Raw genomic sequence first — 57,671 nt, forward strand, 5'->3', positions numbered from 1 at the left:
CGTCAGTATGTGTACTTGGGTTTGCCGCTGCAGCACTTAACTCACCGGATGCTGCAAAATAAACATAAGCAGCAGCCCAACCTGCAATGACGACATAGAAACTTAATACCAAGAAACCAGCAACAACGCCCATACTACCAATGATTGACCAATACGAAGACCTTTGTGATTCAATGGCACAATGCGCTGCGGCATTAGCAGGTGAAGAGCGACCACGTTTCCCGATCACCACTTCAGCCATCATCACAGGTATACCAATAAACAGAATACAAAGTAGATAAACCAGCACAAACGCACCACCACCGTTTTCTCCCATGATATATGGAAACTTCCAAATATTACCGAGTCCAACGGCTGCGCCTGTAGCGGCAAGAATATACGCGTATCGACTTGACCATCGATTAGATACATTTGAGTCAGTAGTCATCAAAAAACCATATGTAATTAAAAAGGTGGCCTTTATAGACATATCGAATAACAATTACAAGTAGAGTATGGATAACTAAAGGTAATAAAGCATAAAAATTCTGGCGTTAAAGTAAAAAAGTGGAGAAAGGAAGATATTTTCAACTTATTGAGCGAATAAAACGCAGAATGAGTAAGCCATCAGTTTGATTTTATAAAAAATAATTATAGTAACCAAAATAGGATATATCATCGCTGCATTTATTTCGTTGAGCAATAAGCTAACTATGTAGAAACATTACCCAGCGTTTTGAAACGATACCCACTCTTGAGGTTGAGAAGAAAGGCAAGGCGTTAACTTATCTACAGTGACCTTAATGATTTGAAATTGTTTGAACTCTTTACCATTAGAAAAGTGGTGGCATTGGTCAAATAACATGCATAAGCAGAAATTATCTTGTTGTTCTAATACCATATATTTTGCTGATTCCATTTCGCCTGTTGTGGTTAACATCGCCAACTCACCATTATTGTAATGGTTGATGGCCTGTTCAGATGTTTGAAACAACCAGCTTTTAGGCATAATAGGTTTGTGGAACACATCTATCGCAATTAAATGTAAGATAATTTTACAACGAAGTGATTCTTCAAAATGACTTAAAGAATCACTTTCAAATAACTCGATATAGCGCGTCACATCCTCAACCGTAAAAGAGATAACTTGGCTTTCTTGTAAACGCAGCATATTCGATTGATAAACAATTGGAAAAGTGCGGTCACGATCAACAACAGACAATTTACCCTGCTCTTGATCAAATACCCATTGCCACTCTGCCTTTGGAATAAAATCCATCTTGTTTACCTCTTTATGTTAACGTATTAAATATGATTAACGATATTTTTGATCAAGCCAGGACCTTGATAAATAAAACCAGAATAAACTTGTACTAAGCTTGCTCCAGCATTTATTTTTTCTTTTGCAGCCATTACGCTATCAATACCGCCTACACCAATAATTGGAATTTCACCTTTAAGGTGTGCAGCAAACTTGGCGATAACTTCAGTGCTTTTATGTTGTACTGGACGACCACTTAAGCCACCTGCTTCTGCTGCATGTGACATACCTTTAATCATCTCCCTATCAAGGGTTGTATTGGTTGCGATTAAACCATCAATTTTATATTTTAGTAAAGATTGTGCAATAGATTCAATCTCTTCATCATTTAGGTCAGGAGCAACTTTTAACGCGATAGGTACATATTTTTCGTGCTTCTTAGCTAGAGCTTGTTGGCGTTCTTTTAACGACATAAGCAGATCATCTAATGCTTCACCGTATTGTAAACTTCTTAATCCAGGCGTATTAGGCGAAGAAATATTTACAGCAATATAACCTGCATGTGGATAGACCTTTTCCATGCATATTAAATAATCTTCTTTACCTTGTTCAACAGGTGTATGGATATTTTTACCAATATTAATCCCAATAACACCTTTGAATTCGCTGTTTTTAACATTCTCGATTAAATTATCAACACCATCATTATTAAAGCCCATGCGGTTAATAATCCCTTCACCTTCTAATACTCGGAATAAACGCGGTGAAGGATTGCCTGGTTGACCAACGGGAGTCACTGTACCTACTTCAACATGACCAAACCCCATTGCACCGAAAGCATCGATACACTCTGCATTTTTATCTAAACCAGCCGCTAAGCCAACTGAGTTTGGAAAGGTAAGTCCCATTACTGTTACAGGTCGTTGTTGAACTCGTTGTCGGTAGAAAAGATCTAATACGGTACCGTGAGTTAATTTAAGCTGCTTGATTGAAAGATCGTGCGCCTTTTCTGGATTCATTTTGAATAAAAAACTGCGCATAATTCGATATAACATAGTAAGGCCTTATAAGTAGTAGGTAACTGATGATTAACACTTAACTCGTTGTCTAGTATAAACTAGCAAATTGTAGGGCCATAATAACAAATAGCCATGTGCTAAGCATACAACTTTGTGATATTCCTGCATTAATACCTGTCACAGTAATCCATAGTGCATATTGAAAACGATTAAATAAAGATAAGTTGAATGGTTTAAAAAAATCAAAAAAGCAAATAAACCTATTTAATAGGTTTATTGCTAAAAGAAGACGTTGTTAGAGGTTAATTAATGCTTAAAGCTGGATATTGGTAAATACGGGCGCGCCACCCTTTTAACCACGCACTTTCATCACGCGGTGCATTATCGACTCTTCTGGTGAGCATCTGATCTGCGGAGACGGCAAAGTTAAGAAGCAAATCTGAACGTTGGTCGGGCATGTTCAGTAAAACTTGTTTTAATCCCCAGCCTTCTCCTTGGTAACGTTCATCTTCAGCCACTCCTTCACCTTTGAAATTAATATAATCTAATAAAGCAAACGTACCTTCTGGTGTGGCACTAAGTTCATTTACTATTTGACTGATCTTTTGCTTTTCTGTGTCAGTGCTTGAATCTAAGATAACCGGAACGCCCCTTTCAAGACGTTTTATAATAAAGGTTGCTTGAAGGGATAGGGTCGATTCCATTAAGTCTCTTAATTCGGTTAATTGTTCATTATCAAATTTTTCATAAAAGTCAGCCCTATTTTTCCATGGCGCAGTTTTAGCTGTTAATAACCAATCAGGAACGGCAATATTATTATCAACTAAATAGTTTAATAAGGCTGGAAACTGCTCTACATAAGGCCCTTTTTCTTCACTTGGATACCAAATGAAATGACCTATTCCTAGAGAAGGAAAAGCTTCATTTCTATTCCATACGGTAAGGTACTCTTTTTTACCAGCACCTTCATTCTTCCAAATTAAGGTCGCTAACTTATCTATTTGCGATTTAGAAAGAGTAATTGAATATTGTTGCGCTAATAATTTCATTGGAACGAAAATAAAAAGTGGCGCCGTAAGGGACAAAATTAATAACAAAATACGCACGGATAAAAAGCCTGATTTAACTAATAAGTTGAAATTAGAGGCAGCTCTATCGAGAAAGTTCAATAAGTCTAAATATTTAATCATTTAGTTAATCAATTGGTTAATAAGGAGTAAGAAAGGAATTATCTAGACAACAAAATGAAAACTCATACTGTCAATGAGTCGCTCACGTTTTTCTTGTGTTGAAACCTGGCGGTAAGCATCAAGCGCATCACGCTCTTTCGCTGAAGGTTGGTCATAGCCGATAGTATCGTTAATTGATTGCTCTTGTTGTTCAGAAAGTGCTAAAGAAAATGAGGTATTTTCTTTAGCACTGACAGGTACAATGTCTTGTGAAGGTGATGGCTTATCACTTTTTTTTAATTGCGACACATTCCCCGTATTAGCAGGAATGTTATTAGTCGCAAGATTATTGTATATAGCCATCTATCACTCACATTAACAGTAAACTAAAATAAGAGTTTACATTATAGACAATTATTCTCTTCCTGGCAGCTTTTTCCACGTCACCGTGTCACGTAAATACACTGGCGTTGCCGATTCAGGTTCAACTGCTTGGTTATCATTAATCAATAATGTTGCAGCCTTAAGCATAAATTGTGCATCTGGATATAGTATTTCAGTTTGTTGGCATCCTTCAAAGAAAGTTAATAGCTCAGGATAAGCTACCCAGCCGGTACCCACTAAAGTACTAGCCTTTTGTACACTTAACCCTTGTGTTTGATACGTTTCTATTAAAGTCTCGGGCTTTATCACCACTTCTTTTTCTTGTAGTGTCATCACACCATCTTGCTTACAATATTGCGCAAAGTACACCTCACCCATGCGTGCATCTATCGCTGCATAAACGTTATTACAAGTTGGATCATTGACTAATGCTTGTTGAGCCATTGCTTGTAATGTAGAAACACCGACCATTTTTTTCTCTAGACCATAAGCTAGTCCTTGAGCAATACTGATACCAATTCTTACACCAGTAAAACTTCCAGGCCCTTGCCCATACGCAATCACATCAATATCGGCTAAAGTTAGATTCGCTTGTTTCACTACATCATTCACTGTTGGAAGTATTTTTTGGGTATGTTCTCTAGGCGCTAACATAAAGTGATGGGTTGTTGTATCACTTGTTGATAATGCAACAGAGCAAGCTTCTGTTGATGAGTCGATACACAGAATGTTTAATGAAGATGACATAAATCGCCTATTTTATAAATATGAAAATAATATTGTTACTCATAAGAAGTCATTGCATAGCAGAATTAAACATAAAATGACTTTGTGATTAATAACCAACTTTGAAATGGCTGGGTATATTATTCGATTAATCTTAGAAAATCGATCGCTTTATCAATATCTCTGGTACGCGGCATGCAAGGTAAACTATTAAGAAATAGATTGCCATATTTCCGGCTGACTAATCGTGTATCACAGACGATTAATACCCCTTTATCTTGCTCTGCACGAATCAAACGTCCAACACCTTGCTTTAAGGTAATTACAGCTTGTGGTAATTGTACGTCAAAGAATGGGGCTTTACCTCTTAACTCGGCATCTTCCATGCGCGCTTTTAGTAATGGTTCTTCTGGTGACGCAAAAGGAATTTTGTCGATAATCACACAGGACAAAGCTTGTCCTCTTACGTCAACACCTTCCCAAAAACTGCCCGTGGCCACTAACAACGCATTACCGTGACTGACAAACTCATCTAATAAAGCTTGTTTACTTTTCTCTCCTTGGAGTAGCACTGGCAAGGTTAAAGATTCCCTAAAAGCAGTTGCTAATTGATTCATCATAGAGTGACTAGTACACAGAAAAAAACATCGCCCTTTACTCGCCCTGATAACCGGAGATAAAGTTTCAGCTAACTTATTTGCTAAACCAGGAGTCCCTGGCTCGGGTAATAATCGAGGAACGACAAATAAGCTTTGCTGTTGATAGTTAAAAGGACTGCCTAATTGTAAACACTGTGCTCCGGTTAAACCGAGTAATTCTGTAAAATGCGAAAACTCCCCTTTTACCGATAAAGTCGCAGACGTAAAAATCCAACTGGCTTGTTTTTTCTGACATTCAGATTGAAAACGTTGTGCCACACTTAAAGGCGTAATGTTTAATGAAAAATGTTGTTTAGTGCATTCATACCAATAGCTGAATCCACTTTCATTGGTGCTGTTTAGTTTTTCAAAAAGCAAAATATATTGATTAATTTTTTCAAAGCAATGGTCTAATACTTCACTCTTACCCAAACGCTCAGTCACTACTTGCTTTAAAAACGTTAAAACTTGGCGTAACCGCGTTACATGCATTTGCATCGCGCGATCTTTACTTTTATCTCGCCAGCTTCCCGAACCTTTCTCCATGGCAAAGGCTAATCTGAAATCCAAAGATGCGGCTCTTAACTGTTCAGCAGCTTTAGCCATTTGTTTCGCTTCTTTTAATTCTGTGCGATAAACAAAATCAATCTCTTTAGCTAATTCGGTTAATTGCTTACTAGAAAGCATTTCGCCAAAATATTGACTCGCAATATCAGGTAACTGATGCGCTTCATCAAAAATGTAAGTATCTGCATCCGGAATTAACTTGCCGAACCCCGTTTCTTTAACGGCAAGATCAGCAAAAAACAGATGGTGATTGATAACGATTACATCGGCATCCATAGCCTTGGTCCTTGCTTTTACTACAAAACAGTCTTCAAAACTTGGACATTCACGCCCTAAACAGTTGTCATTACTACTAGTAATTGAAGGTATAATCATTGCATCTTCAGGTAAATTATTTACTTCAGCAATATCCCCTGTAACCGTGCTCACAGACCATTCTTTAATGGCGACTAATTCACTGTGAAGGTTCGGTTGTTTAAACCGTGTTTCAAGCATGTACCGATTTAAACGTTCAGTACATAAATAATTGCCACGACCTTTCAACAAAGTGCAATGACCAGTAAATTGAGTCGCTTTTAATAAAGTAGGCAGGTCTTTAAAATAGAGTTGCTCTTGTAATGCTTTGCTTCCAGTGGAAATGATTAACTTTTGTGACAGGCTTTTATCAAGATTTAATAAAGCCGGAGCTAAATAAGCAAAGGTTTTGCCTGTCCCCGTCTCAGCTTCAACTACCACTGATTGTTTTTGTTTAATCGCAGTATCAATGGATTCCGCCATTTTTACTTGTGCATCACGTCCTCGGAAATGTGGCAAGATAGCGGCAAGCGCGCCTGTAGGTGAAAAAAATGATGCAATCAAATCAATAAGCTCTTCAGTAATAGCGATTTAAAATGTTGATTATAATTTTCAACATAGATTAATAAACTTGATTCTACGTTATTTCATCCTCACTGAATATCTATTGCAACGTATTAACAAATAATTTACTTCAAAGTATTACTTTAATTTTAAACCGTATAATACGCAGTAAATAATTAGTTTTTAATACTTTATTGATGATGATTAACGCTTTTTATTTTTTCTCAGAGTCTTTACAATAGCCGTCATTGATAAGAGGAATCACAATGAACCGTAAAAAGAAGATAAATAGCATTTTAAAGAAACGTCTGAAGAAAATTAATGCTAAAAATGCACCTGCAAGCAAAGAGAAATATATCTCTAAAGCAGAGAGAGCTAAATTAGAAGCAGAAGAACAAACGACTACGGACATTGAAGCAACGGCTAATTAACATCAATAGTTGCCGCAGATATACCACCTAGATTTTGCTGGGGAGCTTTCATTGAATGATTAACTTTTTCAATCAAGGCCCTTCTAGATATTCCCCCCTGTTTGTTAATAAACCCATTTTTTCTTACATATAATGTTTAAGCTATTTTTTTAAATTGCTTAACACCAAATCGACACTTCTTATTTTACAAATAATCCACATTTTCAACTAAAAACCAATCAATTTTAATTTTTGGCTTGTTAATTGCTAGTATTTAGTTAGATATATAACGACAAATTTAAGTCACCCTATTTTAAAATAGTTTTTAAAGATGTCGCGAATTTAACGCATACATAGAGTGATAATGCTTGCATTATCCTTATCAATGCTAAACGCATGGATGATTAATGATGAAAAAAATCACAGCTTTATTATCTGTCGCCATCTTGTCTGGTTGTGCCAACTTTGGTCAACAAGAGGTGGTTGTAGATGAAAACTCAGAAACAACAGAGATAATTCCAGAAGAAACTGGCCGTCAAATAACACAAAGAGATAAAGACGAAACGCCAGTACCCGGTGACCCCTATTACTCTCCAGTGGAGCCTAGCAAAGCACCGATACCAGTACAAATTACAGGCTCTTTATTCAATGACAGTACTTCTACTGACTTGTATAGCTACTCACCAAAGTTTAACGTGGGTGACATCATCAATGTTGTATTAGAAGAGGAAACAGTTGCCACTAAATCGGCCAGCACTAACCTCTCTAATGATAATACTTACAACCTTGATCCGATTAAAATACCGGGTGGTAACCTCACGGTCAATGACAAAGAAGTGGAGTTAGGAGTTAGCCAAGACCAAAGCTTTGGTGGTGAATCGGGCAGCAGTCAAAGCCATAGTTTAAGTGCGCAAATAACGGTATCGGTAATTGAAGTATTAAATAACGGTAATTTATTAGTACGTGGTGAAAAATGGTTGTTAATCAATAACGGTAAAGAATATATCCGTCTTACAGGCATTATAAGACCAAGAGATGTAACGGAAGATAATTCCGTCGACTCTTATCAAGTGGCAGACAGTCGGATAGAGTTTAGTGCAACTGGGGAACATGCTGAAATGCAAACACGTGGTTGGTTATCATCTTTATTTAGCGGCAGTTTATGGCCAATCTAGAGGTAATTAAATGAAATTGACTAAAAAACTATTGCCGCTACTTATACTTAGCTCTTTTACTGCTAATGCACAATGGTATTCAAGTGAAGGTAGAGCAGTATTAAATGAACAAGATATAGACCAATCGCGTACCAATGCCATCTCTGATGCGATGGTGACGGTTTTGCGTTCGGCAGGCACCAGTGCAGAGAGTGTACAAGTAATACAAGAAGGTGTTTTAGAAGTTGATAAGCTAATGCTTAAGACCAATGGTGAAATCCACGATATGCGTATTGTTCACGAAGAGATCATTGGTGGTTATTATACGGTCGAAGTAGAAGCTGATATCTACCCTTTTTCGACTTGCCCGCAAGAGAAATATGCAAAAAGCATTTTTGTTGGCCCATTTAATTTAGAAGATCGCAAAGATGCTCAACTAGGTGCCATTTATAATAGTGATGAAGTCATTACAAAACGGCTATTTAAAGAGCTAAAAGGAGAATCAAATAAATTAGATCCTAGACATGTCATGACACAACAAATTGCCTTTACTAATAACAGTGAAGGTGATGTTGAATTACAAACATTAAAAGTAGCCAAAGATGTAGCCGCTAAATATGATGTTCAATATCTGGTCTTTGGTGTATTAAAAGATATGTCAGACTACTATGAAACAACGACTTACACATTCAGCGAAGAGACGGTACATAAACGTAACTTTAAAATGCAGGTCTATTTAGTTGATGCAATTAATCAGCTTACTCTATTCCAAAAAGAATATGCAGCGATTAGTCAATGGCCTTATGAATTAACACAACGTTTTGATCCTAACAGTTTATCTTTTTGGCAAACAGATTATGGGTATGCTATCGATCTTAAAATAAATGAAGCAGTAAGAGATGTGAGACAAGCACTTTATTGTCAGCCAACGATGGCGACAATTATCGCTAAATACAACGATCAACTAGTGATGAACCTAGGACATCGCAATGGTGTTAAAAAAGGAGATAAATTTCAGCTAATCCGTAGCCAATTTCTTTCTCATCAAACATCACAACTTCCAAACTCAATTTTTATGCCTGATGACATATTATTGTCTGTTGTATCAGTACAAGCAGATCGTGCCATATTAAAAACCAACGACCCTATTGATATGAGCAATATTCAAATAAGAGATATGTTAACCCCTGCAGATCAAATGACGCTGCAGCGCTTGCAACACAAAATTACGGCAAATAATCCTACCAACAGGAGTGTATACTAATGTCAACAATCACCAGTGCAGCAAGCAGCCTGCAAAGCTTATCCAGTAGTTTAGATTCAAAAGGTACTGCGACTGCTAGTCAGTTACTTGGAGAGAACTTTGAAAACATCTTGTCTTCGGAAATACAAGGTAAAGAATCACTATTAACAGCAAGTACAGGTAACATTAAAGACAGCCTTGAAGGTGTATTTAATGAACTAAAATTAGGTATTGCCACCTCTTTTGTTGCTGGACTTTCTGGTGATGATAGCGCGACATCAACCGGAGAAAGTACTGACACAGCAGAAACAGATAGTACGCTTGAACAAGCTACTAATACGGAAAGTTCTGAGGCACTAGCTTCTGATTCTGAACAAGATGAAACAACTGCTGAAGAATCAGAATTAAGTGCATTAGATATTCAACAAACAGCAGATGATGCTGTAGACACTTTACAATCAGCATCCCTTGATAGCATCTCAATTGAATCAGAGACTAAAAATGCCATTTCAATGTTGCAAGAAAAGCTGCGTGAAAGCATGGAAGGTAAATAGATGAGCATTCAATGAGTAGTGATTTAATTATAAACTGCTCTTTTATATTAAATATATCTTAGATATACACAAAAAACAGTTCACATTTAAAGTTTAGATTGGTACTCTAATCGCAATTAAATTTTAAAGAGTTTTAAATCACAATGAATAATGACATTCTGAAAGCACATCATCATCATATTACCTAATCTTTCAGGATTTTTTCTTGGAAGAGATGTTACGTGCTTCCAGTGGTTAACCAAATACAAACCCTCGGAAGTAAAATCCCGGGGGTTTTTTAGTTTTAAAAGGAAGGAAAAATAGTTATGCCAGAGCAACGTTTAAGAATTGCGATACAGAAGAAAGGCCGTTTAAGTGATGATACGGTTAAATTATTAAAAGCATGTGGAATCAAAGTTAATCTGAACACTCAACGTTTAATTGCACACAGTGAAAACATGCCAATTGATATTCTTCGTGTTCGTGATGACGATATTCCAGGTTTAGTGATGGATGGTGTCGTAGATTTAGGTTTTATTGGTCAAAATGTACTTGAAGAAGAAAGCATGATGCGCCAAGTAGCTAATGAACCAACTGCTCATAAAGTAGTGAAAGAACTAGCTTTTGGTGAATGTCGCTTCTCACTAGCTGTAGACAATGATTTTGATTACCAAGGTGTTCAATCATTAGCAAACATGCGTATTGCAACTACTTACGTTCACATCCTAAAACGTTTTATGGAAGAAGCTAACGTACCTTACACATCTTGTATGTTAACAGGTTCTGTAGAAGTTGCTCCGCGCGCTGGTTTAGCTGATGCGATTTGTGACCTTGTTTCTACAGGTGCAACGTTAGAAGCAAACGGTCTTAAAGAAGTAGAAGTGATCTATCGCTCTACCGCAGTATTAATGCAACGTGATGAAGCTCTGAGTGATGACAAGCAAGAACTAGTAAACCGAATTCTTACTCGTATTGACGGAGTACAAACAGCTAAAGAATCAAAATACATCATGCTTAATGCTCCAAAAGCGAATTTAACTGAGATTACTAACCTACTACCTGGTTCTGATTTACCAACGGTAATGGAATTAGCAGGTAGCACAGATCACGTAGCACTGCATGTAGTAAGTAAAGAAAACCTTTTCTGGGAAACAATGGAGCAATTGAAAGCACTAGGTGCAAGTTCAATTCTCGTATTACCTATTGAAAAAATGATGGAGTAGTCCAAACCATGGGAATGCAAACAGTCAACTGGGAACAATTAACATCTGATCAGCAAGCAGAATTGCTTGCTCGACCAGCAATGGCAGATTCATCAGGTTTAACGGGGACTGTTGCTGATATCATCGCTAATATTCGTCAACAAGGTGACCAAGCTTTATTGGAATACACTAAACGTTTTGACAAATTAGAGGGTGATAATATCACCCTGAACACGAGTGATATTGAAGCAGCAACCGCACGTTTAGATGATGATATTAAAGATGCAATTAAAGTAGCTTATCAACAAGTTGTTAAATTTCATCAGGCACAACAGCAGGATGTTATTCGTGTTGAAACCATGCCAGGCGTAGTATGTGAAATGCATACGCAAGCAATTGAATCAGTTGGCTTGTATATCCCTGGTGGAAGTGCCCCGCTACCTTCAACAGTAATTATGACCGGTGCACCAGCACAAATTGCAGGCTGCTCACGTTTAGTACTGTGTTCTCCACCGCCATTAGCTGATGAGATACTATATGCAGCGTCACTATGTGGTGTTACAGAAATCTACTCTGTAGGCGGTGCACAAGCTATTGCGGCATTAGCTTACGGAACAGAAACAATCAAAGCGGTTGATAAAATATTCGGTCCAGGTAACTCATTTGTTACCGAAGCAAAACGTCAAGTAAGTAATGATTTTGCTGGTGCAGCTATCGATATGCCTGCCGGGCCATCAGAAGTATTAGTTATTGCAGATGAAGATGCAGATCCTGCTTTCATTGCATCTGACTTGTTATCACAAGCAGAACATGGTCATGACTCACAAACTATTTTAGTCACACCAAGTGCATTTATTGCAGAGCAAACTGCGATTGAAATCGATAGTCAATTAGCGGTATTAGAGAGACGTGAGATCGCTGAAAAAGCCATTGCTAATAGTGTTAGTATTGTTTGCAAAGATATTCAGCAAGCGATTAAAATTTCAAATCGTTATGCACCTGAGCATTTGATCGTACAAACTGAAAATCCAAGAGAGATTCAACCGCAACTTAAAAATGCGGGTTCTATCTTCTTAGGCGCATGGACACCTGAATCAGTAGGTGATTATGCAAGCGGCACTAATCATGTATTGCCGACTTACGGTTACACTAAAACCTATTCAAGTTTAGGCTTAGCTGATTTTGTAAAACGTTACACAGTTCAAGAACTAACACAACAAGGTTTGCGTAATCTAGCGCCAGCAGTAACTCGCTTAGCAGCGGCTGAAGGATTAACTGCACACAAACGTGCAGTAACCATTCGCATGGAAAAATTAGATAAGTAATAGACTATCGCCTGAGTAGTTCGCTGCTCAGGCATTCGTTAGGGAAGAAGGATCACGATGAGTAATATAATAAAGCTTGCTAGAAAAACCGTACAAGCGTTAACCCCTTACCTTTCAGCCCGCCGTATTGGTGGCAAAGGAGATGTTTGGTTAAATGCGAATGAAGCTCCTGACTGCAGTGACTACCAACTAGATTCATCACACCTCAATCGTTACCCAGAATTTCAACCACCTCAAATCATTAATGCCTACGCAGCTTATTCCAAGCTTAATACAGACCAAATATTAACAACTCGCGGTGCCGATGAGAGTATCGAAGTGTTAATCAGAACATTTTGCGAAGCAGATCTAGATAGCATCTTAATTTGTCCTCCTACTTATGGAATGTATGCGATCAGCGCTGAAACATGTGGTGTAGGTGTTAAAGAAGTTGCACTACAAACTAATTATGATGTTGATTATGAAGCAGTTAAACAAGCGGTATTAGACTCTGAAGGACGCATTAAAATCGTTTTCCTTTGTGCACCGAATAATCCAACTGGTAATATGCTAGATCAACAGAAGTTAGCCGATCTATTAACTGCAACCGAAGGCAAAGCATTAATCGTTGCCGATGAAGCTTATATCGAATTCTGTCCTGAGTTTACCCAAACCAGCTTAATTACGAAACATGAAAACTTAGTTATTACACGTACCCTTTCTAAAGCATTTGCACTTGCATCAATTCGTTGTGGTTTTACCTTAGCGCAAGCAAGTGTAATCGAAATGATGGCTAAGGTTATTGCTCCTTATCCAGTACCTGGTCCCGTTGCACAGATTGCTGCACAAGCACTCTCTGCTCAGGGTTTAGAAGTGATGCGTGACAGAGTAGTCGTATTAAATAATAACCGACAAGTACTTGCTAATGCAGTCAATCAACTAGACTGCGTCACTGAAGTATTCCCTACTACAGGTAATTTTCTATTAGTACGTTTTAAAGATTCAGCTAAAGTGTTTAAGGCTTTTGCAGATGACGGTATTATTATGCGCGACTTTGCCAATAAACCACGTTTAGAAAATTGTATTCGCATTACTATCGGTACTAGCGAAGAAATGAACAAAACTTTAAATACATTAAGAGCACTGTAGGAACCCCATTATGAGTACACAAAAATTTCTATTCATCGACCGAGATGGGACATTAATTGATGAGCCTATCAGTGATAAACAAGTAGATAGCCTTGAAAAACTGGTTTTTGAACCTTTCGTGATTCCAAGTCTATTAGCATTACAAGATGCCGGTTTCATCTTGGTCATTGTATCTAACCAAGATGGTTTAGGAACAGACAGCTATCCACAAAGTGACTTCGATATTCCACAAAATAAAATGATGGATATTTTCGCTTCTCAAGGTGTTAAATTCGAATCTACTTTGTTATGTCCACACTTTCCTGAAGACAACTGTCATTGCCGTAAACCACACCTTGGTATGGTTAAAGAGTACTTACAGTCTGGCCGCATTGACCATAAAAACTCTTATGTAATCGGTGACCGTGAAACCGATATTGGTTTAGCTGAAAATATGGCGATTACTGGAATTCTTTATAATAAAGAAACTAATGGCTGGAAAGATATTGTTCATCAACTAACGTCACGTGGCCGCACTGCTTCGGTTACTCGTACCACAAAAGAGACTGATATCAACGTATTCGTTGATTTAGACAAAACGGGTGAAAATAAGATTGATACTGGTATGGGATTCTTTGACCATATGCTAGATCAAATTGCCACTCATGGTGGTTTCCAAATGAATGTCAGTGTTAAAGGCGATTTGCATATTGATGATCATCACAGTGTTGAAGACACAGCATTAGCACTAGGTGATGCGCTAGATAAGGCATTAGGTGATAAGCGTGGTATTGGCCGTTTTGGTTTCGTACTACCTATGGATGAAACAAAAGCCAGTTGTACTTTAGATTTATCTGGTCGTCCTTTCCTGAAGTTTAAAGCTGATTTTCCACGTGAGTTAGTGGGTACTATGTCAACTGAAATGGTTGAACATTTTTTCTACTCATTATCACAGGCAATGCGTGCAACTTTACACTTAGAAGTTGAAAATGGTAATGCACACCACATGGTTGAAGGATTATTCAAAACATTTGGTCGTACATTACGTCAAAGCATACAAATTATTGGAACAGATCTTCCTTCAAGTAAAGGTGTTTTATGATAGTTATCATTGATACAGGTTGCGCTAACTTATCTTCGGTATTATTTGCCATTGAACGTTTAGGTTACGAAGTAACCATCAGTAAAGATCCAGCGGTATTGCAACAAGCAGATAAGTTATTCTTACCTGGTGTAGGTACTGCTAAAGAAGCGATGAATAACTTAATTGAGCGTGATTTAGTAGAAGAAATCAAAAAGTTAACTCAACCTGTGTTAGGCATTTGTTTAGGTATGCAAATGTTAGCAGAAGGAAGCGAAGAAGGTTTTGCTGAAGAAACTGTGATCAACACTCTTGGTTTAGTGGACGGTTTTGTCGAAAAAATGGATGTTGCTCCATTACGTTCACCACATATGGGCTGGAATCAAATTACACCTAAGTTAGATGAACCTTTATTCAAAGATATTCCTGCCGGTAGTTATTTCTATTTTGTTCATAGTTATGCTTTACCTGTGAATGAAAATACTATTGCTAGCTGTGAGTACGGTACACCTTTCACTGCAGCAGTGAATAAAGATAACTTTTATGGTGTTCAATTCCATCCAGAGCGTTCAGGGAAAGCAGGCGCACAACTTATTAAAAACTTTTTGGAGCTTTAAACATGATAATTCCAGCACTCGACCTAATTGACGGTAAAGTCGTTCGTTTATACCAAGGCGATTACGATCAAAAAACCGTTTACAGCGATGACCCACAAAGCTTATACACCATTTATAACGAACAAGGTGCAAACTGGTTGCACCTTGTTGATTTAGATGGTGCTAAAGATATTACTAAGCGTCAACTATCTGTCATTGAAAGCTTAATCAAAAATACGCCTGCTAAAGTACAAGTAGGTGGAGGCGTGCGCACTGAAGAAGATGTTAAAGGTCTTTTAGATACAGGTGCTCACCGTGTGGTAATTGGTTCAACAGCTGTTAAAGAGCCTGAAATGGTTGCTGGATGGATGGAAAAATATGGACCAGAGCATATTGTACTAGCACTAGACATTAATATTGATCAACAGGGTAACAAAATTGTTGCTGTATCAGGTTGGCAAGAAGACAGTGGCCAAACGATTGAGTCGCTATTGGACATCTACCTTAAAGTTGGTTTAAAACACGTTCTCTGCACAGATATTTCTAAAGATGGAACATTAACAGGCTCTAATGTTGATTTGTATAAAGAGATGGCTGTCGCTTTTCCGAGTGTGTCTTGGCAAGCTTCTGGCGGTATCGGATCATTAGACGATATTGCTGATGTTGCCCGCTCAGGTGCTCAAGGAATGATTGTGGGACGCGCTTTATTAGAAGGCAAATTTACGGTAGAAGAAGCAATTAATTGCTGGCAGAACGCTTAAGTAGTTTTTGTTATATTCTTTCTGTTATATGAAAAGAAAAGCTAAAAAAAGGCGCTATTTTTAATAGCGCCTTTTTGTAAAAAACACAGTGTTTATTAACTACTTTCTTGCGACAAGGTGTACTGTGCTAATCGAACGTTCTAAGAATGCGCCTTCACAGTAAGAAAAGTAATATAACCATAAACGTTTAAACTCTTCATCATAACCATGCTGAGTTAATTCACTCCAAGATGCTAAGAAATTAGTACGCCAATCTGCTAGCGTTTTTGCGTAATCTAGACCTATATCATGCAAACCTTCAATCACCATCTCACTGCTTTTTGTTAGCTGTTGTGTAAGAATATTAATAGAAGGTAAAAAACCTCCAGGGAATATGTAACGCTGAATAAAATCTACATTACTCTTGTAGTGTTCAAAACGTTGATCCGCAATGGTAATAGACTGTATTAGTAATTTACCACCTGGTTTCAACCTTGCATTACACTGTTCAAAAAAGCTTGGTAAGAATTCATAACCTACCGCTTCGATCATCTCCACCGAAACCACTTTATCAAAGGTGCCAGTTAAATCGCGATAATCTTTTTTCAATAAAGTAATTTTATCTTCAAGCCCTAATGCTTTAACACGTGTTTCGGCATAAGCATATTGAGCATCTGAAATAGTTGTTGTGGTGACTTTACAACCAACATGTTGAGCTGCGTAAATAGCAAGTCCACCCCACCCAGTGCCAATCTCCAATAAATGCTCATCTTTTTTTAATGATAAACGTTCACAAATTGTTTTTAATTTGTAAAGTTGTGCATATTGTAACGTTGTTGTTTCAGATGGATAAATGGCAGATGAGTACATCATTTCTGGGTCTAAAAAACGCGTATAGAGCTCATTACCTAAATCGTAATGCGCAAGTATATTTCGCTTCGAACCAGACTGAGTGTTTCTATTTTGCCAATGTGAAAAACTATTTTTAATCTTATTGAATAAAGACTTGTTGGAATCTAATTGATCAGTTTGCTGCTGTGCCTTAGCAAAAATCCTAATAACATTAGTTAAGTTTGGACTGGTCCATTTTCCTGCAATAAACGCTTCAGAGACACCAATACTGCCTCCCTTAACAAATTGTTTATAAACAGCAATATCATGGATATGAATTTTCGCTTTGATTAAACTATCTTGATGTTCTGCTTCAATTACTTCAGGAAAAAAGTAATGTTGAGAACCTTCAACAACCTCTAATTGACCATAACTTAACTTTGAGAATACAGAATGAACAAGTTCTCGACAGCGTTTATCAAACCAACTATTTGTCTCTACAGCTACCACCTTTTGTACTTCTTCCATTAATGTCTCCTAAAATATAAAGCCTGTAATAGATACTAAGTGGCTTTTTGATAACCTACAAAAGGAATTCGTTTTACAAATAACTTGAGGGCTTGCCAATATATACCTAATACAATCTTGCCCGTCATGATTGGAATTTGGGCCCAAATTTTAAATAAATTTTGCTTATTGAAAGCCTGTTTTTTTAAACATAGGCTTGCTTCAAATAATTTTAAAAAGTCTTGATTGTTTTGCTCATAGCGCCTGTTTTCAATCTTAACCATTAAACGTTCAGTCTCAGCACTTGGCGCTTTTACTTGCCAAATATAACTCATGTTAAGGTCCATAAATGGCGATACTTGAAATACCTTATTCGTTATTTTTGGTTGCTTAACTTTCGTTAAATCAACCAGGTAATAATGTCTTTCATTCCATGGTGTATTACTGACTTCAGCTAACATTTGTGTACATTGGTCATTTACATCGTAACAAAAATAGAAATTTACCGGACTAAAGTATAATCCAAAACAACGCACCTGAACTAACATTAAGATACGTGTAATATCTTCATGACCATCAAGACTTTTTACTTTGTTTCTAATACGTTGTGAAAGTTTGTTCGGTTCACTTCTCAGGTAATCTTTCTCTACAAATCGTAATGGATGGAACCATGCATAACCAAAAACACCAACACCTTGTTCCTCTTCTGCTAATTTATCTACATCCAACGCCAACATAAATAGCTTAGCATTAAAGTGATGTTTTTTAGGTACAAAGCGATGATGGATAACATTACCTACATAAATTGCACTATGCTCGAATCTTGTAGTGTGTAAGACCTGATTTTCCATAGCATTACTTCCTTGCAAAGGCATCAAGGTAGCAATCAAAACGTTGTGCGACTTCAACCGCACTTTTTACTCCATCTTCATGAAAACCATTATGCCAATAAGCACCTGCGAAATGAGTATGTCGCTTACCGCATATGGTATCTCTTTGCTGTTGAGATCGAATCGACTGCAATGAAAAAACTGGATGATAATAAGTAAACTCTCTTAATATTTTATCTGCGTCTATCTCCTCTTTTTGATTCAAGGTTACACAAAATGTTTCATCACTGTCTATTCCCTGCAATATATTCATATTATAGGTAACACTCGCGGCTTTTTCTCTGTCATCACTTAATTGATAATTCCAGCTAGCCCAGGCTTTTTCCCTATCAGGTAAGAGCTTTATATCAGTATGTAAAACAACTGAGTTCTCACTATATGGCATCCCAGATAACACCCTTTGTTCATCATCAGTGGCGTCACTTAATAGTTTTAAAGCTTGATCTGAATGACATGCAATTACTATTTCATCAAAGGTTTGCATTTCATTTTCATCTTCAAAATGAATATGAACTTTATCTTCTTGTCTTGTAATACCAATGAGTTTCGAATTTAAATGAATTCGCTGCTTAAAAGGTTCACACAAAGGGGGTATATAGCTTCTTGATCCATTGGGGATAACATACCATTGCGGCCTATCTGCTATATTTAGTAAACCGTGGTGATGAAAAAACTGTACAAAAAATCTGAATTCAAAGCTTTCCATTTGCGCTAAGGAGCTTGACCAAATAGCAGCGCCCATAGGTAATATGTAATGCTCAGCAAAAAAAGCACTAAAATGATTCGATTTCAAGAAATCACCAAGTGTATCGCCAGGTTGATAACTGTTCTGTTCAAAGATGGCTTTACATAATTTATTAAACCTCAAAATTTCTTTAACTAATACCCAGAATTTAGGTTTAAATATATTACTGCGTTGTGCAAATAGGGTATCAAGATTATGACCATTGTATTCAAGCCCAGTTTGGCAGTTATGTACTGAAAAACTCATTTCAGTGGCTTGCTTACCGATACCTATTTCATCTAATAAAGCGAGATAATTTGGATAGGTTTTATCATTAAATACAATAAAGCCTGTATCAATAGCATAAGGGATACCATTTTTTTCAATATCGACAGTAGCTGTATGCCCACCAATATAATCATTTTTTTCGAACACAGTAACTTGGTGTTTTTTAGATAATAGGTAAGCAGCTGTTAATCCAGAGATTCCTGAACCTATAATGGCAATATTTTTCATTAAGTTATCCCTTGACGATCAGTTTACGCCAAATCCAATTCGGCATAATTGAGAAAAATGTAAGTAGCGTTGTTAGGCACTTTGGAAAATGGGCATACTCTTTACGGTTATCAATTGCTTTAGCGATATGTTGAGCAGCTTCTTCACTAGTAAGTAAAAACGGCATCGGGAAATCATTTTTCTCAGTTAAAGGTGTTTTAATAAAGCCTGGATGTATTAAGGTGACATCAATCTTATATTTTATAAGATCTAACCTTAGGCTGTTGGCTAGGTAGTCAACACCAGACTTTGAAGCGCCGTAAGCTTCACTCCGTTGAAATGGCATTAAAGTCGCACTAGAGCTAACAAATACAACTTGCCCACCTTCACGTACTTTTGGTAAAAAATACTGTAATAACCAACCTAAAGAGATCAAATTTGTTTGTATAACATCCGCAAATAATGCGCCATCAAAATGTTTAGCATCATCAATATAACGACAATTGCCTGCATTTAACACTAGGATATCTAGGCTATCTAAGGACTTTGAGAAAGCCTCAATTTCAGATGGAATAGTCATATCAAACTGACCGGTCATGTATGCTTGCTCAGCCATTTCCTGTAACTTTTCTTGGTTACGTCCACAGGCGATGACATTATTCCCCAGCTGATGATAATAGTCGAAGAGTGAATGGCCGATACCGGAGGTTGCACCTGTGATCAATATATTTTTAGCAGTCATCATTGTGCAGCCTTTACTTTGATCCAGTGAATCAATTTGCCAATCAAGGGTAATTGCTCGTATAACATAGCACCTAAATCTAAGAAATCACGGTGGTATACAATTTTATTATCTTTTGCAATCAACTTAGAAGAACCTTGAACTGATACTATTTCACCTTTATTTAATTTGGTATGTTGATAGTTCATTTCCCAATAAACTGCGGCCTGTTGTCCACTCACAATGACGTCATTAATAGTAAAAGTACAACTACTCAAATTTTTATATAGACCATCAAAGTAATCGTGTAAGTTAGACAGCCCTTTGATCTCATGGATAGGGTCAATGAATGTTACTTCTTGTGCGTATATTTCATCTAATAAATCTAAGTTATTAATTGAAAGTTTCTGATACACAGAAATAAATCGATTTAACCACTCAGGATATTGCTTTACTACTGCTAACCTATCTTTGTCCATTGTATTACCTTAAATATATCCACCTAATGTCAATCAATAAACATACCAAGATTTGTCATCTGTTTATTAATATTGGTTACTTGTAAAAAGCTAATGCATTCAATCTTGCTTCTTTATGATCGACTATTGCAGGCCAATAAATAGATAAATTATTTTCTTTTATATATTTGTGCGGAAAATGTATCTGTTTATCAGGCAACCTGCTAAGTTCTGGTAAATATTTACGGATAAAAGTGCCTTTAGGATCAAACCTTTCACTTTGAGTAATCGGATTGAATATTCTGAAGTAAGGTTGTGCATCGCAGCCGGTACTTGAAGCCCACTGCCAACCACCATTATTTGAAGCCAAATCACCATCAATAAGGTGCTGCATAAAATAACGTTCGCCTAAACGCCAATCAATTAATAAATGCTTTGTTAAAAAGCTAGCAACTACCATACGTAGACGATTGTGCATCCAACCAGTTTGATTTAGCTGCCTCATAGCCGCATCTACTAGCGGGTATCCGGTTTTACCCTCGCACCAAGCTTCAAAAAGTGCAGAATCATATGGCCATGAATGATCTTGATATTTATCATTAAAACATTTGTGTTTACACAGACTTGGCTTTGCAAATACTAGGTGACGATAAAATTCACGCCAAATAATCTCATTCAACCAGCAAAACTCATCACTATCGCTGCTAATTAAAATATCAGGATATTTATCTAACAAACTTTTAAAAACATAACGTGGACTTAACACCCCTGCCGCCAAATATGGTGAAATACCACTTGTTCCTTTTACGCTAGGAATATCACGAACATTTTTGTAATTTGATACTTTAAGTCGGTAAAAAAGCGGTAAGGCTTTTTCTGTTAATATGCTCGCTAGAGGCCACTTACTTGATAACGATGAAATTTTATCGTCTTCAGTTATACTTTTTTTGTCGCTTATACTTTCAAAGTATTGATAACCATGTTCCCTAACATAGGTTAACCAAGCACGCTTAAAAGGAGTAAATACTTTGTACATATCACCTGATTTGGTAACAATTTTTCCTTTAGGTACGATTACGTCTGCTTCAAATAAAGTTAGAGGTATTTGTTCTGTTAAACATAATTGATCACGTTGTTGCTCGTTGATTTCTAATTCACTGTTGGCTAAAACTTGTTTTACATCATTCTCTTCACAGTAATTTTTTAAGTATGCAACCTGATCTTTGAAATAATCAACTTCAACTAACTCTAACTGAATGTTAATTGCGGCTAATTCTTTAACTAACGCAACAGCATGCCGTTTAATGAAGTCAATCTTAATAGGAGCCCAGTCATGGGCTAACCACTGTTTTTCAGAAATAAAAAAAACCGCTTTTCCGGTTTCGTTTGAAGTAGATTGATTAATGAATTGATAAAATGCGGGGTTATCATCTGTCCGTAAATCGTTTCGAAACCATAGTAGTTGATTCATAGGAAGGAAATTCCTCTAAATAAGAAGGGATAATAAACGCTACAGTATCAACTGTAGCGATAAAAACTTGGAACTTAGTATGCGTACCTTAACCTAAGCTGTTCTGGATATGGTTGTAAGTAAGACTGGCCTTTCAAATAATCCTTTGGATACTCTCTTAAATAATGATTGATCAATGTTAAAGGAGCAATTAAAGGTAATAGGCCTAAACGATAACCATCTATTTGTTCACACAGCTCTTTACGTTGCTCTGCAACTAAGTGCTTAGAGAAGTAGCCTTGAATATGTGTCAATGTATTTACATGGTTTTTACGCGTAGCAGGAATTTTAAGTGCTTCCATTAGCCCAAAAATATACTTTTCAGCTTTCTCTGCTAATGGCATATCAACATCTGCTAATAATTGTCCAAGTTTCTTGTAAGCCACTAGGTTATGACTCATTACGGTATACTTATAGTGGCTATGGAATGTAGTTAACTTATGTTTTGTTAAACCTGACTCACTTACAATCTGCCAATGTTTGTAGGCATAGATACGTGCCACAAAGTTCTCTCTAATATGCATATCATTTAAGCGACCATTTTCTTCACAAGGTAACAGTGGATTGGCTTCCATTATCTCTTTTGCAAAAGCACCAATGCCATCAGATGCGAGTGAATTACCATCTTCGGAATAAATTTTAACCCGCTCCATACCACAGCTTGGGCTTTTAGCGCAAAATACATAACCACTTAGGTGTTTGGTCATCTCTGCTACTTTTTTACCATACGCCTGCAATGCTTCAGTTACATCACCAGAACCGTCTGGACGAGCCACTGAAATGACATCTCCTTTCTTAATTTGCCTAATCGTTGGACGAGGTATCGGCAAACCAATAGCAACTTCCGGACAGAATGATTCATATTCAACATGATCGCCTAACTCATCGATACAGAACCTAGACGGCTTATTACTAGCATCGAAACGTACTTTTTGACCAATCAAACAAGCACTTATACCAATTTTAATATCTTCTTTTGCGACTGAATAAATCACTATTCGCTCCTTTGAATAAAAAACTAAACACTAATAGATAAACGACCCAATTGGGTTTAATAACTTATTGATACCCTGTGTAAAGTGTAGTGCATCATTGGCAACTGTGTAACATAAACATCCATTTTGAGAGATAGGATTGTGCGTGAAGGTACCATCTAATAAAATAAAATCGCCTTTATTGTATTCGCCTCTGCTGTCAGTGAATGAACCATCAAGTAAAACTGTCAATTCAAATCCTTTGTGGGTGTGAGCTGGTACACCACCACCTGGATTGATATGCAATAAACTAGAATGGATTTCATCTTCATCAAGTTGTAAACGAGAGCGCGATAATTTTCCAATGTTAGCCGCTTTGCCTAACTCAATACGGCTAAGCGCAGTAGGCAATTGATATGTTTTATCTCTAAATATAACTTCTCGTTGCAATGCTTCAGTGATTACATCAGCATCGTCAGAAAATGTAATATTGCTGATCATTGACTCAAAAAAATCTTCTTCATCAGCTTCCTCTGAGTACGAAGTAAAGCTATTTGAATCTAGATCATCTAGTCGGACTGTCGCTTCTTCAAATGAATGCTCGGCAACCTGTTCCGTTAATTGCGCTATTGTGTGTTGGCAATCAGTGCACATGTCCGCGTGGATACTAATGCCGATAGCAAGCGAAGCCGGCAAGTCGCCATTGACATAAGATTGTAATAATTCAAATTTCGGATGGTGCTTAATCATGTTCTTCTCCTAACTGCACTTTCAATTTAGCGAGTGCTAAACGTAGTCTGGATTTAATAGTGCCAAGTGGTAGGTTAAGATGGTTCGCAAGTTGCTCTTGAGACATTTCCATCAAATAAAAACCTTTAACGACTTGTTGTTGCGCTTCTGGTAATGCTTCAATGACACGTAAAAGCTGATTACTTTCGAGATGATCCTCATAAACTTGCTCTTCGGTCACTGAACCTTCTGCAATTGGCCAAATGTCATCACTCAAATTATCTTCTCGGTTACTTTTAACTTTTCTTAATAAATCAAAAGTCACATTACGCATTACCGTATAAACCCATGTCGTTGCAGCACCTTTATTTGCATCAAATAAATGTGCTTTACGCCAAACATTACTCATGGTTTCTTGAACCACTTCGTGGGATTGAGCCTCATTAGGAAATTTACTGCGTGCAATACGCTGTATCTTAGGAGCAAAAAATTTAAACAGATGAGTAAACGCATTTTTACAACGTTTATCAGCAACTTGGTTAAGCCATTCGCTTAGTTGGGTGTGATCTATATTTTCATTCATGCTGTTAGATTTAGCATGACTTACCCCTGTTGGCAATTTAGTTTGTTCGACTACCATAATTATTTCCCTAATTTGGACTCTGGCAATCAATACGCTATCGAAAAATTAAAGATCACTTAAGAATTAAAATATTATGGTTTTTGGAAGGTTTATTGTGAAATGATTGAATGAACTAACTTTTTAGCCTCAGTGTATGAAGAATCAAATACAAATTTATTTTTAACATCAAAGGGAATAGGTAATAACTCTAGCCACCTAGACACCGTCCAATAAGGATTATTTGGTAATTGGTCGTGGTATAACTTAGCGAGTAATTCGTTATTCTCAAATAATGTTTTTAATGAGTCAGCTAATAAAGCTAGTTCTGTATTTGATGTTTTTTGTGACCAATGCTTTCGTTGCTCAACATCAGCGAACAACAGTTTATCGTTATCTTGTTCAAGTTTAGATAGCTTAACTAAACAACCACATTCAACATCAATTTCTAAGACACCATCCTTCCCTTGTTCAAAGTTAATGACTTCAACCCAACTACCCCAACGGTAAGCCTGATTAATATTCTGTTTGTTAGATGAAATGACAAATCCGCCTAACTGGGAAGCTAGCCCAACCATTTTTAAATAACGAGGTTCAAAAATTCTTAAACGCGTAATACCACCCGGTAATAAGAATAAATCTAGTGGAAAAACTGGGAGATTAGTTGTTTTAGCTGACATAATGGGCCCTCTTTAATAAAAAAATGTGCATAACAATATGCTCACTTGACAGTACGAAGGTGTTGCTAAAATAGTTCATCAATATCGTAAAGCGAATAACAATCAATTAAACTAATTGAGATAGACATGTTATTCGCAACTTGCTAATGGCGCTTGTTTGTCAAAAAATAGTGTTACATTAGCGACGTTAACACCTAATTTATGAATAGCAGTTTTATTAATGACTCGATACTTGTCTATTTTGTACATCCAATCATTCATGCTCACGTCATAAGTAGTATCATCGACTGGTAAAGTTAAAGTATATTTTAGCTGAAAAGCAAAACCTTGATGCTCACCAATGGCCTCCCCAACCACATCTTCCGCAGTCCCAATGTAACGTCCATCAACTTGCTGTGAAAAATGCCAATTGCGATAACTTATTTCACCATCATCAAAAAAGAATTTTTCAGCCAATATTCCATCTTTACCTTTCCAAGTTCCTTTCAACTCAACACAAAAACGTCTAGTAACTACATTACTAGCATCTTGAATGGTCCCCCATGCGATGACATTGCCATTAAAATACTCTTTAATATCAAAATTACTAGTTTGACTTGAATAATCACTCAAATCTTGAGTACAACTGACTAAAGCAAAGCTACTGAGTAGCAGTACTACTGGAGGATTAACGTATTTCATGATTTTATTCCTAATAATGTATCACGCAGTTCTGGCTGTGAAGTATTCTCCGAAAACCAAATAGCCATAAAAATGTTCCTGAAATCCTTACCATCAATTTGTCCAATGAAACGTTCATTGTAATAGAAAGCACTGTTATTACCTTGAGCAACAAAAGCTAATTGATCACCCTCTTTAATATCAGGCCACATATTACGGAGTTGTTCTAGATAAGAGCTATACCGCTCACTAGCAAAACCAAGGTGCACCCACTGTTCAATAGTTTTCTTTATGAGTTGTTTGGATTCAATACTTTTAAGATATTTAATTTGATACACTATAACCCCTTCCGGGTCAGGATATACGCCACTACTTGTTGATAATTGACTTTGATAAATATCCCAAATAAACACCGAAAAGGTTGCCCTGCCTACCTGTATCGTTGCTGTTGATTTTAACAATTCAGATAGACTATTTTTCCATTGATCTGGTTCCTCAGCAGGTACTGCAAAGGTTAAGTTGATCAATAGAATTGACGCAACTAACCCTTTAAATAACTTAAGCATACTGTAGGTCTCTCTGTAATATGATTGATTTTAAATAAAAAAATAAAAGGAATAAGCATCCCCAAATTATTGCAAGAATTGAGAAAGTAACAGGTAAACTATAAGCGAATACCACAACACCAAAACTTTCCCCTGCTAAATAACTCAATGGCGCAAACCCGCCTCCTATGAGCAATTGGCTTTTTTTGGAAGCGCTCAGAAAAGTTAAACTATGACAAATAGTGCTTGCAAAACAAGCCCACAATACCATCAACCAAAATGGTGTGAAATTAGCATTTGGAAAAGTAAAAAAGTGGATAAAATGCAAAAAAGAATCCACTGACACACCTATCACAGTAACCAATAATACCAGTCGAATTTCTTTAATTATTTTGGACAAGAATTTAAAATGAATAAATAAAAGGGTTAACGCAACAGGAATAAAAATATTTCCCCAATATAATAAACCAAACCATATAAGGTTAAACCCCAACATATTGATTAACATCATTATCACTCCATGATTACTATGTAATTAGTATTGATATTTAAATACGGCCTCTGATTACATAAAGATCTCTTTTGACAGATAGAATCATTCGATATTCACTACTTAAACAATCCAAAAGAAGTAAAGGTTCAGGTATAAAACCAATATTAAAAAGTGCTTAATAATCAGATTAAAGCCTACAAAGTGATCATTAATATAGTTATAATGTATGGATAATGAATTAATAATCTTTACAATCACTTATGATTATTTCTTAATAAAGTATTGGTAAATTATTTTAAGGCCGTTGAATAGCTTAAAATAGTAGACCACATAATAGCGAGGCTTTATGTTAGCAAAACGAATTATTCCATGTTTGGATGTAAAAGATGGACAGGTAGTTAAAGGTGTACAATTTCGTAACCACGAGATTATAGGCGATATCGTTCCACTTGCTAAACGTTATGCAGAAGAAGGCGCAGATGAGTTAGTTTTTTACGATATTACTGCCAGCTCTGATGATAGAGTGGTCGATAAAAGCTGGGTTAGCCGAGTTGCTGAAGTCATCGATATCCCATTTTGTGTTGCAGGCGGTATCAAAACAGAAGAAGACGCAAAACGCATTTTACAGTTTGGTGCAGATAAAGTTTCTATCAACAGCCCTGCGCTTGCAGATCCAAGCCTTATTAATCGTCTAGCTGAAAAATTTGGTACGCAATGTATTGTTATTGGCATTGATTCATACTTTGATGAAGAAACGGGCCAACACCAGGTTAAACAGTTTACAGGTAATGAAGCAGCTACAGTAACAACCAAATGGAACACTTTTGATTGGATAAAAGAAGTACAATCACGTGGTGCCGGTGAAATAGTATTAAACGTAATGAACCAAGATGGCGTACGTTGCGGATATGATATTGACCAACTTTCTCAAGCACGTGCTATTTGTCATGTGCCATTAATTGCATCGGGCGGTGCCGGTGAAATGGTTCATTTTGCAGATGTATTTAATAAAGCTGATGTTGACGGTGCTTTAGCAGCCAGTGTATTCCACAAACAAATAATTAATATTGGTGAGTTAAAATCTTACCTTAAAACAGAAAAGGTAGAGATACGTTTATGAGTTTAATGAAAGAAGAGCAACTAGCAACGTTAGATTGGGAAAAAGTAGATAACCTAATGCCTGTTATTGTACAGAACCAAGTTTCAGGTAAAGTATTAATGCTAGGTTATGTTAATGAAGAATCATTAGCAGCAACACTTGAATCTGGTAAAATGACTTTTTTTAGCCGTACAAAACAACGTTTATGGTGTAAAGGTGAGCAGTCAGGTAACTTTTTAAATGTAGTTGAAATCAGTTCAGACTGTGATAACGATACGTTATTAGCGATTGTAAACCCAATCGGTCCAACTTGCCATTTAGGCAATGAAACTTGTTTTAAAAATGAACAAGAGCCTTCATTAAGTTTCATCTCTGACTTAGAGCAAGTAATCAAAAGCCGTAAAGGTGCTGACCCAAAGAGCAGCTACACAGCTAGCTTGTATGCACGAGGTACAAAACGAATCTCACAAAAAGTCGGTGAAGAAGGTGTTGAGGTTGCACTAGCAGCAATGGCAAAAGATATGGATGAGTTAACTTGTGAAAGCGCTGATTTACTATATCACTTAACTGTCTTATTACAGAATGAAGGCCTATCGCTTTCGGATGTTGCTGATAAATTAGCTGAACGTCATAGTAAGTAATTAGATATTAACCCTAAATTAAAAACCGCTCACAGTTATGTGTCAGCGGTTTTTTACATTTAAAAATATGAATTGATTAAGATTTTGACCTATTCCACATCATCATACCAGCCAGAGCAGTTAATAGAATGAAGAACATACTAGGCTCAGGCACTTTTACCGGGTAAGTTGAATTATTAGCATCAGGGTCATAACTAATTACACCTGTGAATAATGCATCATGCACTTCACCATTTTGTTGAAAATTATTAACAACCAATGAACCTTCAATAGGCGTGGCATTAGTAAGGTCTGCAAAAGGTGCCAATACACTACCATTGATTTGTTTAACTAAATCAATTTCAGTCGCCTCAAAGAAATTCCAAATAATATTCTCTCTAAAAACATCACTAGTAATATTACCCACGGCATTACCTAAATTTGAATCATTAATCATCTCACCAGACACATTAATAATGATAGTTGAGGGAGACTGACCGTTTAAATCAATATCATACTGTTGTATCAGATTATTCTCGAAAAAACTTTCAGAAGTAATGTTAAAGACTGCTGGGTCATTTCCAACTGAATCACCGACGTTAAATGATGCAGCCGATGGCTGATTGTTGGATGATGTTAACAAAACAGAGTTAACAGCTAGTTCTGATAAATAACCTGAAAAGTTAATAAATTCAGATTTAATTAAATCAAAGTCATATTGTGATGCATCATTTGATACTGAATTTGAATTAATATTACCATTATTAGTTCCGGCAATAATCACTTCATGCCCATTTGCATTGACTGTTGTGCCTGAAGATAAGTCACTACCAACAACCAGCACACTACCAACAGATGAATCATTTTGAGCTAAATGAGTGCCATAGTTAGAAGCAGAGCCTGATAGATCACCCGCTACAATAGTTTTACCTTCAACTTCACTCGTTGATGTTAAATCATTTAACACCACTAAGTTATATTCATTCAACGTCTCGATAGGACCAGCTAAGCTGAAATGAGCATAACAGGTTAATGCCACACCCATTAATGTGTTTAATTTTTTCATTTGAGTATCTCAAAGATTATTGTTTATTTACAAGTTTATGCAAATATTAAGCCAAAATAGTTAAGTGATTGAAATGTATCAAAGCAAAAGCTAATCAATAAGTAGTAGTTTAAGTAATGTAAGGTTTATCGACAAATAACAGTCTAAATAGAACCAACACAGCAACTTTAACTTAAAGTTAATCTAGCTTAACACTAGTATCAATCTCTCTTATCAACCTATGGTGGTCGTTATGATTAAATTCGTTACCATAAATATCTAGCATCATGTGCTGCGAGTATTGTAACTTATCACCTGATAGGGTCATTTTTTTCTGTAATGATTTAGTTGATGCTTTACTTTGTAAAAATGCAGACTCGGTAATTGGCCAATTAGGGCAATTTAAACGCGCTTCAACTTCAAACACAGTTGAACGTTTTGTAGTAGCCTTACCGCCAGCCAGAACAGAAAGCCCACGGGGTATGGTCAAAGAGTTGATCACATTCTCAGTACCTTGCTCCCATAACCAATAACCTACTTCGCGATGGATGATTTTTCCCGTCGAGTTTCTTTGTACTAACTGAGAGTATTGTACTGCGCTCAACGCTTGCTCTTCGGCATTAGATGTTTCGCCTGCTTCTATAAAAACAAGAGTTTCAAAGTAGTCATTAAGTTCAGTTGAGCCATCTGCTTCAGGTGATTTATCTTTACCTTTATTGCCTTTCCATGTACCAATTAACCCAGCTAATGGTCCGTAATCGATTGGGTCTTGCTCCTGCATATTGTTGCCTTTTTATTATTAGTAATTGGGGGGAAAGATTTCGAGCAGGATTATATAGAAATATCAGGAGCTTTAGTAGAGATTACTACTTTAGTGTAGTGGCAGAGTGATGGACTGGTAAGCAGTTATTTAACATTAACTGCTTACCACTTCTTTAATTAACCATTGGCGGTTTGTTTTCTTTTTTTATATGCACTGATAACCAACTCAATAGCTGATAATAAGATGAGGGTATAACCTAACGTTTCTGTGCCCTCTTCTACAATATTTTTAACGATACGGACATATTGTTCGCCCATCACCGAATGCCAAAATGAACCACGCCCCATTAGTCGTGAAAACGCAACAAGCGTAATAAACCCAGATAAGAACACGCCATAACTTGGCAGAGTAGTGTAGGCTTTTAAAGCCTTATATACCTGTGAGAACTGACCTCGTAATGAACATAATAACCCGATGAAAATCATACACACCAACATCTGCCAAGCACCATCAAATGCATGATGATCCAATAGCGAGTCAGACTCCCTAACAAACATCATAGCTAATAACGCAGCTAAGATTTTACCAATAATATTTGATGCTTTATCTAACTTAGCTGCCCATAAAAACAACATACAACTACTGAAAGTTAATAGGTCTTGTAGATGTTCTGTTAATGTATGTTCGCTATATTCGGCATGAGTATGAAGTTGGTAACCTTCCATATCAATCAATATTGCCACTACAAAGACAACAATTAAATAGAGTAAAGCGCGGAGTAAAAACATAAATAGGGTCTACCATGATTATTTCATCTCAACATATTTAATGAGATGAATGAGTAAAAAATTGATTTCGTATAGCTCAATAGCCTATTAACGATCTCAACAGCACAAATTTATAAATTACACTTTTAAAATACCAATCATGCTCAATAACTTCTCTATCACATTAGGAGTTAAGCTATAGAATACAATTGCATAAACAAGCACTCTTCAGCGATAACTTGAATAGTAAATTACTATTTCTCTAATAAGATTACCAAAGAGCCTATGAGGGGGAACTCTTAACGCTGCGACTTTATCAACGCCATTAATTACTTGCTCTACATTCATAAAATAGAGATTAGTGGTTTCATGTTTTTGATAAGAGCTTTAATGAAAATGGAATTAATTCATTCATTCATGATGAAAGAATGGTTTAATATTCTTTAATACTCATCAATTTAAACTCATTAATCCTTTAATGATGGTTCAATACTTTTATGGTAACTATATTAAATAATTGAAGTTGCTTGCTTTATAAAGTCTAATTAATAAAGTGCAGGATTATAACAATGCTAGAAGAGTAATACAGCTGTTTTAACAAAGTATTTACACTATTCTTTATAAAAAATAACAAGTAGAAACTCTGTTAGGAAATGAGCAAAGCTACCCCAGAAAAGAGGTAGCTTTGAATAGACTAATGTTGCTTTAAAGCACGCTTAACAAAGGCTTTAGTTCGCTCATGTTCAGGATTAGAAAATATCTGTTGAGGTGTGCCCTGCTCTACAATGTAGCCATCTTCCATAAAGATAACGCGATCCGCGACTTCTTTAGCAAATTGCATTTCATGGGTGACCACTATCATGGTTTGTTTCTCTAGAGCTAATTGTTTCATTACAGCGAGTACTTCATCAACCCACTCAGGATCTAAAGCTGAAGTTGGTTCATCAAATAAGATAACTTCACCTTTTGCAGCCATTGCCCGAGCGATCCCCACACGTTGTTGTTGTCCACCTGAAAGTTGCGAAGGGTATACATTAAGCTTCTCAGCTAAACCAACTTTCACTAAGATGGCTTCAGCAGTTGATAACGCTTCTTGCTTAGGAACTTTCCAAACCGTAATTAAACTTTCAGCAACATTTTGTAATGCGGTTTTATTGGCGAACAAAGAATAATTTTGAAATACAAAACTACTTTGTTTGCGCAATTCAGTAATATCTTTAGCTTTATGGCTCAAAGCATCGATACTCGCAGGCCCGATAGTAATATTACCTGTAGTTGGTGTTTCAAGGTAATTTAAGCAACGAAGTAATGTTGATTTACCAGTACCTGATGGACCGATAATAACCACTATTTCACCCTTTGCTACTTCAAAGTCAATCTCTTTGAGTACTGCTAGATCACCAAATTTTTTACTTAACTGAGACACGCTGATCATGATTAATAGGCCTTATTAAGTTTATATTCTAATAGATGCTGGATACGAGTGAAGAAGATAACCACCACCCAATAAATTACCGCTACGGCTAAAAAGCTTTCAAAAAATTTAAAGCTAGAAGAAGCTTCCATTTGTGCTTTAGCCATAATTTCAGCCACCCCAAGAGTGAAAGCCAAAGAGGTACTTTTAATCATATCGATAAAGTAGTTCATCAAAGATGGTGTCGCAACACGTGAAGCTTGAGGCAATATAACGCGTTTCATCGCCTGTAAACGTGTCATACCAATACTTAAACACGCTTCCATTTGAGACTTATCAATACCTAATATAGCGGCACGAATACTTTCCGCCATATAAGCAGAAAAGTGTAATGATAGGCCAATAATAGCGGCAGTGAAGGCATCCATACCCACAAAGATAGGCATGAATTGTGGAAAGCCATAATACAGAAGAAACAACTGCACCAATAAAGGTGTTCCACGGAAAAATGAAATATACAGTGATGCAAGGTGTTGAATAAAGGCAATTTTAAATACTCGCACTAGGGCTAAACCTAACGCGAGTATCAATGCAAATAAGAACCCCCAAAGTGCCATTTCCATCGTTACCCCAAGATACTTAAGTAAAATGGGCATTAATTCAATTATGTATTGAAGGTCAAAAGAACTTTGCATAAAAACGACTCTTTAAGGATTAATATTATTGTGTAATGTCTGTACCAAACCACTTATCTGAAATTTCAGCTAATTTACCATCAGCGCGCATTGCCGCTAATGCAGTATTAACTTGGTCACGAATAGCTAATTGCGATGGTTTGTTTAAAAATGGCATTGCATTTTTAATTTCTTCGAATGGGTGGCCAGCTAATTGTAATGGTAAACCTGCTTCTTTGATTAATTGTACTGAAGAAACACGGTCCATAACAAACGCATCTGCACGGCCAAGCGCTACATCTTGTTCAATACCTGTATCGTAAGTAACAATGTTGATTTCGTTGTTAGTATCGTATTTACGTAATACTTCTTCGAAGTTACTGCCTAAGTTAACTGCCACTTTCTTACCTTTTAGGTCTTCGATACCTTGAATATCATCACGACCTTTACGAACCGTCACTTGAACACCATCAATCACGTAAGGAGTTGAGAATGCATATTTAGCAGAACGCGCTTCAGTGATAGTAATTTGGTTAGAAATAGTATCGATATGACCTGCTTCTAACATACCAAATAAACCAGAGAAACTTGCAGTTATAAATTCAACTTTGTAATCAGAGCGTTTTGCAATTTCATTCCATACATCAACTTCAAAGCCTTGTAGTTTATCTTGCTTAGAAAAGGTAAATGGGAAATAACGACCAGACATACCGACTTTAACAGTTTCTTGTGCAAATGCCGGAACAGTTAATAAGCTGCTTGCTGCTACGAAAGCAATCAGTGCCTTTTTAAAAAATAATTTCATAGTAATCCCTATCTAGGTAATGTTTCCAATATGCTAATTAAGATCCACCTATTTTCAGTAGCAAGATAATTATCTTTAACAACTAAAAATAACGTCTAATTACCATTATCAGTGTTAGCTATAGTAAAAGTGTCATTAAACGTATTTATTATTGTTTAATGAGGTAATTATTATTCCAATAATCTAAATGGTTTATAAATAAAATGAGATAAAACGCAGTTAATAAAACGATCTAGCTTTTATACATAGTCAGTTTGTTACTATTAACACAATCTTTGTTTATAAATTAAACTAAATGATTATTTATCAGAAAAACAGCTGAATTCTACCGTAAAATCAATGTTTAAATCATCAAAATAATTGATTCTAAAGTAAAACAAAACCATTCAACCGGAAATGTGCAGCGAATAGTAAACTACTCTTGCTACTCTGTCGTTTAAGATTTTATAACTTAATGTTATATAATAGAGAGTTAGATATAGCCGTGAATAGGATAGAGCGAGTTAACAGCGATTAACCAATAGCAATATAATCAGTATGGTTTTTAATACGTGAAATCCAGGCAAGGATTGCAGGATAACCATTTAAATTAAACCCGCCTTCATAAGCCACATGCGTATAGGCAAACAAACAAATATCTGCAATTGAAAAATCGTCGCCTACTAAAAAGGGATGCTCTTGCAATCTCACTTCCATCACTCCCAAGGCTTTTTTGCCACCTTCTTGTTTGCTCGCTAGCTCCTGCAACTTGTCTGCTGGGCTACCTAAATATTTATGAATAAACCGCGCTACAGCGATATAAGGTTCATGGCTGTATTGTTCAAAGAACATCCACTGCATGCAAATGGCTTGTTGGTATTGAGACTCAGGAAATAATTCACTTTTTTGTGCTAAATAATAAAGGATGGCATTGGATTCAGACAAAAATTGTTTATCTTCAGTGACTAATAATGGAATTTTAGCATTGGGATTCATGGCTAAAAAATGATCAGTTCGGGTTTCCCCTTTTAAAATATCAACTTCTACCCAATCATGTTTAATTTGTAATAAAGCGCATAATAATTTCACTTTATAACAGTTACCTGAAAGGCTATCTCCGTATATGGTTATTGGCATACTCTGTCCTTAGGGTACTGCAAGTACCGTACAGTTACACAAATCATCACTTTCAAATGAGGTAGTATCCCCTGCAACCAACCCTGGTACAGGAAACACTCTAACGGTTAATGGTTTATTTAATCTGAAGGCCATCGTCCCAGTATCACACATTAAAGCAGATAGCTTATGGCTTGGTGTGTTACCGGGAATAGGTACTGTATCTAAACCAATTCCACACACCGCACTGTATGTTAATAATGCGCGAATATCAAAATTTGCGGCATGACTACCAACTGCTAACCCACGATCTTCTGTTAAGGCTAACATTAACCCTGAAAAGCCCACCAGCGGCATAGTCTTAATAGATTTAAACACCCTGGTTAATAGCGAAGATGCTTCCACTGTGCCAGCCGCTCCAAAGTATTCAACCCCCATTAATTCGTAAACTTCCGTCATGCTCGCACAATTTTTAGAAGGTGCGGCTGAACTGTCTAAGCCTGCAAAACGATAGGGTATTTCCTCAATGTCATCAATTATTTTTTGAAGCTGATCAACATGTTGCTGTATTTGTTGTACTAATGCCTGGTGATAGCCTTCATATAATGTTTGACGCTCAAGTGTTGAGTTAAGTGAATTAAAGGCCTTGAGTGTTGCAACAAGCAAATCAGGTGTTTCTAAGCCAATCACAAACGTATTTGTATGAGCACTATCAACATAACTAGCAGGAAAATACGGAATAAGTGGCTGGCAATTAAAGTTAACGGTAAAATTAAAGTTACCTTCTCCCCTTGGAGTCACATCACTAATTTTGCGAACTGTTTTCACCGCTTCGTCAATTAATTTCTTATCCAATAAAAAATGTTGATCAGCAGGGATATTCACACATACATTACATAAATCCCCAAACTCTTTTATCAATTCAGGAATTAAGCTTAACTCATGAGCATTTTTAGCTTCGCCAATGGCAAATCTTAACCTAAGCCCAATGCCCTGATAATGAGTTAAAATAGTATTAAGTTTACGTAAATCATTTTGAGCACTAGTCAAATTAGTTGTATCGATATATTCAGAAAAAGCATTAGTGACAATGCGAATAGATTGAACTTGATATCCCTGACTCTTGAAATCATCTGCTAGAGACACACAAAATTTATTGGCTTGCTCAATCAAGCTCGGCCATTTCCTTTGGTCAAAATCAAACTTAAGAAAAGTCGTGATGGTTCTTACTTTACACAAGGATTTATCTAACAATAATTCTGGGAACTGCATTTACGGCCCTCTATAATCAATCAAATTAATAAAATAGGTCTTTCTCACATTATCATAATTATCAACAAATTAAATATAAAACTAAGCGTCGTGAAACAATAAAACTTAGTGTATTAGGGTAAATTAAATAGCCAAAGTTTTTGAATAAGGAATACCTTAGTGACATTAAATACCATGCCATTAGGACGTCGCATTAATACCCTATGTTTTATATTTTACTGCATGACATTGGTGATTAGTCTTCATACCCTTTGGCAAACTAGCTATCAGTCACTACAAATTAGTAACCAGCAACAGCTTGAACGTTTTAAACGTCACTTAGACAGTCAGCTCGGCCATTATTCGTTCATTCCGCAATTAGTATCTCGTCAAGATGTTATTTTTAAAGCGTTTCAATTTCCTGATAATCAGTCCGTTATCGATAGTACCAATAAACACTTAGAGTCTATCAATCACATTGTCAGCGCCTCAGATACTTATCTACTCGATAAAAGTGGAACAACGATTGCGGCCAGTAATTGGCAAAAAGAAACCACATTTATTGGCAACAATTTTAATTTCCGCCCCTATTTCAATGAAGCAATACAGGGAAGACAAGCCCAATATTTTGCCTTAGGCTCACGATCAGGCAAACGAGGTTATTATTTCTCATACCCAGTTCATAATGGGATACAAGTGATTGGTGTGATCGTCGTTAAAATGGACTTATCGTTAATTGAAAAAGACTGGGTAGGTAAAGAGCAACATTTTTTAGTCACTGATAACGATGGTATAGTGTTTATATCATCCAGAGAGGATTGGTTATTTCATAGCTTAACGCCATTAACTCAACAGCAAAGATCAATGATCAAACAGGAAAAACGATATTTACAACGTATTATAAAATCTCTGCCCCCTATTTATGGCGATCTAAAAAAACAAGCAAACATACTTACATTGGCCAATAAAAAAGCCTTTTCTAACTACTATTTATCACTATTCACGGTATCTGAAGATAAACAATGGACGGTGAGAGTCTTCGCTCCAATTGCACCTATTATCATCGACTTACTGATCTTAACGCTGATAATTACCCTAGTATATTTACTAATTTATTTATCACTAATCATTATCAAACAACAATTACATAGACATCAAGAACAAGCACGCATTGAAGCAAAAACTAAGCAAACCCTAGAAATGACAGTATTAGAAAGAACCTCTGCACTACAAGCCGAAATTGAAGAAAGACATAAAGCAGAAAGTGCCCTTCGCTCCACACAAAAAGAACTTATACAATCTGCAAAATTAGCTGTATTAGGACAATTGTCCACCAGCATTAGTCATGAACTTAATAACCCTCTTTCAGCGATAAGAAGTTATGCAGACAATGCGATTATTTTTCTACAAAGAGATAAGCTGGAAAACGTACATGAAAATTTAATGCGAATTACCTCATTAACCGAACGCATGGCCAAAATTAGTGCACAACTAAAATCCTTTGCAAGGAAGTCTGATGGTGAACTGCAAATTGTTGCATTACAACCCATTATCTTAGCAGCACAGGAATTACTTAAAGCGCAATTTAAAAACAAACAAGTACAACTCGTATTAGATATGCCAACACATTTTATCCATGTCAAAGCAGATGCAATTCAATTAGAGCAAATACTCATTAATCTACTATCAAATGCTTTACAGTCGATGCAAAACACCCAACAAAATCAAATAAAAGTGCGTCTTACTAACACAAAACATAAGGCAACGATAAGTGTACTGGATGAAGGTACAGGCATAGATATAAACCACCTTCCACGTTTATTTGAACCTTTCTTTACCACTAAGGAAACTGGCTTAGGTTTAGGGTTATCTATTTCCCAACAAATTATCAATAATATGCAAGGCAAGTTAACCGCTCGAAATAGACAAGAGCAAGGTGCTGAATTCACTGTTAGCCTACCTATTTATATGCCTAATCAACAGCTCAACTCGAATAAGATTAAGGAGCCAAATCAATGATATTTTTTATTGATGATGAAGATGATATGCGTATCGCTCATCAACAAAGTTTTGCATTAGCCAACATAGAAGCGCAATGTTTTGCCGATGCAGAATCGGCATTAGTTGCAATGCAAAGTACATTACCGTTAATGATCATTTCTGATATCCGTTTACCCGGCATCACAGGCTTACAATTGTTAAACACACTTCAACAAAAAGATGCAAATTTACCGGTCGTATTAATTACTGGCCATGGTGATATCTCTATGGCCGTAGAAGCCATTAGAAATGGAGCCTATGATTTTATAGAAAAACCCTTTGCGTCAGATAGATTAATTGAAATAACTCGTAAAGCCATTGAAAAAAGGCAATTGACTCTAGAAAACCGCGAATTAAAAAAAGCACTTCAAAGTAAAGATACTCTAGGCCCCAGAATCATAGGTAACACTCCAAGTATTATTGCCTTAAAACAAATGATTTATAGAGTTGCAGATAGTCATGCCGATATACTCTTATACGGTGAAACAGGAACTGGCAAAGAGTTAGTCGCTCGCTCCCTGCATGAGCAAAGCCAACGTAGTAGTCATAACTTTGTAGCAGTAAACTGTGGCGCAGTCCCTGAAAATTTAATTGAAAGTGAATTATATGGCCATGAAAAAGGCGCATTTACTGGTGCCGACTCACAACGTATTGGTAAGTTTGAATATGCACAAGGTGGCACCCTATTCTTAGATGAAATAGAGTCTATGCCAATGCAGGCACAAGTTAGGTTATTAAGGGTATTACAGGAACGCACATTAGAAAGAGTAGGATCGAATAAAGCTATCGATTTAGACATCAGGATCATAGCAGCCACTAAAGTTGATTTAAAAGAAACAGAACACTTCCGACAGGATCTTTATTACCGTTTAAACATGGTGACCCTAGATTTACCACCTTTACGTCAGCGTAAAGAAGACATTGCCCCTCTGTTCCATCACTTTTTATTAGTGGCAGCAGCTAGGTACGGTAAAGCAGCGCCAGCATTACCCGCTGATTCATTACAAGCATTAATCAGTCATGACTGGCCAGGCAACGTAAGGGAACTAAGAAATGCTGCAGAACGTTTTATTTTATTAGGCAGTTTGTCAGACTTAAACCACGCAAATAATAATATGAGTGCAGGATTAAGTTTATCTGAACAAGTAGAAGTTTTTGAAAAAACGCTTATTGAACAAGCTTTGAGCCTGAGTAACGGGAGTATTAAAAATACCATGGAGGCATTAACCTTACCGCGTAAAACACTATATGACAAAATGCAGAAACACGGCTTACAAAAACAAAACTTTAAAAATGAAGACTAACTTCTTCGTAAAAATAGTTTGATTGCTTGTGGATTAGCATCGTGAATCTGGAATTATTTCTTTAGTGTGTCCTTCTTTCTCTTATAAAAATGCTGGAATTGTAAGTTCCAGCATATAATCATAAACAGTGTGGTAAGCATTCTGTAGTATTATTTAGTGATCACTTCAGGCCCCATCATTAAATTAGGTAACCAAGTCGACACACTCGGCACATAAGTCACAATAATCAAAAAGATAAACATAACCCCCACTAAAGGTAATGATGCTTTGACTACTTTCATCATGGACAATTTAGCCACTCCCGCAGTCACAAATAGATTTAGCCCCACTGGTGGTGTGATCATTCCTATTTCCATGTTCACTACCATCATGATGCCAAGATGAATTGGATCAATGCCTAAAGCAATTGCAATAGGAAACACTAAAGGCGCAACAATTATCAACAAACCGGAAGGTTCCATGAATTGACCGCCGACCAGTAACAGCAGATTAACCACAATCAAAAACTCAATGGGTCCAAGTCCTGCCGATAACATAGACTCAGTGATCATCTGAGGAATACGTTCTTCAGTCAGTACGTGTTTAAGAATTAAGGCATTAGCAACAATAAACATTAACATAATAGTCAGTTTACCCGCTTCATAAAGCGTTTTACGTGTATCCTCGTGACAAAACACATGCATTGCTTTTAACCAATATGCTTTACGTTTTTTATGGTCAGGCTCTTTCTCCGCTAACGGTCCCATATCCTTATAAACAAAATTACAAATGATAAAGGCATATACAGCGGCTACAGCGGCAGCTTCAGTAGGCGTGAATACACCGCCATAAATACCTCCAAGAATAATAACAATCAGTAATAATCCCCATCCAGCATCTTTTGCGGAATTAAACACTTCACCCCAACCCACGAATGGTTGTGCAGGGATATTTTTATAACGAGCATAGATATAGATAGCTAACATCAGCATCAGTCCAGCTAATAACCCTGGTATAACACCCCCTAAGAACATACGGCCAACAGAGACATCAGTCGCTGCTGCATAAACAACCATTACAATAGAAGGTGGTATGAGAATTCCTAACGTTCCCGCATTACAGATAACACCTGCGGCAAACTCTTTGGTGTAACCATTCTTTACCATCCCAGCAATAACAATCCCCCCAATTGCGACAACGGTTGCAGGTGAAGATCCAGATAAAGCTGCAAACATCATACAAGCAACCACGGATGCCATAGCTAATCCGCCACGAAGTGAACCTACTAAAGCGATAGCGAAACGAATAATACGTTTAGCTACGCCACCAGTGGCCATAAAGCTAGAAGCTAAAATAAAGAAAGGAATGGCTAATAAGGTGTAATGTCCTGTAAACGCATTAAGTAAAGTTTGTGCAATCGACGCTAGAGAAGCATCAGAGTGAATTAATAAAAAGACAATACTAGAAGCACCTAAGGAGATAGCAATAGGTACACCAATCACCATCAATATAATTACCATAATAAACAGCATTAACATCGCCATTAACTTTTCTCCCTTTCATTGTCTTTACCTTGAATAATGACTTGTTGTTCAACATTGTTTTCTTGGTCATGCAATGCATCAACTTTTTCTTCAGCTTCGTGACTTGCAATCATTCTGTCGGCTGAGTTGTTAATAATGTTCCAAGCTATTTGTAAAAACCTAAAGGTCATTAACGCCATTGATAGTGGTAATGCAAAATAAGGAATGAATCGAGGTAACCTTTCGTATCGTTCCCCCTCGTTAAACCAATCAGATAAGAACTGTAGAATATCAGGCATCGGAATATCTTCTGTTTCATACCAAGCACGGTCAGTAATAAACGGCACCCAATAATTCCAAGAACCAATCAATAGTGAGATTGAGAAGAATAGGCAAGTCGCCACAGCCAATAGCGCACAGGTTTTTTTCACCCCAGCAGGAACGATATTTATAACTACATCAACACCAATATGGGAATGTTTTTTCACACCATATGAAGCACCTACCAAAACCATCCATGCAAACATAAACACAGTCAGCTCTAATGCCCATAATATGTTGTCATTGAATACATAACGGACAATTACATTCGCAAAAGTTAACAGTGTCATCAACCCTAGAAAAACAGCGATTAATGTCTCTTCGATATGATCTGTTATTTTTCCAACTCGAGTAAATAGCGTATTTGTCATTAATAACTCCTTCTGCAATGACAACCTTGAAAAACGGCATCCTTGTAAGTGAATCTTACAAGGATGCTTAAGTTAAAGATTATTAATTATTTGATGCTTGAGCTGCTTCAAGCAGATCACTACCAATATCTTTTTCAAACTTTTTCCAAACTGGTTTTAATGCAGTTACCCATTGTTGACGTTGCTCAGCCGTTAAAGTGCGCACCACGCCACCCGCTTTAATAATGTTTTGTTTATTTAACTCATTAACTGCTGTTGATTCGCTATTACGTACTTCTGTTACCTCTTTTAAAATAGTCGCGAGTTGTTCACGCATATCTTCTGGTAATCCATCCCACCAATCGCCGGAAGTGACTACTAAGTAATCTAAAATGCCGTGATTACTTTCTGTCACCCCATCTTGAACTTCAAAGAATTTTTTACCGTACGTGTTTGACCATGTGTTTTCTTGACCATCAATAACTTTAGTTTGTAGACCACCGTAAACCTCTTTAAAAGACATTTTCTGAGGGTTCGCACCTAACTGTTCAAATTGAGCGACCAATACGTCAGAGGCTTGTACGCGGAATTTCAACCCTTTGGCATCCTCAGGTAATAATAATGGCTTATTCGCCGATAATTGCTTCATCCCGTTGTGCCAAAACTCTAAGCCTTTTAAACCTCGACGGTTCATTGCATTCTTCAATTTGTCACCTGCATCAGAGTTTTGAAAACGATCGACAGCGGCAACATCATCAAACAAGAATGGAAGGTCAAAGATGCGGTACTTCTTAGTGATTTTTTCAAATTTAGATAGAGAAGGCGCTGCTAATTGAACGTCCCCATTTAACAAAGCTTCTAGCACTTGATTATCATCGTATAATGTAGAATTAGGGAACACTTGCATACAGGCTTTACCGTTCATTTCTTCATTTACACGCTTTTCTAATAGTGAAGCAGCTACCCCTTTCGGGTGTTTATCTGCATTGGTAACATGACTAAACTTAATAACCATTTCGCCTGGGTCACAATTTGCATAAGCTTGTGTTCCTGATAGCAATGCAGCACTACATAGTGAAATAACAGTGAATTTTTTTAACATGTGAAGCTCCTATATCCATATGATGCGCAGTAATGCGCGGCTTTTATTAAGTGATCGAACCGATCACAAATTTTGTTAATATAGAACAGGTATAGCAATGCTCAGGCCAACATTAATAAATGGTGTTCGAGCTAGTATTTACGGTACTTAAGCGAGCTTTAAAAGAATTTTAATTCGACTGGCGATATACTAATGGGTGGAAATTCACCCATTGAAAATAGTGTAATGAGTCAGAACCCATCATTATCAAGGGGACTGTTAGGAAGATAGGAATTTTTATCTCAACCAATAAAAAAGGCCACCGAAGTGACCTTAAATAGGAGAATGATTATTATTGTTTTTTAGCTATTATGCTGTTTACGTCTCGCACTCACTAAGCCAATTAACCCCATCGCAAACACTGCAAGTGTGGTTGGCTCAGGTACTGAAGTTGTTGCGCTAGTAAAGTCGATATTACTAAGTGCACCAGACCCGAAAAAGTTAATTTCAATTGAGTAAACATCCGCCACATCAAAGTACAAACGGTCCCAAGTATTATTACCTCCGGTATAAGGTGTATAGAATTCATCAATGCTTAGTTCATCACCATCAATATCAAATAAATGAATGGCATTATTACTCGTTGATTCATCATATTCTACATCAAAGAAGTCAATACTATTTAACGTAACACTTTCTGAGAAATCGATCGTGAAATATCCCGCAGGACGACTTCCTTCATCATCAGGGTTACTACAAGTAGATGCATCACATGTACTTGGGTTTTCATGAATAACGAGCACATTACCAGGATCAGAAATACCTAAATTCGAGTTATTAACATTTGTAAAAGGTGACTCTAAGTCAGGATCGGCTGTCTTATTTAAAGAAGTATCAAATACTACTGCTAAGTTAGACTCTTTTTGATCTACATTATAACCATTAATAGTCACACCATAAGATGATGAATATTCATCATCAACACGTGTCCCGTTATCTAATTCATCAAATGTGATAGTCGTTGCCGACGCAAGTGGTGCTACAACAGTTGATGCTAATATCATCCAATATTTAAAACTCATCGTTACTCCTTAACATTATTATGATTTCCATAATATTTATGTTCCTTATTATCATTGTCCAAACATAATTATATCTGAATTAACGAAAAAACCTTATATGTCAATAGTAATAATTATTTAACATAATTTGACTATTTCTGTTAAGCGCAATGTTTAAGAAAGCTATTTAGCCTTAAAATCACTTATTAAGAGGTAGCTTCAATATTAGGCATATAATCGCTGTGCTTTTATTAAAGCACCGAATACAACTGAGCTGAATGCATCGGCAACATTAATATCAACATCAGAATAACGTTGTCCAAGTGCTTCTTGAACGAGCGGTGATAGCCCCATACCACCGGTCAAGTAAATGATTTCGGGGTGTTTACCTGCATCTGTGATGGCCTCATCGATCATCACAAACATTTTATCCAACCAATTAACCATAGTTTCAGAGACTTGTTGACGTTCAACGGTCAAACTCAAGGTACTTTCTATAAACGACAAGGATAGCTCTGTCTGATCTTTATTACTCAGATTGATTTTTGCAGATTCAATAGCATGCATTAATTGATGCGTTAAACGTTGTTTTTGTACACGTTGTAATCGCATTAACGGTAATGGGTCTTCACTTTCAAAAATATATTCTGAGATCAATTTAGCCCGTGCAGGTGAATAAAACTCACCCATTAGAGGAATATTATCGATATCGTAAACACCTGAAAACAACATATTAGGGATGGCTCGTCCAGTCTCGGTACGGCCACCACGACCAAACAATGGGGAAACGATGCCTGCAGCTAATGACTTATCAGATACAATCCCACCTTGTCTAATCCCTTTAGTAGCAAATATATCTGCAGCTCTATCTAATTGAGTCGCTTTTTCCTGACTTAACTGGCAGAAAGTAACATCTGAAGTACCACCACCTAAATCCACAACCATCGCATCTGTTACTTTATTAATACTTTGTTCGAAATGATAAGCTGCTGCTAAAGGTTCGTGTATGAAATCGACCTCAGTAAAGCCTACTTTGCTCGCTGCTCGTAACATAAGTGCTTCTGCTTGTTGATTACCCAATTCACCCATAGTTGAATGATAGTTAACTGGCCGAGCAATCACCGCTTTAGTAATCACTTGTGATAACTGCTTTTCAGCACACTGTTTTAAATAAGATAAAAAACGTACCACTAAGGTTTCAAAGCTATCTAACAGACGCTTTGGGATTTTAGCTCCAAGAAAGTTTTTAGGGCTATTCACATACCTTCCTTCATGAGGCGTTTCTAAAAAGGCGTTAAACCCTCGTTCACCAAATAAGATCTCTCCAGCGGATAACATATCATTTAATGTCTGTTCATTAGCTTTGGCATCATGGCTATCAGCACCAGACTCATCGTGGGCGAGATAAATTGCAGAACGTATTTTGTAAGGGTTTTCACTGTTTTCATCAACAACAATTAAGGTCGGTAAATTATCAACTAGCGCAGCAACTGCACAATTACTTGTTCCAAAATCGATCCCAATAAAATCAGCTGTCATAAAAATTCCTAATGCGAAAAATAAAAGTGCGAGATATTACCTTATCCATCAATAAAGTCATCTACATTGAACCGGAAATACTGATAAACACAGCTTGTTAGCTTAATTTACACGCAACAAAGAAGACAACAAATAGACAAACAACTTATTCTTTATGAGTAATGCCCTGATTTAGTGCGTAAACATTTTTTTGTCGTATAATGGTGCGGAATCACTCATCAAAAGATGAATCTAAAATACCGAATTAAGATTAAGCGCATGATTTTAAAAAGAATTTAAAACATGGCATTCATCGTGCTATGTTTCAGGAAGAACAACCTTGTTAATTAAATGTTAAAATGGATTTTAATGGAGGTAATAGCAATGGACGCGTTAACCAATTCTCGACCTAACCTTACTGTGTTATTAATAGAAGACAGGCCTAATCAACATTCTGAATTGAAAAGTTATCTCATCCACCTCAATTATACTATTCGTTTACACATTGATACCCAACAAGCCATTTCATCTACTTGCACTGATATCAGCGCCGACATAATAATCATAAACACACATACTCCTAGTAATCATATTTTAAAAGAACTCTCCAATATCGATAAACTAGCACCCTTACCTGTATTAGTTTTTGCCCAGCAAGATGCACGAGAAATGATTCAATCGACATTAAAAGCAGGCGTCAGTGCCTATATCGTTGGCAATATACAAATGAGCAGATTAACCTGTCTTATCGATGTGGCTATAGAGCGTTTTAACCAACGCCAATTGTTAATCGCAGAACTTAAGAAGACCAAAACGCAATTGGCAGATAGAAAAATAGTAGAAAGAGCAAAAGGTTATATCATGCAAGAAAAGCAAATAACTGAACAACAAGCTTTTAAGTTATTACGGAATATGGCAATGAATAATGGACAATCATTAGCAGCTATTTCAAAAAACATAATTGAAGTTTATAACATGCTCGAGCACAACATGAAGTAACCTCAAAATATCAGATAAATATTCACAATTTTACCGTGTAATTTTGTTATCAACGGCGATAACAAGGTAAACAGAAATATCCTTTACTCTTAATAATAGTGAAGGCTATCAAAGCATAGACAAAGATGTTTATGCTCTAAAGAGCAACGGCGCTCATTAATTACCTAAAACTTTAGGTGATTAGTGGGCGCTTTTTTTTGCATAAAAAAACGACTATACAATAAAAGGATTTTATAATGAGTTGGATTAAACCAGTTAAGTTTGTCGCTAAAAAGCTAGCATTGAGCATTGCAATTTCGGCAACTGTTATCTCTTATTCACAAGCTGATAAAATAGGCTATCCAGAAAAAGAGGAACTGAAATTTGGTTTTATTAAATTAACCGATATGGCACCCATTGCGATTGCATATGAAAATGGTTACTTCGAAGATGAAGGGCTGTACGTAACCATTGAAGCGCAAGCAAACTGGAAAGTGCTATTAAATGGCTTGATTGATGGAAGTTTAGATGGTGCACACATGCTAGCCGGCCAGCCAATAGCAGCAACCATGGGCTTCGGCACTAAAGCACATATCATCACCCCTTTCTCAATGGATTTGAATGGTAATGCGATTACTGTTTCAAATGAGATTTGGGAAAAAATGAAGCCTAATATTCCTAAGCAAGCCGATGGTAGACCTGTCCACCCTATTAAAGCAGATGCATTAAAGCCAGTAGTAGAATCATATAAAGCTGAAGGAAAGCCCTTCAATTTAGGCATGGTATTCCCAGTATCCACACATAACTATGAACTAAGATATTGGCTAGCTGCTGGTGGTATTCATCCAGGTTTCTACGCACCACACAAAGGCGATACCAGCGGTCATATTGATGGGGATGCTATCTTGTCGGTCACTCCACCACCACAAATGCCCTCAACTTTAGAAGCTGGCACCATTTATGGTTACTGTGTAGGTGAACCATGGAACCAACAAGCTGTATTTAAAGGTATTGGTGTACCAGTGGTCACCGATTATGAGATATGGAAAAACAACCCAGAAAAAGTATTCGGTTTAACTGCTGAGTTTGCTGAGAAATATCCTAATACGACTATCCGACTAACCCGTGCATTAATACGTGCAGCAATGTGGTTAGATGAGAATGACAATGCTAACCGTCCTGCCGCTGTGAAAATTCTCTCGCAATCTAACTACGTAGGCGCTGATTATGAAGTAATTGCAAACAGCATGACAGGTACATTTGAATATGAAAAAGGCGATAAACGTGACGTCCCTGATTTCAACGTATTCTTTAGACACAATGCAACTTACCCATACTACTCAGATGCTATTTGGTACTTAACGCAAATGCGTCGTTGGGGTCAAATCTCAGAGCAGAAATCTGATGATTGGTACAAAGACTTAGCGAAAAAAGTATATCGCCCTGACATCTATCAAGTTGCAGCTCAATCCTTAATTGACGAAAAAATGGCAGATGCAAAAGACTTTCCTGATTTCACTACAGAAACAGGTTACCGAGCACCTCAACAACACTTTATCGATGATTTAGTGTATGACGGCAACACACCAAATGCTTACATCGATGCATTTGAAATTGGACTTAAAAAGAGCGACAAGCTCTAAATTAAGTTTAGGTAAAGTAATAAACAGTTAAGAAAGTAAGACCAATCACCTTCAATCAATACACTTAGTTGAAGGCGATTGGTAAGCATCTTAGGTTCTGTCTTAGACAAGGTAGAACCTAAGTATAAAGCGTTAAACAAGGAATAGTTATAATGACGACTAGCTCAGTAAGTAGCAAATCAACCCTTTCATCGCCAACAAACGTGAAGCTAAAACAGTTTGTTAAAAGTACAACGAAGATACTTGCCCTACCATTGTTAGGTATCATGGTCTTTTTGTTGTTATGGAGTATTGCAGCAAAAAATATACATACTTCATTAGGTGAATTCCCCGGTCCAAATGCAGTACTTAACCAATTTAGCTCCCTCTATAATGAACATACTGCGGAAAGAGATAAAGCTGAAAAATTTTACGAGCGCCAAGAAATTCGTAATGCAAAACGAATAGAATCAGATCCTACTTATGTCCCTAAAATTAGAAAATATACTGGTAAAGAAACCTTTTTAGATCAGATCATCACCAGTTTAATTACCGTAACAAGTGGTTTCTTACTAGCAGCAATTATTGCTATTCCATTAGGTATCGCCATGGGGTTAAGTAAAAACCTTAACTCAGCCATCAATCCTATTATTCAAATATTTAAACCGGTTTCGCCATTAGCTTGGTTACCACTGGTTACTATGGTCGTGAGTGCACTTTATGTATCAAACGACCCACTAGTATCAAAGTCATTTGTTAATTCACTACTAACTGTAACATTATGTAGTTTATGGCCTATGGTAATTAATACCTCTATTGGTGTGTCATCGCTGGATCAAGACTTAAAAAATGTAAGTCGTGTCTTACGTTTACCAATATTGACGCATATTCGAAAAATTGTATTACCAGCTTCTGTGCCAATGATATTTACCGGTATGCGTTTATCTTTTGGTGTGGCTTGGATGGTACTTATTGCCGCAGAAATGTTAGCGCAAAACCCAGGTCTAGGAAAATTTGTATGGGATGAATTCCAAAACGGCAGTTCAGATTCTTTAGCGCGCATTATGGCAGCAGTTATCGTGATTGGTTTCATTGGTTTTATCTTAGATAGAGGCATGTTACAGCTACAGCGCCTTGCATCTTGGGATAAATCTGCAACAACAGTTTAATAAGCGTTGCATAACAGTAGCAACATTAGAAATGTAAGGAACAAAAATGAGCACATTACTTGATATAAGCCATATTGACATGGTTTTCCCGACACCAACAGGCGGTTTTACAGCGCTAAAAGATGTTGATCTAAAAATTAAAAAAGGTGAGTTCGTTTCATTAATCGGCCACTCAGGCTGTGGCAAATCAACAGTATTAAATGTAGTTGCAGGTCTTTATCAAGCAACGACTGGTGGTGTTATTTTAAGTGGTAAAGAAGTAACAGAGCCAGGTCCAGAGCGCGCTGTTGTTTTCCAGAATCATTCATTACTACCTTGGTTAACGGCTTATCAGAATGTAGAACTAGCCGTTGAACAGGTTTTTGGTTCAAAAATGAGTAAACAAGAAAAGAAAGAATGGATTGAGCACAATTTGAAATTAGTGCACATGGATCATGCCATGTACAAACGCCCAAACGAAATTTCTGGAGGCATGAAACAACGGGTTGGTATTGCTCGCGCTCTAGCGATGCAACCAGAAGTATTGCTAATGGATGAGCCATTTGGTGCCTTAGATGCATTGACTCGTGCACACATGCAGGATTCATTGATGGAAATTCAAAATGAATTAAACAACACCGTAATTATGATCACTCATGATGTGGATGAAGCTGTACTATTGTCAGATAGAATTGTGATGATGACCAATGGGCCAAGTGCGACCATAGGTGAAATATTAGAAGTCGATTTGGAGCGTCCTCGCGACCGCTTAAGTCTATCTAAGGACCCACATTACAATCGTTTACGTTCAGATGTATTAACCTTCTTGTATGAAAAACAACGTAAGGTTGAAACTATTAAAAGCAAGACAGTTAGCACCGCTTCGCAAACTAAAACTGCGTAGAAAAAGTTAACCGTAAAATATCACCATAATAGAGGGCTTTATTGCCCTCTATTACATCAAAAATTATCTCACGTAGAAAGCAATGGAAATAAAGTGACTAATCGACCCCATTAAAACAAATAGATGCCAAATACCATGCGCATGCCTTAGCTTTTTAAAGTCATCCAGTACATAAAATATCACCCCTAACGTATAGGCTACACCTCCAACTGTTAACCAGATAATACCTCCGCCGGGAATAACCTTCATCAAGGCTGAATACTTGAAAACACAAACCCACCCCATGGCGAGATAAATTAAAATTTGTAACCACTCTATTCTCTGTTTAATCACAATATCCATGATTAAACCGAAAAACGCCAGTCCCCATACAACTGACAACATCAATAACCCATCGTCCCCTTGTAAAGACAACAACATATATGGCGTATAAGTCCCAGCAATCAACAGATAAATACAGACATGGTCTAGAGTTTGAAAGATCTTTTTAAGGTTAGCCGGCTGTAAACTATGATATAGCGTGGACATGGTATAAAGCAAAACCAAGGTCGCACCAAAGACGCTAAAACCAACAATAATTCGCCAATGATCCTGTTGTAATGCAATAGTTAACAGAGCGCCCAAACCAATTAATGCTAAAATAGCGCCGATTAAATGTGTAATACTATTAAACTTTTCGCCGTAATACATTAAAGTCTCCTGTACTTTCAACTAGTAAGATGATTTATTGACAAGCTGTGCCATACCAATAAAACAATAACGATAAGGAAATGATATGACAGAAAATACATTTTACCCCATTGGAAATTCAGGGGTGCCATGGTCAGACAAAGAGAAACAACAATGGTTTAATCAAACGGTTAAATCACGTTCATATCTGCAACAAGTCGTCAGTGAATTAACAGCGTTAAATGCTGATTTTACTTTAACTCAGTATGGTGAATTAACGATTAACCCAACGCAATACCCGCTTTACGCATTAACTTCTTTAAATTGGGATAACAGCAAACCTATCATGTTGATCACTGGCGGTGTCCATGGTTATGAAACAAGTGGTGTTCATGGTGCGATAGCCTTTTTAAAAGAGCAAGCGAAAAATTATGAAGGACGATGTAATATTGCCGTCCTTCCTTGCATCAGCCCTTGGGGGTATGAGCATATTTTACGTTGGAATCCCTACGCCGTGGATCCAAATCGTTCTTTTGTTGAAAATAGTATTAGTGAAGAGGCAGCCAAAGCAATGCAATTTGTTGCCTCATTAGATGGTGAAATTGCGCTACATATCGACTTACACGAAACTACAGATTCAGATGAAAGTGAATTTAGGCCAGCTCTCGCCGCTCGAGATGGTGATGATTACATACCAGGTTCAATTCCAGATGGCTTTTATTTAGTGGGTGACAGTGAAAATAAACAAGTCGCTTTCCAAACAGCGATCATTGAATCAGTGAAAAAAGTCACTCATATTGCACCTGCTGACTCAAAGGGAGAGATCATAGGCTCAAAACAGGAAGGTGAAGGTATAATTAACTATGCGGTTAAATCACTGGGTTTATGTGCAGGTATGACCAATGCCCCTTATACCACCACAACAGAAGTATACCCAGACAGTGAAAAAGCCACCTCCGAAGAGTGTAATAAAGCACAAGTCTGTGCGGTTACAGCCGCAATCGATTATATCCTAGCTTAAAAAGAGCTCACTTCCAGTGGTGTTAGATAACGCCACTGTCCTAACTCTACATCCAGTTTAACTTGCCCTATTTGTTCTCGGTGTAAGCCAACAACACGGTTGCCCACTGCCGCAAACATCCGCTTAACTTGATGAAACTTACCTTCAGTAATGGTTAACAATACTTGTTGTTCTGTTATTATTTCAACGACTGCAGGTTGTGTTAACTCCTGTTCACCTTGTAATTGAATTCCATATTTAAATGTTTTAATTAATTCAGACTTAAAAGGTTTAGATAAAGTCACTCGATAAACTTTAGGACATAAATTAGTGGGTAAGGTAATGCTGAAGGTCCAACGGCCATCGTCAGTAATCAAAATTAAACCTGTGGTGTCTGCATCTAACCGTCCTGCAATATGCAGTTCGTCTAAATACAGTTTGTTTACATTCAACGTCTCCAAACCATTAGTACATCGATCTTCAGTTAATAGATTTAAGGCAGACGGATACACTTCATCAACATTAGAACAAATAGTATTAGCAGGTTTGTTCATCAACATATAACGAAATGGCCTTGCTACCAAACGTTGGTTTGCAAAGACCACGAGATTATTCTCATGTACTTGCTCCGCAACTTGTTGTACAACTTCACCGTTAACCATCACATCACCAGCTTCTATAACCTGTTTGGCTTGTTGCTTGGTAAGTTCAGTACTTTTAATGACAAATTTATCTAACCGCATTAACCCTCTATTTTACAATATATCCCACAAACCACTAAGTGACATCACTTAAACAATTATTTTACCCTTCAAGTATAATACCGCATAACCAGAGACTAAGATTCGTTCCCCCTTAATGCTGCAATACAATGTGCCACCTCTTTGTGACGCTTGAAAAGCCACTAGAGATTGTTTATTTAACACTTTCGCCCAGTACGGGGCAAGACACGCATGAATAGAGCCAGTAACAGGGTCTTCATCTCCACCATTAGCAGGCCAAAAATAACGAGAAATAAAATCATATTGGGCTAGGTCTTTGTGATTTTGGCATTGCTTACTAGCAGTAACAACAACATCAAAAGGCGCTAACTGCTCTAACAGGTGAGACTGATAAGTTATGTTTAATACATCATCCATTGAAGCGAGTACAACAACATAAGCTTGACGGTTTTTTAGTACCTGTAAAGGCTTAATGGATAAACCTTCAATTAAAACCATTGGTGGCTGATCTAACAACACCGGAGACTGATTAGGAAAGCTCATTTCAATGCGTTGATCATCAAGTTGTTGCACTGTTAATTTGCCCACTTGTGAGGTAACAAACTCGATATCACCTGTAATAGCCAAATGATGGTAAAGCACAAACGCACTCGCCAATGTCGCGTGTCCACAAAAATCTATTTCAGTTAAAGGCGAAAACCAACGAATTTCATAACACCCCTTTGTAACTTCCACAAAGAAGGCTGTTTCAGACAAATTATTTTCGATAGCAATTTTTTGCATTAAGGCATCGTCAATCCACTTTGTTAAAGGCACTACTGCTGCTGAATTGCCTTTAAACTGTTGTTCAGTAAATGCATCAACAACATAAACATCTAATTTCATTTAACTTTTTCCCGTGAATATAAAAGTAACAGTACATATTAAATGCAACCATTAATAAAGATACAGTTGAAATTATGACAAACAGCACAGACAGAATGGCATTTATTGCCTTTAAAATATAAAAGCAGACTAATGCCTGCTTTTTATAATATGATTTGAGTTAATAATGGCTTAATAGCAATAGGCTACATAGGCTTAACCACGAAAATAACTTTGTTCAACAAATGGCATTTTAGTGACAGTCATCGCTAGCTTTTTACCACGTACTTCTGCATATATGACTGACTCTAACACTGCATACTCTGTTTTCACGTAAGCCATGGCAACAGGTAGGCCTTTAGTTGGCCCAAATGTTCCACTGGTTACTATACCAATTTCATTGTCATCAGAATCAAACAACACAGCCCCTTCACGCACGGGAGCTTTTGACTGCCCTACTAAACCAACACGCTTGCGACTCACTTGTTTCGTTGCTATTTGATCTAAGATGATTTCGCTACCAATAAAGCCACCTGCACGAATACCATCAGCACGTCGCGCTTTACTAATACCCCACAACAAACTTGCTTCTACAGGAGTAGTCGTGTCATCAAGATCATGGCCGTATAAGCATAATCCACACTCTAATCGTAATGAATCACGTGCCCCTAGGCCAATCCATTCAACTTCATCTTTTGCTAATAATACACGAGCTAACTCTTCAGCTTGTTCAGCAGGTACTGAAATTTCGTAACCGTCTTCACCCGTATATCCAGATCGACTCACGTAACATTCCACCCCAACTAATTCAAGCTTAACAGCATCCATAAACACCATGTCACTAACGCTTACATTTAACTCAGATAAAATGTCTGCAGCTTTAGGTCCCTGTAAAGCCAATAACGCTCTATCTTCAATCACTTCTAATTTAATATCATCAGGGAGGTTAGCTTGCAAGTGTGCAATATCTTGCGTTTTACAGGCAGCATTAACAACCACAAATAGATGATCGCCAAAATTAGTTACCATTAAATCGTCACTAATACCGCCTTGCTCATTGGTAAAAAATGCATAACGTTGTTTACCCACTGGCAAATCAACAATATCAACAGGCACAAGCTTTTCTAAACTGCTCGCTGCATTCGCACCCGTTAGCCTTAACTGCCCCATGTGCGATACATCAAACAACCCAGCCGATTGACGACAATGTAAATGCTCTTTCTTAACACCTAACGCATATTGCACAGGCATATCATAACCAGCAAAAGGCACCATTCTTGCGCCCATTTCAATATGTAAAGCATGTAGAGGTGTAACTAATAATGGTTCAGACATTGAGTAGATCTCCATTCAAACGTTAAGTATGTAACCAGCTAACATTAAACTAATTATTCATTTTTTAAGATGCAGTAACCCATAGAATTTGCGCATCCTCTTCACTAACAGAGGCAAGCATATGCCCCATATTTGCATCGTAATAAACCGAATCACCTTCAACTAGGTTGACCGGCTCATAATATTCAGAGAAGAAGGTAATCTCCCCTTTTAATACTAATAAAAATTCTTCACCGTCATGACGTATCCAATCGCTATAATCATCAAAACTACGAGCACGTACCAATGACTTAAAAGGCATCATTTTTTTATTAGATAACTGTGTTGCTAATAACTCATGCTCATAAGTCGATGTAGGATGTGATTTTCCCAAATCATTACGAGTAATGTCTCTTCTACCTGTGGTATTCACTTTTTTAGGTGCGGCAAAAAGTTGTGGAATATTGATATCTAAACCATTTGTTAGTTTTTGCATTGCTTGAAAAGTAGGTGAGATTTGTTCATTTTCAATTTTTGATAGCGTAGAACGTGCTAAGCCTGTTTTTTGACTTGCTTCCTCTAACGTAAGCCCTAGCCCACGACGAATCTCTTTTAATCGATCACCGAGTTTAATAGGCGCGATATTTTCAGATGATTGATCCGTTGAAATTGTCATTGATGGATAAATATCTTGTTGATCAGTCATCACTGAAGTCCTTTATTTTTATGCTATTAACGTGGGACAGCACAATACTACAAACCAATTAACTTACGCCAAAGAATTTATGTTTCCTTTTGGAAACTTATTTCACCCCATATTAATAAATTTTCTATAAATGTCCATATATTAAACGTTTATCTGAAAAACAATAGAATAAATCGACACTTCTGACCAAATGGTTACCTATTTAAACAATAAATAAATCCACTATAGGAAACATTTGTTATTGATATCTTTTGCCAATATGGTAAAAATACACAAAATCGTCATGCGCTTCGACGCAACCTATAACTCAAACTGCATTTTAGCTAAGGGAACAATATGGAAGGCAACTTAAAATTCACGGAAACACACGAATGGGTATTAGACAACGGTGATGGAACAATCACTATGGGTATCTCTAACCAAGCTCAAAAGTTATTAGGTGATGTAGTATACGTAGATTTACCAGATGTAGGCGATGAAGCAGAAGCTGGTGAAGCCTTCTCACTTGTTGAATCAGTGAAAGCGGCATCTGATTTATATGCACCCGTAACTGGTGAAGTAGTAGAAATTAATGAAGAGCTCGAAGGTAGCCCAGAGCTAATCAATGAATCGCCTTACTCAGCAGGTTGGATCGTAAAAATCAAACTGTCTGATGCAGCAGAACTAGAAAATCTATTATCTAGTGAAGCCTACCATGAAGCAAATGAAGAATAAGCACCTTACTTTTCTCTTCACTCAGCATCAACTTTAAATAGATACAATGATAAGGCGGCTTCATTTGAACTCGCCTTTTTTAAACACAACTTACTGCGACTGTTTAGGATGAATATGACTGCCAATACACTACTCGACTTATTAAGTGACCAACAAGAGTTTGCTAAACGCCACAATGGGCCAGACTCAATTCAGCAACAAACGATGTTAAATGCCATTGGCGTTGATAGCTTAGATCAGCTTATTGACCAAACCGTCCCTGCTGCAATTCGTCTTAAAGACAAATTAAACCTTGCGCAACCGCAAAGTGAATCAACTATGTTGGCATCATTAAAAACCATCGCAGAAAAGAACGTAGTAAACCGTAGCTTCATCGGGCAAGGTTACTACAACACATTAACACCTAACGTTATTTTACGTAACGTACTAGAAAATCCAGGTTGGTATACAGCTTACACCCCTTACCAACCAGAGATTTCACAAGGTCGTTTAGAGTCATTATTGAATTACCAGCAAGCAGTCATGGATTTAACAGCCATGGATTTAGCCAATGCTTCTTTATTAGATGAAGCAACCGCTGCTGCAGAATCAATGACACTAAGTAAACGTGCAAGTAAAAGCAAAAGTAACGCATTTTTTGTAAGTAATGACCTGCACCCACAAACCGTTGACGTAATTCGTACACGAGCTGAATATATTGGTTATGACATTATTACTGGTTCTGTTGAAGAACTAGATAATCACGATGTATTTGGAGCCATTCTACAGTACCCAAGTACCACAGGTAATGTAACCGACCTTTCTGAAGTCATTGCACAAGCACATAGTAAAAAAACGTTAGTAACGGTTGCTTCTGACCTATTAGCATTAACCGTATTAAAAGCACCAGGTGAAATGGGTGCCGACGTAGTCATCGGTAGCGCTCAACGTTTTGGTGTACCAATGGGCTTTGGTGGCCCACATGCAGGTTTCATGGCAACCCGAGATAAATTCAAACGTACCATGCCAGGCCGTGTTATCGGTGTATCAAGAGACAGTAAGGGCAAACAAGCACTGCGTATGGCAATGCAAACACGTGAGCAACATATCCGCCGTGAAAAAGCGACATCTAACATCTGTACTGCTCAGGCGTTACTCGCTAACATGGCAGCGTTTTACGCCCTTTACCATGGACCAGAAGGCTTATTAAAGATTGGTCGCCGAGTTCATCACTATACGGCAGTATTAGCCGCTGCACTGCAAAGTGAAGGGATCGAATTAGAGAACAATTCTTTCTTTGATACGCTAACCATTAATACTAATGAACACAGTAAAGCTATTTATCACCGAGCATTGGCTGAAGGAATGAACTTACGTAAATTCCCAAATACTGATACAAGCGCACTAGATAGTAACCCTGTTAAATTAGGTATTAGTTTAGACGAAACGACTACGGCAAAAGACGTTGAAGATTTGATTTTAGCCATCACAGGTAAAGCGTTAAGTATCAATG

At 37.1% G+C, this 57,671-nt stretch carries 59 protein-coding genes (2 of these 59 cut by a window edge); 21 read left to right on the top strand and 38 right to left on the bottom strand.

Translation table 11 applies throughout. From position 1 onward, the window contains the following. The 7 genes from OW492_RS02260 to OW492_RS02290 all read right to left on the bottom strand — a co-directional run. Window positions 1-427, bottom strand: partial view of a sodium-dependent transporter gene (locus OW492_RS02260; protein ID WP_290038138.1) — the 5' portion only. The gene continues 968 nt to the left of window position 1, outside the view; 427 of the gene's 1,395 nt are visible here — the first part of the coding sequence; its start codon is at window positions 425-427; its stop codon lies off the left edge, out of view. Window positions 428-703: 276 nt separating this feature from the next. Continuing rightward, window positions 704-1,258 carry a cell division protein ZapC domain-containing protein gene (locus tag OW492_RS02265; RefSeq protein WP_290038139.1) on the bottom strand — a complete coding sequence of 185 codons (555 nt, stop codon included), beginning with the start codon at window positions 1,256-1,258 and terminating at the stop codon, window positions 704-706. 26 nt (window positions 1,259-1,284) lie between these two features. Beyond that, entirely contained in the window at window positions 1,285-2,295 is a 1,011-nt protein-coding gene (gene pyrD, locus OW492_RS02270; protein WP_290038140.1) for a quinone-dependent dihydroorotate dehydrogenase, read from the bottom strand. Between the two features lie 266 nt (window positions 2,296-2,561). Next, window positions 2,562-3,449: a hypothetical protein gene (locus OW492_RS02275; RefSeq protein ID WP_290038141.1), complete on the bottom strand. Its 888-nt coding sequence runs from the start codon at window positions 3,447-3,449 to the stop codon at window positions 2,562-2,564. A gap of 42 nt (window positions 3,450-3,491) precedes the next feature. Further along, the gene (locus tag OW492_RS02280; RefSeq protein ID WP_290038142.1) at window positions 3,492-3,791 is read right to left on the bottom strand and encodes a hypothetical protein; all 300 of its coding nucleotides are present in this window, start codon (window positions 3,789-3,791) and stop codon (window positions 3,492-3,494) included. Window positions 3,792-3,842: 51 nt separating this feature from the next. After that, window positions 3,843-4,559 carry a tRNA (adenosine(37)-N6)-threonylcarbamoyltransferase complex dimerization subunit type 1 TsaB gene (gene tsaB / locus OW492_RS02285; RefSeq protein WP_290038143.1) on the bottom strand — a complete coding sequence of 239 codons (717 nt, stop codon included), beginning with the start codon at window positions 4,557-4,559 and terminating at the stop codon, window positions 3,843-3,845. 119 nt (window positions 4,560-4,678) lie between these two features. Next, window positions 4,679-6,601 carry an ATP-dependent DNA helicase gene (locus OW492_RS02290; RefSeq protein ID WP_290038144.1) on the bottom strand — a complete coding sequence of 641 codons (1,923 nt, stop codon included), beginning with the start codon at window positions 6,599-6,601 and terminating at the stop codon, window positions 4,679-4,681. Window positions 6,602-6,867: 266 nt separating this feature from the next. Between OW492_RS02290 and OW492_RS02295 the strand changes: the two genes are divergently transcribed. The 10 genes from OW492_RS02295 (at window position 6,868) to hisA (ending at window position 16,013) form a co-directional block, all read left to right on the top strand. Further along, window positions 6,868-7,032, top strand: a complete 165-nt coding sequence (locus tag OW492_RS02295; protein ID WP_290038146.1) for a DUF2986 domain-containing protein — start codon at window positions 6,868-6,870, stop codon at window positions 7,030-7,032. A 386-nt stretch (window positions 7,033-7,418) separates the two neighbouring features. After that, window positions 7,419-8,186 carry a flagellar basal body L-ring protein FlgH gene (locus OW492_RS02300; protein ID WP_290038147.1) on the top strand — a complete coding sequence of 256 codons (768 nt, stop codon included), beginning with the start codon at window positions 7,419-7,421 and terminating at the stop codon, window positions 8,184-8,186. A 10-nt stretch (window positions 8,187-8,196) separates the two neighbouring features. Then, on the top strand, window positions 8,197-9,429 hold the full coding sequence (locus OW492_RS02305; protein ID WP_290038150.1) for a flagellar assembly protein T N-terminal domain-containing protein: 1,233 nt from the start codon (window positions 8,197-8,199) through the stop codon (window positions 9,427-9,429). Then, the gene (locus tag OW492_RS02310) at window positions 9,429-9,962 is read left to right on the top strand and encodes a hypothetical protein (protein ID WP_290038152.1); all 534 of its coding nucleotides are present in this window, start codon (window positions 9,429-9,431) and stop codon (window positions 9,960-9,962) included. Before OW492_RS02305 ends, OW492_RS02310 begins: the two co-directional genes overlap by 1 nt. 305 nt (window positions 9,963-10,267) lie before the next feature. Continuing rightward, window positions 10,268-11,164 carry an ATP phosphoribosyltransferase gene (hisG, locus tag OW492_RS02315; protein WP_290038154.1) on the top strand — a complete coding sequence of 299 codons (897 nt, stop codon included), beginning with the start codon at window positions 10,268-10,270 and terminating at the stop codon, window positions 11,162-11,164. A 14-nt stretch (window positions 11,165-11,178) separates the two neighbouring features. Beyond that, a complete protein-coding gene (gene hisD, locus OW492_RS02320) occupies window positions 11,179-12,468 on the top strand; it encodes a histidinol dehydrogenase (protein ID WP_290038330.1) in 1,290 nt (429 codons plus the stop codon). 57 nt (window positions 12,469-12,525) lie between these two features. Next, on the top strand, window positions 12,526-13,596 hold the full coding sequence (gene hisC, locus OW492_RS02325) for a histidinol-phosphate transaminase (protein WP_290038155.1): 1,071 nt from the start codon (window positions 12,526-12,528) through the stop codon (window positions 13,594-13,596). A gap of 10 nt (window positions 13,597-13,606) precedes the next feature. Beyond that, window positions 13,607-14,677: a bifunctional histidinol-phosphatase/imidazoleglycerol-phosphate dehydratase HisB gene (gene hisB / locus OW492_RS02330; protein ID WP_290038156.1), complete on the top strand. Its 1,071-nt coding sequence runs from the start codon at window positions 13,607-13,609 to the stop codon at window positions 14,675-14,677. Continuing rightward, window positions 14,674-15,273 carry an imidazole glycerol phosphate synthase subunit HisH gene (gene hisH, locus OW492_RS02335; RefSeq protein ID WP_290038157.1) on the top strand — a complete coding sequence of 200 codons (600 nt, stop codon included), beginning with the start codon at window positions 14,674-14,676 and terminating at the stop codon, window positions 15,271-15,273. The genes hisB and hisH overlap by 4 nt, the downstream gene beginning before the upstream one ends. 2 nt (window positions 15,274-15,275) lie before the next feature. After that, window positions 15,276-16,013, top strand: a complete 738-nt coding sequence (gene hisA / locus OW492_RS02340) for a 1-(5-phosphoribosyl)-5-[(5-phosphoribosylamino)methylideneamino]imidazole-4-carboxamide isomerase (protein ID WP_290038158.1) — start codon at window positions 15,276-15,278, stop codon at window positions 16,011-16,013. 99 nt (window positions 16,014-16,112) lie between these two features. Here the strand turns inward: hisA and OW492_RS02345 are convergent, their stop codons facing one another. The 13 genes from OW492_RS02345 to OW492_RS02405 form a co-directional block, all read right to left on the bottom strand. Beyond that, window positions 16,113-17,351, bottom strand: coding sequence for a cyclopropane-fatty-acyl-phospholipid synthase family protein (locus tag OW492_RS02345; protein WP_290038160.1), 1,239 nt, complete (start codon window positions 17,349-17,351; stop codon window positions 16,113-16,115). Window positions 17,352-17,386: 35 nt separating this feature from the next. Beyond that, window positions 17,387-18,181 carry a DUF1365 domain-containing protein gene (locus OW492_RS02350; protein ID WP_290038161.1) on the bottom strand — a complete coding sequence of 265 codons (795 nt, stop codon included), beginning with the start codon at window positions 18,179-18,181 and terminating at the stop codon, window positions 17,387-17,389. Between the two features lie 4 nt (window positions 18,182-18,185). Further along, window positions 18,186-19,460 (bottom strand): FAD-dependent oxidoreductase, encoded by a 1,275-nt coding sequence (locus OW492_RS02355; RefSeq protein WP_290038162.1) that lies wholly within the window; start codon window positions 19,458-19,460, stop codon window positions 18,186-18,188. 4 nt (window positions 19,461-19,464) lie between these two features. Further along, window positions 19,465-20,184 carry an SDR family NAD(P)-dependent oxidoreductase gene (locus tag OW492_RS02360; RefSeq protein WP_290038163.1) on the bottom strand — a complete coding sequence of 240 codons (720 nt, stop codon included), beginning with the start codon at window positions 20,182-20,184 and terminating at the stop codon, window positions 19,465-19,467. Next, a complete protein-coding gene (locus tag OW492_RS02365) occupies window positions 20,181-20,639 on the bottom strand; it encodes a nuclear transport factor 2 family protein (protein WP_290038164.1) in 459 nt (152 codons plus the stop codon). Before OW492_RS02365 ends, OW492_RS02360 begins: the two co-directional genes overlap by 4 nt. Window positions 20,640-20,715: 76 nt before the next feature. Then, window positions 20,716-22,089 carry a deoxyribodipyrimidine photo-lyase gene (gene phrB, locus OW492_RS02370; RefSeq protein ID WP_290038165.1) on the bottom strand — a complete coding sequence of 458 codons (1,374 nt, stop codon included), beginning with the start codon at window positions 22,087-22,089 and terminating at the stop codon, window positions 20,716-20,718. 74 nt (window positions 22,090-22,163) lie between these two features. Continuing rightward, window positions 22,164-23,123, bottom strand: a complete 960-nt coding sequence (locus tag OW492_RS02375) for a DUF523 and DUF1722 domain-containing protein (RefSeq protein ID WP_290038166.1) — start codon at window positions 23,121-23,123, stop codon at window positions 22,164-22,166. A 30-nt stretch (window positions 23,124-23,153) separates the two neighbouring features. Beyond that, window positions 23,154-23,852: a ChrR family anti-sigma-E factor gene (locus tag OW492_RS02380; RefSeq protein ID WP_290038167.1), complete on the bottom strand. Its 699-nt coding sequence runs from the start codon at window positions 23,850-23,852 to the stop codon at window positions 23,154-23,156. Continuing rightward, on the bottom strand, window positions 23,845-24,471 hold the full coding sequence (locus OW492_RS02385) for a sigma-70 family RNA polymerase sigma factor (protein WP_290038169.1): 627 nt from the start codon (window positions 24,469-24,471) through the stop codon (window positions 23,845-23,847). The genes OW492_RS02380 and OW492_RS02385 overlap by 8 nt, the downstream gene beginning before the upstream one ends. A gap of 92 nt (window positions 24,472-24,563) precedes the next feature. Then, window positions 24,564-25,130: an LON peptidase substrate-binding domain-containing protein gene (locus OW492_RS02390; protein WP_290038170.1), complete on the bottom strand. Its 567-nt coding sequence runs from the start codon at window positions 25,128-25,130 to the stop codon at window positions 24,564-24,566. A gap of 129 nt (window positions 25,131-25,259) precedes the next feature. Next, window positions 25,260-25,811, bottom strand: a complete 552-nt coding sequence (locus OW492_RS02395; RefSeq protein WP_290038172.1) for a DUF3833 domain-containing protein — start codon at window positions 25,809-25,811, stop codon at window positions 25,260-25,262. Beyond that, the gene (locus tag OW492_RS02400) at window positions 25,808-26,356 is read right to left on the bottom strand and encodes a chalcone isomerase family protein (RefSeq protein ID WP_290038174.1); all 549 of its coding nucleotides are present in this window, start codon (window positions 26,354-26,356) and stop codon (window positions 25,808-25,810) included. The genes OW492_RS02395 and OW492_RS02400 overlap by 4 nt, the downstream gene beginning before the upstream one ends. Continuing rightward, on the bottom strand, window positions 26,349-26,846 hold the full coding sequence (locus tag OW492_RS02405; RefSeq protein WP_290038175.1) for a DUF2878 domain-containing protein: 498 nt from the start codon (window positions 26,844-26,846) through the stop codon (window positions 26,349-26,351). Before OW492_RS02405 ends, OW492_RS02400 begins: the two co-directional genes overlap by 8 nt. 328 nt (window positions 26,847-27,174) lie before the next feature. Here OW492_RS02405 and hisF point away from each other — a divergent pair, with 328 nt between their 5' ends. After that, a complete protein-coding gene (gene hisF, locus OW492_RS02410) occupies window positions 27,175-27,948 on the top strand; it encodes an imidazole glycerol phosphate synthase subunit HisF (protein WP_290038176.1) in 774 nt (257 codons plus the stop codon). Next, window positions 27,945-28,568 carry a bifunctional phosphoribosyl-AMP cyclohydrolase/phosphoribosyl-ATP diphosphatase HisIE gene (gene hisIE / locus OW492_RS02415; protein ID WP_290038178.1) on the top strand — a complete coding sequence of 208 codons (624 nt, stop codon included), beginning with the start codon at window positions 27,945-27,947 and terminating at the stop codon, window positions 28,566-28,568. Before hisF ends, hisIE begins: the two co-directional genes overlap by 4 nt. Window positions 28,569-28,644: 76 nt before the next feature. Here the strand turns inward: hisIE and OW492_RS02420 are convergent, their stop codons facing one another. The 8 genes from OW492_RS02420 to OW492_RS02455 all read right to left on the bottom strand — a co-directional run bounded on the left by OW492_RS02420 (window position 28,645) and on the right by OW492_RS02455 (window position 36,382). Further along, entirely contained in the window at window positions 28,645-29,613 is a 969-nt protein-coding gene (locus OW492_RS02420) for a choice-of-anchor A family protein (RefSeq protein ID WP_290038180.1), read from the bottom strand. A gap of 178 nt (window positions 29,614-29,791) precedes the next feature. Then, window positions 29,792-30,373 carry a heme-binding beta-barrel domain-containing protein gene (locus OW492_RS02425; RefSeq protein WP_290038182.1) on the bottom strand — a complete coding sequence of 194 codons (582 nt, stop codon included), beginning with the start codon at window positions 30,371-30,373 and terminating at the stop codon, window positions 29,792-29,794. Between the two features lie 158 nt (window positions 30,374-30,531). Then, window positions 30,532-31,143: a hypothetical protein gene (locus tag OW492_RS02430; protein ID WP_290038183.1), complete on the bottom strand. Its 612-nt coding sequence runs from the start codon at window positions 31,141-31,143 to the stop codon at window positions 30,532-30,534. A gap of 673 nt (window positions 31,144-31,816) precedes the next feature. Next, window positions 31,817-32,557 (bottom strand): amino acid ABC transporter ATP-binding protein, encoded by a 741-nt coding sequence (locus OW492_RS02435; protein ID WP_290038184.1) that lies wholly within the window; start codon window positions 32,555-32,557, stop codon window positions 31,817-31,819. A 2-nt stretch (window positions 32,558-32,559) separates the two neighbouring features. Then, window positions 32,560-33,231 carry an amino acid ABC transporter permease gene (locus OW492_RS02440; RefSeq protein ID WP_290038186.1) on the bottom strand — a complete coding sequence of 224 codons (672 nt, stop codon included), beginning with the start codon at window positions 33,229-33,231 and terminating at the stop codon, window positions 32,560-32,562. A gap of 25 nt (window positions 33,232-33,256) precedes the next feature. Then, window positions 33,257-34,015, bottom strand: a complete 759-nt coding sequence (locus tag OW492_RS02445) for an amino acid ABC transporter substrate-binding protein (RefSeq protein WP_290038188.1) — start codon at window positions 34,013-34,015, stop codon at window positions 33,257-33,259. Window positions 34,016-34,528: 513 nt separating this feature from the next. After that, the gene (locus OW492_RS02450; protein ID WP_290038332.1) at window positions 34,529-35,125 is read right to left on the bottom strand and encodes a glutathione S-transferase family protein; all 597 of its coding nucleotides are present in this window, start codon (window positions 35,123-35,125) and stop codon (window positions 34,529-34,531) included. Between the two features lie 15 nt (window positions 35,126-35,140). Next, a complete protein-coding gene (locus OW492_RS02455; RefSeq protein WP_290038189.1) occupies window positions 35,141-36,382 on the bottom strand; it encodes a DUF711 family protein in 1,242 nt (413 codons plus the stop codon). Window positions 36,383-36,541: 159 nt separating this feature from the next. Between OW492_RS02455 and OW492_RS02460 the strand changes: the two genes are divergently transcribed. Further along, window positions 36,542-38,380: an ATP-binding protein gene (locus OW492_RS02460; RefSeq protein ID WP_290038190.1), complete on the top strand. Its 1,839-nt coding sequence runs from the start codon at window positions 36,542-36,544 to the stop codon at window positions 38,378-38,380. Continuing rightward, window positions 38,377-39,705: a sigma-54 dependent transcriptional regulator gene (locus tag OW492_RS02465; RefSeq protein WP_290038191.1), complete on the top strand. Its 1,329-nt coding sequence runs from the start codon at window positions 38,377-38,379 to the stop codon at window positions 39,703-39,705. The genes OW492_RS02460 and OW492_RS02465 overlap by 4 nt, the downstream gene beginning before the upstream one ends. 149 nt (window positions 39,706-39,854) lie before the next feature. On the opposite strand, the gene OW492_RS02470 is transcribed toward OW492_RS02465, so the two are convergent. The 5 genes from OW492_RS02470 to OW492_RS02490 form a co-directional block, all read right to left on the bottom strand. Continuing rightward, on the bottom strand, window positions 39,855-41,228 hold the full coding sequence (locus OW492_RS02470) for a TRAP transporter large permease (RefSeq protein ID WP_290038192.1): 1,374 nt from the start codon (window positions 41,226-41,228) through the stop codon (window positions 39,855-39,857). Next, window positions 41,228-41,899: a TRAP transporter small permease gene (locus OW492_RS02475; RefSeq protein WP_290038193.1), complete on the bottom strand. Its 672-nt coding sequence runs from the start codon at window positions 41,897-41,899 to the stop codon at window positions 41,228-41,230. The genes OW492_RS02470 and OW492_RS02475 overlap by 1 nt, the downstream gene beginning before the upstream one ends. Before the next feature lie 82 nt (window positions 41,900-41,981). Next, on the bottom strand, window positions 41,982-42,980 hold the full coding sequence (locus OW492_RS02480; RefSeq protein WP_290038194.1) for a TRAP transporter substrate-binding protein: 999 nt from the start codon (window positions 42,978-42,980) through the stop codon (window positions 41,982-41,984). A gap of 341 nt (window positions 42,981-43,321) precedes the next feature. Continuing rightward, window positions 43,322-44,041 carry a PEP-CTERM sorting domain-containing protein gene (locus OW492_RS02485; protein WP_290038195.1) on the bottom strand — a complete coding sequence of 240 codons (720 nt, stop codon included), beginning with the start codon at window positions 44,039-44,041 and terminating at the stop codon, window positions 43,322-43,324. Window positions 44,042-44,245: 204 nt separating this feature from the next. Then, complete coding sequence (locus OW492_RS02490; RefSeq protein WP_290038196.1) at window positions 44,246-45,559, bottom strand: Hsp70 family protein; 1,314 nt, start codon at window positions 45,557-45,559, stop codon at window positions 44,246-44,248. Window positions 45,560-45,922: 363 nt separating this feature from the next. On the opposite strand from OW492_RS02490, the gene OW492_RS02495 reads away from it, so the two are divergent. The 4 genes from OW492_RS02495 (at window position 45,923) to OW492_RS02510 (ending at window position 50,190) form a co-directional block, all read left to right on the top strand. Further along, window positions 45,923-46,537, top strand: a complete 615-nt coding sequence (locus OW492_RS02495) for an ANTAR domain-containing protein (RefSeq protein ID WP_290038197.1) — start codon at window positions 45,923-45,925, stop codon at window positions 46,535-46,537. Between the two features lie 236 nt (window positions 46,538-46,773). After that, on the top strand, window positions 46,774-48,159 hold the full coding sequence (locus tag OW492_RS02500) for a CmpA/NrtA family ABC transporter substrate-binding protein (RefSeq protein ID WP_290038198.1): 1,386 nt from the start codon (window positions 46,774-46,776) through the stop codon (window positions 48,157-48,159). 152 nt (window positions 48,160-48,311) lie between these two features. Continuing rightward, complete coding sequence (locus OW492_RS02505) at window positions 48,312-49,307, top strand: ABC transporter permease (RefSeq protein WP_290038199.1); 996 nt, start codon at window positions 48,312-48,314, stop codon at window positions 49,305-49,307. Between the two features lie 46 nt (window positions 49,308-49,353). Beyond that, complete coding sequence (locus OW492_RS02510) at window positions 49,354-50,190, top strand: ABC transporter ATP-binding protein (RefSeq protein WP_290038200.1); 837 nt, start codon at window positions 49,354-49,356, stop codon at window positions 50,188-50,190. 63 nt (window positions 50,191-50,253) lie between these two features. Here the strand turns inward: OW492_RS02510 and OW492_RS02515 are convergent, their stop codons facing one another. Then, entirely contained in the window at window positions 50,254-50,880 is a 627-nt protein-coding gene (locus OW492_RS02515) for a hemolysin III family protein (protein WP_290038201.1), read from the bottom strand. Between the two features lie 85 nt (window positions 50,881-50,965). Here OW492_RS02515 and OW492_RS02520 point away from each other — a divergent pair, with 85 nt between their 5' ends. Beyond that, window positions 50,966-51,880, top strand: a complete 915-nt coding sequence (locus tag OW492_RS02520) for a M14 family metallocarboxypeptidase (protein WP_290038203.1) — start codon at window positions 50,966-50,968, stop codon at window positions 51,878-51,880. Here the strand turns inward: OW492_RS02520 and OW492_RS02525 are convergent. The 4 genes from OW492_RS02525 to OW492_RS02540 form a co-directional block, all read right to left on the bottom strand. After that, entirely contained in the window at window positions 51,877-52,602 is a 726-nt protein-coding gene (locus tag OW492_RS02525; RefSeq protein WP_290038204.1) for a pseudouridine synthase, read from the bottom strand. The two genes, OW492_RS02520 and OW492_RS02525, sit on opposite strands and share 4 nt — an antisense overlap. Before the next feature lie 48 nt (window positions 52,603-52,650). Then, a complete protein-coding gene (locus OW492_RS02530; protein WP_290038206.1) occupies window positions 52,651-53,466 on the bottom strand; it encodes a PhzF family phenazine biosynthesis protein in 816 nt (271 codons plus the stop codon). Window positions 53,467-53,661: 195 nt separating this feature from the next. Next, the gene (gene gcvT / locus OW492_RS02535) at window positions 53,662-54,780 is read right to left on the bottom strand and encodes a glycine cleavage system aminomethyltransferase GcvT (protein WP_290038207.1); all 1,119 of its coding nucleotides are present in this window, start codon (window positions 54,778-54,780) and stop codon (window positions 53,662-53,664) included. Window positions 54,781-54,844: 64 nt separating this feature from the next. After that, entirely contained in the window at window positions 54,845-55,465 is a 621-nt protein-coding gene (locus OW492_RS02540; protein WP_290038209.1) for an XRE family transcriptional regulator, read from the bottom strand. Window positions 55,466-55,801: 336 nt separating this feature from the next. Between OW492_RS02540 and gcvH the strand changes: the two genes are divergently transcribed. Together gcvH and gcvP are read left to right on the top strand one after the other, a co-directional pair. Beyond that, window positions 55,802-56,179 carry a glycine cleavage system protein GcvH gene (gene gcvH, locus OW492_RS02545; RefSeq protein WP_290038211.1) on the top strand — a complete coding sequence of 126 codons (378 nt, stop codon included), beginning with the start codon at window positions 55,802-55,804 and terminating at the stop codon, window positions 56,177-56,179. Between the two features lie 114 nt (window positions 56,180-56,293). Continuing rightward, window positions 56,294-57,671, top strand: partial view of an aminomethyl-transferring glycine dehydrogenase gene (gene gcvP, locus OW492_RS02550; RefSeq protein WP_290038213.1) — the beginning only. Its footprint extends 1,538 nt past the window's final position; only the first 1,378 of its 2,916 coding nucleotides appear in the window; the start codon lies at window positions 56,294-56,296; its stop codon lies beyond the right edge, outside the window.

Origin of the sequence: Psychromonas sp. 14N.309.X.WAT.B.A12, assembly GCF_030397575.1 — a bacterium.
In the GTDB taxonomy this organism is placed as follows: Bacteria; Pseudomonadota; Gammaproteobacteria; order Enterobacterales; family Psychromonadaceae; genus Psychromonas.

Excerpts from the sequence above, each read along its gene's own strand:
- OW492_RS02355 (WP_290038162.1), bottom strand. The coding sequence starts at position 19,460 with ATGAAAAATATTGCCATTATAGGTTCAGGAATCTCTGGATTAACAGCT.
- gcvT (WP_290038207.1), bottom strand. The coding sequence starts at position 54,780 with ATGTCTGAACCATTATTAGTTACACCTCTACATGCTTTACATATTGAA.
- OW492_RS02365 (WP_290038164.1), bottom strand. The coding sequence starts at position 20,639 with ATGGACAAAGATAGGTTAGCAGTAGTAAAGCAATATCCTGAGTGGTTA.
- hisB (WP_290038156.1), top strand. The coding sequence starts at position 13,607 with ATGAGTACACAAAAATTTCTATTCATCGACCGAGATGGGACATTAATT.
- OW492_RS02440 (WP_290038186.1), bottom strand. The coding sequence starts at position 33,231 with ATGCAAAGTTCTTTTGACCTTCAATACATAATTGAATTAATGCCCATT.
- OW492_RS02470 (WP_290038192.1), bottom strand. The coding sequence starts at position 41,228 with ATGGCGATGTTAATGCTGTTTATTATGGTAATTATATTGATGGTGATT.
- OW492_RS02295 (WP_290038146.1), top strand. The coding sequence starts at position 6,868 with ATGAACCGTAAAAAGAAGATAAATAGCATTTTAAAGAAACGTCTGAAG.
- hisD (WP_290038330.1), top strand. The coding sequence starts at position 11,179 with ATGCAAACAGTCAACTGGGAACAATTAACATCTGATCAGCAAGCAGAA.
- OW492_RS02485 (WP_290038195.1), bottom strand. The coding sequence starts at position 44,041 with ATGAGTTTTAAATATTGGATGATATTAGCATCAACTGTTGTAGCACCA.
- hisG (WP_290038154.1), top strand. The coding sequence starts at position 10,268 with ATGCCAGAGCAACGTTTAAGAATTGCGATACAGAAGAAAGGCCGTTTA.
- OW492_RS02420 (WP_290038180.1), bottom strand. The coding sequence starts at position 29,613 with ATGAAAAAATTAAACACATTAATGGGTGTGGCATTAACCTGTTATGCT.
- OW492_RS02475 (WP_290038193.1), bottom strand. The coding sequence starts at position 41,899 with ATGACAAATACGCTATTTACTCGAGTTGGAAAAATAACAGATCATATC.
- OW492_RS02465 (WP_290038191.1), top strand. The coding sequence starts at position 38,377 with ATGATATTTTTTATTGATGATGAAGATGATATGCGTATCGCTCATCAA.
- OW492_RS02280 (WP_290038142.1), bottom strand. The coding sequence starts at position 3,791 with ATGGCTATATACAATAATCTTGCGACTAATAACATTCCTGCTAATACG.
- OW492_RS02520 (WP_290038203.1), top strand. The coding sequence starts at position 50,966 with ATGACAGAAAATACATTTTACCCCATTGGAAATTCAGGGGTGCCATGG.
- OW492_RS02540 (WP_290038209.1), bottom strand. The coding sequence starts at position 55,465 with ATGACTGATCAACAAGATATTTATCCATCAATGACAATTTCAACGGAT.
- OW492_RS02435 (WP_290038184.1), bottom strand. The coding sequence starts at position 32,557 with ATGATCAGCGTGTCTCAGTTAAGTAAAAAATTTGGTGATCTAGCAGTA.
- OW492_RS02430 (WP_290038183.1), bottom strand. The coding sequence starts at position 31,143 with ATGTTTTTACTCCGCGCTTTACTCTATTTAATTGTTGTCTTTGTAGTG.
- OW492_RS02445 (WP_290038188.1), bottom strand. The coding sequence starts at position 34,015 with ATGAAATTATTTTTTAAAAAGGCACTGATTGCTTTCGTAGCAGCAAGC.
- OW492_RS02455 (WP_290038189.1), bottom strand. The coding sequence starts at position 36,382 with ATGCAGTTCCCAGAATTATTGTTAGATAAATCCTTGTGTAAAGTAAGA.
- OW492_RS02305 (WP_290038150.1), top strand. The coding sequence starts at position 8,197 with ATGAAATTGACTAAAAAACTATTGCCGCTACTTATACTTAGCTCTTTT.
- OW492_RS02380 (WP_290038167.1), bottom strand. The coding sequence starts at position 23,852 with ATGATTAAGCACCATCCGAAATTTGAATTATTACAATCTTATGTCAAT.
- OW492_RS02360 (WP_290038163.1), bottom strand. The coding sequence starts at position 20,184 with ATGATGACTGCTAAAAATATATTGATCACAGGTGCAACCTCCGGTATC.
- OW492_RS02515 (WP_290038201.1), bottom strand. The coding sequence starts at position 50,880 with ATGTATTACGGCGAAAAGTTTAATAGTATTACACATTTAATCGGCGCT.
- phrB (WP_290038165.1), bottom strand. The coding sequence starts at position 22,089 with ATGAATCAACTACTATGGTTTCGAAACGATTTACGGACAGATGATAAC.
- tsaB (WP_290038143.1), bottom strand. The coding sequence starts at position 4,559 with ATGTCATCTTCATTAAACATTCTGTGTATCGACTCATCAACAGAAGCT.
- OW492_RS02490 (WP_290038196.1), bottom strand. The coding sequence starts at position 45,559 with ATGACAGCTGATTTTATTGGGATCGATTTTGGAACAAGTAATTGTGCA.
- OW492_RS02300 (WP_290038147.1), top strand. The coding sequence starts at position 7,419 with ATGATGAAAAAAATCACAGCTTTATTATCTGTCGCCATCTTGTCTGGT.
- hisH (WP_290038157.1), top strand. The coding sequence starts at position 14,674 with ATGATAGTTATCATTGATACAGGTTGCGCTAACTTATCTTCGGTATTA.
- OW492_RS02275 (WP_290038141.1), bottom strand. The coding sequence starts at position 3,449 with ATGATTAAATATTTAGACTTATTGAACTTTCTCGATAGAGCTGCCTCT.
- OW492_RS02525 (WP_290038204.1), bottom strand. The coding sequence starts at position 52,602 with ATGCGGTTAGATAAATTTGTCATTAAAAGTACTGAACTTACCAAGCAA.
- OW492_RS02480 (WP_290038194.1), bottom strand. The coding sequence starts at position 42,980 with ATGTTAAAAAAATTCACTGTTATTTCACTATGTAGTGCTGCATTGCTA.
- pyrD (WP_290038140.1), bottom strand. The coding sequence starts at position 2,295 with ATGTTATATCGAATTATGCGCAGTTTTTTATTCAAAATGAATCCAGAA.
- OW492_RS02530 (WP_290038206.1), bottom strand. The coding sequence starts at position 53,466 with ATGAAATTAGATGTTTATGTTGTTGATGCATTTACTGAACAACAGTTT.
- OW492_RS02425 (WP_290038182.1), bottom strand. The coding sequence starts at position 30,373 with ATGCAGGAGCAAGACCCAATCGATTACGGACCATTAGCTGGGTTAATT.
- hisA (WP_290038158.1), top strand. The coding sequence starts at position 15,276 with ATGATAATTCCAGCACTCGACCTAATTGACGGTAAAGTCGTTCGTTTA.
- gcvH (WP_290038211.1), top strand. The coding sequence starts at position 55,802 with ATGGAAGGCAACTTAAAATTCACGGAAACACACGAATGGGTATTAGAC.
- OW492_RS02385 (WP_290038169.1), bottom strand. The coding sequence starts at position 24,471 with ATGGTAGTCGAACAAACTAAATTGCCAACAGGGGTAAGTCATGCTAAA.
- hisIE (WP_290038178.1), top strand. The coding sequence starts at position 27,945 with ATGAGTTTAATGAAAGAAGAGCAACTAGCAACGTTAGATTGGGAAAAA.
- OW492_RS02505 (WP_290038199.1), top strand. The coding sequence starts at position 48,312 with ATGACGACTAGCTCAGTAAGTAGCAAATCAACCCTTTCATCGCCAACA.
- OW492_RS02510 (WP_290038200.1), top strand. The coding sequence starts at position 49,354 with ATGAGCACATTACTTGATATAAGCCATATTGACATGGTTTTCCCGACA.
- OW492_RS02400 (WP_290038174.1), bottom strand. The coding sequence starts at position 26,356 with ATGCTTAAGTTATTTAAAGGGTTAGTTGCGTCAATTCTATTGATCAAC.
- OW492_RS02500 (WP_290038198.1), top strand. The coding sequence starts at position 46,774 with ATGAGTTGGATTAAACCAGTTAAGTTTGTCGCTAAAAAGCTAGCATTG.
- OW492_RS02350 (WP_290038161.1), bottom strand. The coding sequence starts at position 18,181 with ATGGAAAATCAGGTCTTACACACTACAAGATTCGAGCATAGTGCAATT.
- OW492_RS02345 (WP_290038160.1), bottom strand. The coding sequence starts at position 17,351 with ATGGAAGAAGTACAAAAGGTGGTAGCTGTAGAGACAAATAGTTGGTTT.
- hisC (WP_290038155.1), top strand. The coding sequence starts at position 12,526 with ATGAGTAATATAATAAAGCTTGCTAGAAAAACCGTACAAGCGTTAACC.
- OW492_RS02405 (WP_290038175.1), bottom strand. The coding sequence starts at position 26,846 with ATGATGTTAATCAATATGTTGGGGTTTAACCTTATATGGTTTGGTTTA.
- OW492_RS02495 (WP_290038197.1), top strand. The coding sequence starts at position 45,923 with ATGGACGCGTTAACCAATTCTCGACCTAACCTTACTGTGTTATTAATA.
- OW492_RS02390 (WP_290038170.1), bottom strand. The coding sequence starts at position 25,130 with ATGTCAGCTAAAACAACTAATCTCCCAGTTTTTCCACTAGATTTATTC.
- OW492_RS02310 (WP_290038152.1), top strand. The coding sequence starts at position 9,429 with ATGTCAACAATCACCAGTGCAGCAAGCAGCCTGCAAAGCTTATCCAGT.
- hisF (WP_290038176.1), top strand. The coding sequence starts at position 27,175 with ATGTTAGCAAAACGAATTATTCCATGTTTGGATGTAAAAGATGGACAG.
- OW492_RS02265 (WP_290038139.1), bottom strand. The coding sequence starts at position 1,258 with ATGGATTTTATTCCAAAGGCAGAGTGGCAATGGGTATTTGATCAAGAG.
- OW492_RS02395 (WP_290038172.1), bottom strand. The coding sequence starts at position 25,811 with ATGAAATACGTTAATCCTCCAGTAGTACTGCTACTCAGTAGCTTTGCT.